Annotated in this window: 57 protein-coding genes and 1 tRNA gene (2 of these 58 only partly in view); 42 read left to right on the forward strand and 16 right to left on the reverse strand. The window is 44.7% G+C overall.

The annotated features are described in order from the left end of the window. The 4 genes from ACFVVF_RS25790 to ACFVVF_RS25805 form a co-directional block, all read right to left on the reverse strand. A protein-coding gene (locus ACFVVF_RS25790; protein WP_387815622.1) for a sensor histidine kinase crosses the window boundary here: on the reverse strand, positions 1-101 show its beginning. It extends 991 nt beyond the left edge of the window; only the first 101 of its 1,092 coding nucleotides appear in the window; the start codon lies at positions 99-101; its stop codon lies off the left edge, out of view. Further along, entirely contained in the window at positions 98-805 is a 708-nt protein-coding gene (locus ACFVVF_RS25795; protein WP_387815624.1) for a response regulator transcription factor, read from the reverse strand. Before ACFVVF_RS25795 ends, ACFVVF_RS25790 begins: the two co-directional genes overlap by 4 nt. 83 nt (positions 806-888) lie before the next feature. After that, the gene (locus ACFVVF_RS25800) at positions 889-1,377 is read right to left on the reverse strand and encodes a stalk domain-containing protein (protein ID WP_387815626.1); all 489 of its coding nucleotides are present in this window, start codon (positions 1,375-1,377) and stop codon (positions 889-891) included. Between the two features lie 167 nt (positions 1,378-1,544). Next, a tRNA-Leu gene (locus ACFVVF_RS25805) sits at positions 1,545-1,631 on the reverse strand. A gap of 145 nt (positions 1,632-1,776) precedes the next feature. Here ACFVVF_RS25805 and ACFVVF_RS25810 point away from each other — a divergent pair. Then, positions 1,777-2,637: a divergent polysaccharide deacetylase family protein gene (locus ACFVVF_RS25810; protein ID WP_387815628.1), complete on the forward strand. Its 861-nt coding sequence runs from the start codon at positions 1,777-1,779 to the stop codon at positions 2,635-2,637. On the opposite strand, the gene ACFVVF_RS25815 is transcribed toward ACFVVF_RS25810, so the two are convergent. Further along, positions 2,602-3,303 carry an N-acetylmuramoyl-L-alanine amidase family protein gene (locus ACFVVF_RS25815; protein ID WP_387815745.1) on the reverse strand — a complete coding sequence of 234 codons (702 nt, stop codon included), beginning with the start codon at positions 3,301-3,303 and terminating at the stop codon, positions 2,602-2,604. The genes ACFVVF_RS25810 and ACFVVF_RS25815 overlap by 36 nt on opposite strands. A gap of 142 nt (positions 3,304-3,445) precedes the next feature. On the opposite strand from ACFVVF_RS25815, the gene ACFVVF_RS25820 reads away from it, so the two are divergent. Then, entirely contained in the window at positions 3,446-3,640 is a 195-nt protein-coding gene (locus tag ACFVVF_RS25820; protein WP_081735053.1) for a YqzE family protein, read from the forward strand. Here the strand turns inward: ACFVVF_RS25820 and ACFVVF_RS25825 are convergent. The 3 genes from ACFVVF_RS25825 to ACFVVF_RS25835 all read right to left on the reverse strand — a co-directional run bounded on the left by ACFVVF_RS25825 (position 3,631) and on the right by ACFVVF_RS25835 (position 7,416). Further along, positions 3,631-4,542: a hypothetical protein gene (locus ACFVVF_RS25825; protein WP_387815630.1), complete on the reverse strand. Its 912-nt coding sequence runs from the start codon at positions 4,540-4,542 to the stop codon at positions 3,631-3,633. The two genes, ACFVVF_RS25820 and ACFVVF_RS25825, sit on opposite strands and share 10 nt — an antisense overlap. 175 nt (positions 4,543-4,717) lie before the next feature. Beyond that, on the reverse strand, positions 4,718-5,659 hold the full coding sequence (locus ACFVVF_RS25830; protein WP_387815632.1) for a YqhG family protein: 942 nt from the start codon (positions 5,657-5,659) through the stop codon (positions 4,718-4,720). Beyond that, positions 5,656-7,416, reverse strand: a complete 1,761-nt coding sequence (locus tag ACFVVF_RS25835; RefSeq protein ID WP_387815747.1) for a DEAD/DEAH box helicase — start codon at positions 7,414-7,416, stop codon at positions 5,656-5,658. Before ACFVVF_RS25835 ends, ACFVVF_RS25830 begins: the two co-directional genes overlap by 4 nt. A 328-nt stretch (positions 7,417-7,744) precedes the next feature. Here ACFVVF_RS25835 and ACFVVF_RS25840 point away from each other — a divergent pair, with 328 nt between their 5' ends. Continuing rightward, entirely contained in the window at positions 7,745-10,399 is a 2,655-nt protein-coding gene (locus tag ACFVVF_RS25840; RefSeq protein ID WP_387815634.1) for an adenosylcobalamin-dependent ribonucleoside-diphosphate reductase, read from the forward strand. A gap of 185 nt (positions 10,400-10,584) precedes the next feature. On the opposite strand, the gene ACFVVF_RS25845 is transcribed toward ACFVVF_RS25840, so the two are convergent. After that, on the reverse strand, positions 10,585-12,417 hold the full coding sequence (locus ACFVVF_RS25845; RefSeq protein ID WP_387815636.1) for an ABC transporter ATP-binding protein: 1,833 nt from the start codon (positions 12,415-12,417) through the stop codon (positions 10,585-10,587). 131 nt (positions 12,418-12,548) lie between these two features. Here ACFVVF_RS25845 and ACFVVF_RS25850 point away from each other — a divergent pair, with 131 nt between their 5' ends. Then, the gene (locus tag ACFVVF_RS25850) at positions 12,549-12,950 is read left to right on the forward strand and encodes a ribbon-helix-helix protein, CopG family (RefSeq protein ID WP_387815638.1); all 402 of its coding nucleotides are present in this window, start codon (positions 12,549-12,551) and stop codon (positions 12,948-12,950) included. Between the two features lie 62 nt (positions 12,951-13,012). Then, entirely contained in the window at positions 13,013-13,720 is a 708-nt protein-coding gene (locus tag ACFVVF_RS25855) for a 4'-phosphopantetheinyl transferase family protein (RefSeq protein ID WP_387815640.1), read from the forward strand. Positions 13,721-13,898: 178 nt separating this feature from the next. On the opposite strand, the gene ACFVVF_RS25860 is transcribed toward ACFVVF_RS25855, so the two are convergent. Beyond that, positions 13,899-14,552, reverse strand: a complete 654-nt coding sequence (locus ACFVVF_RS25860) for an S-layer homology domain-containing protein (RefSeq protein ID WP_387815642.1) — start codon at positions 14,550-14,552, stop codon at positions 13,899-13,901. Between the two features lie 610 nt (positions 14,553-15,162). Here ACFVVF_RS25860 and ACFVVF_RS25865 point away from each other — a divergent pair. The 21 genes from ACFVVF_RS25865 to ACFVVF_RS25965 all read left to right on the forward strand — a co-directional run bounded on the left by ACFVVF_RS25865 (position 15,163) and on the right by ACFVVF_RS25965 (position 36,915). Beyond that, positions 15,163-15,939, forward strand: a complete 777-nt coding sequence (locus tag ACFVVF_RS25865) for a DeoR/GlpR family DNA-binding transcription regulator (protein WP_387815644.1) — start codon at positions 15,163-15,165, stop codon at positions 15,937-15,939. A 63-nt stretch (positions 15,940-16,002) separates the two neighbouring features. Then, on the forward strand, positions 16,003-16,539 hold the full coding sequence (locus ACFVVF_RS25870) for a 5' nucleotidase, NT5C type (protein ID WP_387815646.1): 537 nt from the start codon (positions 16,003-16,005) through the stop codon (positions 16,537-16,539). Further along, positions 16,540-18,309, forward strand: coding sequence for a LamG-like jellyroll fold domain-containing protein (locus ACFVVF_RS25875; protein ID WP_387815648.1), 1,770 nt, complete (start codon positions 16,540-16,542; stop codon positions 18,307-18,309). 93 nt (positions 18,310-18,402) lie between these two features. Next, positions 18,403-19,371, forward strand: a complete 969-nt coding sequence (locus ACFVVF_RS25880) for an ABC transporter permease (RefSeq protein WP_387815650.1) — start codon at positions 18,403-18,405, stop codon at positions 19,369-19,371. A gap of 57 nt (positions 19,372-19,428) precedes the next feature. After that, positions 19,429-21,141, forward strand: coding sequence for an extracellular solute-binding protein (locus tag ACFVVF_RS25885; protein ID WP_387815652.1), 1,713 nt, complete (start codon positions 19,429-19,431; stop codon positions 21,139-21,141). 85 nt (positions 21,142-21,226) lie between these two features. Beyond that, positions 21,227-22,138, forward strand: coding sequence for a carbohydrate ABC transporter permease (locus ACFVVF_RS25890; RefSeq protein WP_387815654.1), 912 nt, complete (start codon positions 21,227-21,229; stop codon positions 22,136-22,138). 124 nt (positions 22,139-22,262) lie between these two features. Next, positions 22,263-23,630: an MATE family efflux transporter gene (locus ACFVVF_RS25895; RefSeq protein WP_387815656.1), complete on the forward strand. Its 1,368-nt coding sequence runs from the start codon at positions 22,263-22,265 to the stop codon at positions 23,628-23,630. Between the two features lie 38 nt (positions 23,631-23,668). Further along, positions 23,669-24,574, forward strand: coding sequence for a metallophosphoesterase family protein (locus ACFVVF_RS25900; RefSeq protein WP_387815658.1), 906 nt, complete (start codon positions 23,669-23,671; stop codon positions 24,572-24,574). Next, positions 24,571-26,040 carry a leucyl aminopeptidase family protein gene (locus tag ACFVVF_RS25905; RefSeq protein WP_387815660.1) on the forward strand — a complete coding sequence of 490 codons (1,470 nt, stop codon included), beginning with the start codon at positions 24,571-24,573 and terminating at the stop codon, positions 26,038-26,040. Before ACFVVF_RS25900 ends, ACFVVF_RS25905 begins: the two co-directional genes overlap by 4 nt. Beyond that, entirely contained in the window at positions 26,037-27,020 is a 984-nt protein-coding gene (locus ACFVVF_RS25910) for a histidinol phosphate phosphatase domain-containing protein (RefSeq protein ID WP_387815662.1), read from the forward strand. The genes ACFVVF_RS25905 and ACFVVF_RS25910 overlap by 4 nt, the downstream gene beginning before the upstream one ends. 187 nt (positions 27,021-27,207) lie before the next feature. Next, complete coding sequence (locus ACFVVF_RS25915) at positions 27,208-27,780, forward strand: TetR/AcrR family transcriptional regulator (protein ID WP_387815664.1); 573 nt, start codon at positions 27,208-27,210, stop codon at positions 27,778-27,780. 36 nt (positions 27,781-27,816) lie between these two features. Next, positions 27,817-28,431, forward strand: coding sequence for a cysteine hydrolase family protein (locus ACFVVF_RS25920; protein WP_387815666.1), 615 nt, complete (start codon positions 27,817-27,819; stop codon positions 28,429-28,431). A gap of 22 nt (positions 28,432-28,453) precedes the next feature. Further along, entirely contained in the window at positions 28,454-29,413 is a 960-nt protein-coding gene (locus ACFVVF_RS25925; RefSeq protein WP_387815668.1) for an aldo/keto reductase, read from the forward strand. A 37-nt stretch (positions 29,414-29,450) separates the two neighbouring features. After that, positions 29,451-30,797, forward strand: a complete 1,347-nt coding sequence (locus ACFVVF_RS25930) for an MFS transporter (RefSeq protein WP_387815670.1) — start codon at positions 29,451-29,453, stop codon at positions 30,795-30,797. A 25-nt stretch (positions 30,798-30,822) separates the two neighbouring features. Beyond that, a complete protein-coding gene (locus ACFVVF_RS25935; protein ID WP_387815672.1) occupies positions 30,823-31,644 on the forward strand; it encodes an enoyl-CoA hydratase/isomerase family protein in 822 nt (273 codons plus the stop codon). 138 nt (positions 31,645-31,782) lie between these two features. After that, the gene (locus tag ACFVVF_RS25940; protein ID WP_387815674.1) at positions 31,783-32,319 is read left to right on the forward strand and encodes a hypothetical protein; all 537 of its coding nucleotides are present in this window, start codon (positions 31,783-31,785) and stop codon (positions 32,317-32,319) included. Positions 32,320-32,559: 240 nt separating this feature from the next. Continuing rightward, positions 32,560-33,174, forward strand: coding sequence for a cysteine hydrolase family protein (locus ACFVVF_RS25945; RefSeq protein ID WP_387815676.1), 615 nt, complete (start codon positions 32,560-32,562; stop codon positions 33,172-33,174). A gap of 35 nt (positions 33,175-33,209) precedes the next feature. After that, a complete protein-coding gene (locus ACFVVF_RS25950; RefSeq protein WP_387815678.1) occupies positions 33,210-33,758 on the forward strand; it encodes a hypothetical protein in 549 nt (182 codons plus the stop codon). Positions 33,759-33,972: 214 nt separating this feature from the next. Beyond that, positions 33,973-35,517 carry a spore germination protein gene (locus ACFVVF_RS25955; RefSeq protein ID WP_387815680.1) on the forward strand — a complete coding sequence of 515 codons (1,545 nt, stop codon included), beginning with the start codon at positions 33,973-33,975 and terminating at the stop codon, positions 35,515-35,517. A gap of 19 nt (positions 35,518-35,536) precedes the next feature. Continuing rightward, positions 35,537-36,697 carry a Ger(x)C family spore germination protein gene (locus ACFVVF_RS25960; RefSeq protein WP_387815682.1) on the forward strand — a complete coding sequence of 387 codons (1,161 nt, stop codon included), beginning with the start codon at positions 35,537-35,539 and terminating at the stop codon, positions 36,695-36,697. Next, positions 36,694-36,915, forward strand: coding sequence for a hypothetical protein (locus ACFVVF_RS25965; protein WP_387815684.1), 222 nt, complete (start codon positions 36,694-36,696; stop codon positions 36,913-36,915). The genes ACFVVF_RS25960 and ACFVVF_RS25965 overlap by 4 nt, the downstream gene beginning before the upstream one ends. Before the next feature lie 2 nt (positions 36,916-36,917). Here the strand turns inward: ACFVVF_RS25965 and ACFVVF_RS25970 are convergent, their stop codons facing one another. Both ACFVVF_RS25970 and ACFVVF_RS25975 read right to left on the reverse strand, forming a co-directional pair. After that, positions 36,918-38,018 carry a GerAB/ArcD/ProY family transporter gene (locus ACFVVF_RS25970; protein ID WP_387815686.1) on the reverse strand — a complete coding sequence of 367 codons (1,101 nt, stop codon included), beginning with the start codon at positions 38,016-38,018 and terminating at the stop codon, positions 36,918-36,920. Between the two features lie 131 nt (positions 38,019-38,149). Further along, entirely contained in the window at positions 38,150-39,004 is an 855-nt protein-coding gene (locus tag ACFVVF_RS25975) for an alpha/beta fold hydrolase (protein WP_387815688.1), read from the reverse strand. 261 nt (positions 39,005-39,265) lie between these two features. On the opposite strand from ACFVVF_RS25975, the gene ACFVVF_RS25980 reads away from it, so the two are divergent. The 9 genes from ACFVVF_RS25980 (at position 39,266) to ACFVVF_RS26020 (ending at position 45,198) form a co-directional block, all read left to right on the forward strand. Further along, complete coding sequence (locus ACFVVF_RS25980) at positions 39,266-39,829, forward strand: TetR/AcrR family transcriptional regulator (protein WP_387815690.1); 564 nt, start codon at positions 39,266-39,268, stop codon at positions 39,827-39,829. Between the two features lie 295 nt (positions 39,830-40,124). Next, complete coding sequence (locus ACFVVF_RS25985; protein ID WP_387815692.1) at positions 40,125-40,451, forward strand: NIPSNAP family protein; 327 nt, start codon at positions 40,125-40,127, stop codon at positions 40,449-40,451. A 39-nt stretch (positions 40,452-40,490) separates the two neighbouring features. Next, a complete protein-coding gene (locus ACFVVF_RS25990) occupies positions 40,491-41,030 on the forward strand; it encodes an NAD(P)H-dependent oxidoreductase (protein ID WP_387815694.1) in 540 nt (179 codons plus the stop codon). Next, positions 41,030-41,662 carry a DsbA family oxidoreductase gene (locus ACFVVF_RS25995; protein WP_387815696.1) on the forward strand — a complete coding sequence of 211 codons (633 nt, stop codon included), beginning with the start codon at positions 41,030-41,032 and terminating at the stop codon, positions 41,660-41,662. Before ACFVVF_RS25990 ends, ACFVVF_RS25995 begins: the two co-directional genes overlap by 1 nt. A gap of 57 nt (positions 41,663-41,719) precedes the next feature. After that, positions 41,720-42,379, forward strand: coding sequence for an NAD(P)H:quinone oxidoreductase (gene wrbA, locus ACFVVF_RS26000; protein WP_387815698.1), 660 nt, complete (start codon positions 41,720-41,722; stop codon positions 42,377-42,379). A gap of 39 nt (positions 42,380-42,418) precedes the next feature. Further along, on the forward strand, positions 42,419-43,156 hold the full coding sequence (locus ACFVVF_RS26005; protein WP_387815700.1) for an SDR family NAD(P)-dependent oxidoreductase: 738 nt from the start codon (positions 42,419-42,421) through the stop codon (positions 43,154-43,156). Positions 43,157-43,189: 33 nt separating this feature from the next. Beyond that, positions 43,190-43,432 carry a tautomerase family protein gene (locus tag ACFVVF_RS26010; protein ID WP_387815702.1) on the forward strand — a complete coding sequence of 81 codons (243 nt, stop codon included), beginning with the start codon at positions 43,190-43,192 and terminating at the stop codon, positions 43,430-43,432. A 183-nt stretch (positions 43,433-43,615) separates the two neighbouring features. Continuing rightward, positions 43,616-44,047: an organic hydroperoxide resistance protein gene (locus ACFVVF_RS26015; RefSeq protein WP_387815703.1), complete on the forward strand. Its 432-nt coding sequence runs from the start codon at positions 43,616-43,618 to the stop codon at positions 44,045-44,047. A gap of 23 nt (positions 44,048-44,070) precedes the next feature. After that, the gene (locus ACFVVF_RS26020; protein WP_387815749.1) at positions 44,071-45,198 is read left to right on the forward strand and encodes an NAD(P)H-dependent flavin oxidoreductase; all 1,128 of its coding nucleotides are present in this window, start codon (positions 44,071-44,073) and stop codon (positions 45,196-45,198) included. A 151-nt stretch (positions 45,199-45,349) separates the two neighbouring features. On the opposite strand, the gene ACFVVF_RS26025 is transcribed toward ACFVVF_RS26020, so the two are convergent. Continuing rightward, positions 45,350-46,411 carry an LLM class flavin-dependent oxidoreductase gene (locus tag ACFVVF_RS26025; RefSeq protein ID WP_387815704.1) on the reverse strand — a complete coding sequence of 354 codons (1,062 nt, stop codon included), beginning with the start codon at positions 46,409-46,411 and terminating at the stop codon, positions 45,350-45,352. Positions 46,412-46,423: 12 nt separating this feature from the next. After that, on the reverse strand, positions 46,424-46,888 hold the full coding sequence (locus tag ACFVVF_RS26030) for a MarR family winged helix-turn-helix transcriptional regulator (protein ID WP_387815706.1): 465 nt from the start codon (positions 46,886-46,888) through the stop codon (positions 46,424-46,426). A gap of 193 nt (positions 46,889-47,081) precedes the next feature. Here ACFVVF_RS26030 and ACFVVF_RS26035 point away from each other — a divergent pair, with 193 nt between their 5' ends. Further along, positions 47,082-47,789: a 4'-phosphopantetheinyl transferase family protein gene (locus tag ACFVVF_RS26035; RefSeq protein WP_387815708.1), complete on the forward strand. Its 708-nt coding sequence runs from the start codon at positions 47,082-47,084 to the stop codon at positions 47,787-47,789. Between the two features lie 152 nt (positions 47,790-47,941). Then, a complete protein-coding gene (locus ACFVVF_RS26040) occupies positions 47,942-48,820 on the forward strand; it encodes a PhzF family phenazine biosynthesis isomerase (protein WP_387815711.1) in 879 nt (292 codons plus the stop codon). 96 nt (positions 48,821-48,916) lie between these two features. On the opposite strand, the gene ACFVVF_RS26045 is transcribed toward ACFVVF_RS26040, so the two are convergent. Both ACFVVF_RS26045 and ACFVVF_RS26050 read right to left on the reverse strand, forming a co-directional pair. Beyond that, positions 48,917-49,507, reverse strand: a complete 591-nt coding sequence (locus ACFVVF_RS26045; RefSeq protein ID WP_387815713.1) for a TetR family transcriptional regulator — start codon at positions 49,505-49,507, stop codon at positions 48,917-48,919. 302 nt (positions 49,508-49,809) lie between these two features. Next, on the reverse strand, positions 49,810-50,415 hold the full coding sequence (locus ACFVVF_RS26050; RefSeq protein ID WP_387815714.1) for a hypothetical protein: 606 nt from the start codon (positions 50,413-50,415) through the stop codon (positions 49,810-49,812). A 463-nt stretch (positions 50,416-50,878) separates the two neighbouring features. Between ACFVVF_RS26050 and ACFVVF_RS26055 the strand changes: the two genes are divergently transcribed. From ACFVVF_RS26055 to ACFVVF_RS26075, 5 genes are all read left to right on the forward strand, one after another. Then, positions 50,879-52,489, forward strand: a complete 1,611-nt coding sequence (locus ACFVVF_RS26055; protein ID WP_387815716.1) for a response regulator — start codon at positions 50,879-50,881, stop codon at positions 52,487-52,489. After that, on the forward strand, positions 52,476-54,356 hold the full coding sequence (locus tag ACFVVF_RS26060) for a cache domain-containing sensor histidine kinase (RefSeq protein ID WP_387815718.1): 1,881 nt from the start codon (positions 52,476-52,478) through the stop codon (positions 54,354-54,356). The genes ACFVVF_RS26055 and ACFVVF_RS26060 overlap by 14 nt, the downstream gene beginning before the upstream one ends. A 234-nt stretch (positions 54,357-54,590) precedes the next feature. Beyond that, on the forward strand, positions 54,591-55,466 hold the full coding sequence (locus ACFVVF_RS26065; RefSeq protein WP_387815720.1) for an ABC transporter permease: 876 nt from the start codon (positions 54,591-54,593) through the stop codon (positions 55,464-55,466). Positions 55,467-55,479: 13 nt separating this feature from the next. Then, positions 55,480-56,379, forward strand: coding sequence for a carbohydrate ABC transporter permease (locus ACFVVF_RS26070; protein WP_387815722.1), 900 nt, complete (start codon positions 55,480-55,482; stop codon positions 56,377-56,379). A 95-nt stretch (positions 56,380-56,474) separates the two neighbouring features. Next, positions 56,475-57,671 carry the 5' portion of an extracellular solute-binding protein gene (locus ACFVVF_RS26075; RefSeq protein ID WP_387815724.1) on the forward strand. 537 nt of this gene lie beyond the right edge of the window, so only the first 1,197 of its 1,734 coding nucleotides appear in the window; its start codon is at positions 56,475-56,477; its stop codon lies off the right edge, out of view.

The raw sequence follows: 57,671 nt of genomic DNA on the forward strand, positions 1-57,671 counted from the left end.
TCGATCGTTAACAGCATCTTGGAATAACTGACAAACAAACAAATTAATAAAACGCCGATGCTTGTAAGGTTGGCCAGCAATAAATTAGTTCTTAATTTCATTGGCGCGCTTCACCCGCAAACTTATAGCCAATGCCCCAGACCGTCTTGATATATTTAGGCTCTGAAGGATTTGGCTCGATTTTTTCTCTTAGTCTTCGAATATGCACGGTCACTGTGGTCGTATCTCCCTCATAGCTGAAATCCCACAGCTTGCTCAGAATCTGATTCCGTGAGAAGACCTGATCGGGATGGCTTGCCAGCAAGTGCAGCATCTCGAACTCTGTAACTGTTAAGTCAATCGTCTGCCCGCATACGTCAACTCGGCGTTTGCCAGCATGAATCGTAATATCCTCGTATTTGATTATAGGTTCGGCAGCATTGCTCGGGGCAGGCTGTATGTGCCGGACTCTGCGCAAAATATTTTTTACACGAAGAACAAGCTCCCTTGGACTGAAAGGCTTGGTTAAGTAATCATCTGCGCCAAGTGTCAGTCCCATCAGCCGATCCTGCTCTTCTCCGCGCGCGGTCAGCATAATAATTGGTATATCCTCAGTCTGCCGGATTTCCTTGCACACCTGCCAGCCGTCCTTGCGGGGCATCATGAGATCGAGCACGATTAAGTCGGGACGCTGGCTCGACCAGAGCTCCAGCGCTTCCATGCCGTCTCTGGCGGTCAAGACGGAATAGCCTTCCCGTTCCAGATATCTGCGGCATACATCGGTAATATTCGCATCGTCATCAGCGACCAGTACACGCTCGTTCAATCCGCCCCACCCCTTAACGTTCAATCAAGATTTATAAATTTGATCATACCATAAAAAGGCTGCTCAGCCCGGCTGCGTACACGCTACATCTTAGAAGCGGGCTTCATATATTTCGTGACCAATGCAGGTGAGACATAAGTATTGTTGTGATAAAGTACAGCAGCTGCATCCAGATCAACCTTCTTGCCGTCCACTGTAATCATCTTTTTCCCGATCCACACTTTAATTGATTGTCCCGCTGGCTTCATGCTGGTATCCATCTTCGTATCACTCATCATCTTGTCGTCCGCCATGTTGTCATCCATCATTTTATCGTTCATCATCTTGCCATCGTCCATCTTGTCATCTGTCATGTTGCCTGAGTACATCAATGTTACGGAATTTTCCTTGCCGTCCCATTTCACGCTGTAGCCGTACATCTCGGCTGCCTGCCGCAGATGAACAAGCTCCATTCCGTCTTTCTTAATCGTCTTGGGCATTGCTGCAGCAGCACCCGCCACTCCGGCAAAGGCTAGAGAAAGTACCATTGCTGCCAGCAAAATAAACATCTTGCTCTTTGTAACTTTAATCATTTTTATCACACTCCATATCAATTTATGTTGCACATGCAGAGTAAGATAAACTGCTTACAATTATCTAAGCAAAGTATTACGAATGTATTACGGCACACAAGAACAACAAAAAAAAGGTCCGTGAACCGCTGCAAGAGCGGCTTCACGAACCTGTTCGTTATAAGGTATGGTGCGGTCAAGAGGACTCGAACCTCCACGTCATTGCTGACACTAGAACCTGAATCTAGCGCGTCTGCCAATTCCGCCATGACCGCATATCATTTGAATTACGTTTCTTATGGTAGCATGTGTCATTAAGCCAAGTCAAGCCATTCCGTAAAGTTCAAATATTCAGCATATTTTGCCACGATTGGACAAACAATGAAAGAAGCGTAAACACGATAAGGGGGCTTGCGAATTTTGAACGCGAAAATAAAAAGGACTTGCCTGCTGCTTGCGGCCGGCGTCGTCGCTATAAGTTTATCTGCAGGGGGCCGGCTAGGACTAGCCGGAGCAGAAGGGGCGCTAGCAGAACCGGATCAGAAGGCCGTGCAGTCAGAGGGAGGGCAGGCCCGGCAGGTAGCTCTCGTCATCGATGACTTTGGCAACAATATGAACGGTACGGAAGAGATGCTCAATCTGCCGATTAAGTTCACGGTAGCAGTAATGCCGTTTATGCCAACGACCAAGCAGGATGCCGAGGAAGCGCACCGGCTAGGGCATGATGTGATCGTCCATATGCCGATGGAACCCAATAAAGGGCTGAAGTCCTGGCTTGGACCAGGCGCAATTACAACAGATATGAGTGATGCGGAAATTCGCAAGCGGGTGGAAGAAGCCATTGACGAAGTGCCGCACGCGATTGGCATGAACAATCATATGGGATCCAAAGTGACCGCTGATGAACGGGTTATGCGCGTTGTGCTCCAGGTATGCAAGGAGCGGGGACTGTTCTTTCTGGACAGCCGGACTACGTTTAAGACCGTTGTACCGAAGATAACGCAAGAACTGGGCGTTCCGACCGTATCGAATGACGTGTTCCTGGATGACGTATATACGGAAGCACATATCTCCAAGCAAATAGGGATTGTCCGTAAATTTCTGGAGCAGCATGACAATTGTGTCGTTATCGGCCATGTGGGCGCTCCAGGCAAAAAGACCGCCGCAGTGCTGCGGCAGTCTATTCCCGTTATGCAATCCAATGAGCATATTCAGTTTGTAAAAGCTGCCGATATGCTGTCCCCGTCACCGGGTGATCCATTTATATTGCCGAATTCCTGATGCTATGGCATTGGCAATCTGGAGCTGCTGACGAGGATCGGTCAACATTGCCCGGTCCCCGTCATTGCTTATGAAGCCCATCTCGACAATGACAGCTGGCTGGTCTACCCGGCGGAGCAAATAGAAAGGCTTGCCTTCACGCGGATAGTAAGTCGTCTCTTGCTGGCGGTTGAGCGCATCCTGAATGCAAAAAGCAAGCAAAGCGCTCTCGCCGCTTTCCTGATGGAGCACTAGCGGTCCGCTCTTGGAACGGTTTTTCGTCGCATTGACATGCAGGCTGACAAGCAGCTGCGTGTCAATTTCTTCTGTCAGCTGCCTGCGCTGAGACAGGTCACGGCGATGTCTGGAACGGGTAATATGCCAGCGGTTATCATCGCTAAGGGCATAATCGCCGGTCCGATTCAATACGGCGGAAATGCCTTGGCTGTTCAGCAGCAAATACAGCTTTTGGGCGACAGCCAGATTAATATCCTTCTCAAGCACCGAGTCTGCAGAAGCCCCGCCGTCGATGCCGCCGTGCCCTGCATCAATTAGTACGTTAGCGGAGGGCATCGTCCAGCCGCTGTCATTCTCGGATTGCGGTTCATCGGCAGCATCGGGATCCGGAGCCGCATTTGCAAAACTAATGGGAAGCAGCATAAGTAAGGCAGCGGCAAGCTGCAGCATTTTCAACAAAATCGTTCCTCCTCCGTTACTCTGGGACCAAATGCAACATTCTTATCGTGGCTTAATGGAGGAAAACTCATACACGTTTATTAACGAAGGGCACCGGGCAAACTTGTATTAACAAATAAATGAGGTGATAGCTATGGCAAGCGGCAATGATTTGATTAAATACGTAACGGAACAGGTTGTGCACTATATGGAAACGCCCCGTGCCGAGCGCAAACAGACAAAAGCGTCAGCCAGAGCTCAAAGGGAGCACTGGATGACGCGCTGGTTTGGCGTTGGCGCGATGAGCGTATTGTTATGGTGGAGAGGACGAGCAGAGCGTCAGCGGTAAAAGCGTCCGAGCTCAGCAAGCAGCTGAACTGGAATATAACGGCGGCCTTCGCCAAGTTCATCCGTCTCCAATGCGGCGTAGACGATACCGTTATTCCAGTCATGGTAACCAGTAACGGACCAGGCATACAGCATATCGCCGCCATAGCGTTCAGCGACGTATTGCACTTGTTTTTTCGCTTTGACGGCATACAGAAGCTTCGATACATCTTTAGCGCTCGCTTGCAGCGGTGCGGCCTTGGTCAGCCAAGGCAATTTGCCGTATGGATCGAATGAGGGATTGGACACGACACCCTGCAGCTTAATATTGGTTTTCGTTAAATCGATGGCAGGAAGAGCAGCGGCTAGCTTTGCCTCCTTCGTGCTTGCGGTTTCCCATTTCCGTGCATCAAGAGGAAGCCCTTCACCGCTCATCGCGTCGCTGTAGATGGTTCGTTTATCGTCGCTCGTTTTCCAGACGGCAAGCAAGGGATGCACATATAGCTGCTGGTTTGCAGAAGGATGGATAAGGGAGAGCTGCCGCAAAGACTGCTGCAGCGTTTGTTCGTTATATAAGTATTGTCCCAGACCGTACTCGCCGATTGTATAGCCGCCTTGCTCGACAGCTTGGACGACGACATAACCGGCTGTTTTGCCATTCGTGTCTTTAATAAGCGCTAGCCAATTGTGCGTTCCCGGCCCTAAAGGCATTATTTCGAATTTGGCTTGCTTCCAGGAACGGAAATCCGGCTGCTTGGCCATCTCTTTAATCCAGCCTGTCAGCAGGAATGAAATTTCGAAGGTGCTGCTTTGCTCGGCTGGCTCCGCTATTCCATGGACAGTACGCACAGTTATGGGGGATAAAAGCAGCCCGATTGCTACGGCAAAAGTAATTATTTTTTTCAGCCACTTGTGCTTGCGCATCTATACTCACCTCTTCATATAAAGCAGGCTGCACATGCAGCCTGCTTTATTTAATAGAATCTGCTGTTCCTATTGTATGCGGACAAGCCCGGGAAGGCTGTTGCTTATTGTCGCCCTTGCGGCGATTCGTCACGTTCTATTTTTGGCGGATGGATGCGGATTCCGTCTGATTCCGCTAGTCGATGCCCTCCAGATGGAAGATGCCGCAATTTATGGCGGATGCCGTCACCCTCGGCTCGAATTGCCACTTCGTTTCCTGTCTTCTTTGGTTGTATTGCTCTTCGATGGCAGGCTTTGTTTCCTCCGTCGCATGCTTGATCAAGGGCTCATAATAGCTGTCAATCCGGTCTAGCTCTTCCTGCAGCCTCTCTGTTGCTGCCGCGGCCCAGCTGTAATCGTAATTTTTCAGCTTGCGTTCCAGCGCTTGTTCCACTACCGACAGTGCCTTAGTAAGCGACAAGCCGTTTTTCGCAACATGAACGTTGGCAGGCAATCTTGGCGTTAACCGCATCGTCTGCAGCTGATCATGGAACTGTTCAACGATGCTTCCTGTCGCCAGAGACACGCCATAGCTGTGAATTTCCTCGCGTTTCATGTCGCAAGCGAACTCAACGCGCATGTTGACGCCAAGCCAAGCGGTATAAGGAGTCGATGAAAAAGGGGTGTTGGCCTTTTTCTCCGGCTCCTGAAACAAATTGACGTAGCTGCCATAGTTTTTGGCGGCGGCGAACAGCTGCTCCAGCTTGCGGGAGCCGAAATACAGATCCTCGCGCGGCGTTCGGGTGCCGTTCGTCAAGTTGCCTGGCACAAATCCCATGGAACGGCTTAATGCAGCGTTGGCCGCCGCTTCCTGCGGCGACAATGCTGGTGCCGGAGCGGAAGGGGATGCAGTGAGCGCTTCATATTTCTGCTTATCGGTGACGAACAGAAAGGTCATCGTCTCAGGCGGCGATCCGGTGCGGTCAACGAAGCCCCAGTAATAGGGGCGATTGGTCAGCTCGCGGTCTGCCGCGGGAGACAGCTTGACGGTGAAATGCGCTGGAGATTTTTCCAATATGGCGCAATCTGTCGCCTCCAAGTAGCGGTGGACAAATTTATGGACTTGCTTCTCGTTCATGGACGAATCTTCACCTCCACCTGCTGGCCTAAACCTGTCATTTGCGTCAGAATAGCAGCCGGATCGGCCGTCTCATTGCGCAGCTTCACGATAGAGCTGCCGAGCTCATTGATCTGCTTGCTGAGATCGGCATTGCTGCCGCCGGACTGGAGCAGCACCCGGGCGAGCTGCTGCTCCAGCGAGCCTTCCCCTTTTTCAAACCGTTCCAGTATATGATCCAGTTCCCCGATAACAAGCTCGAACAGATTGATTTTTTCATGCAGCAAGTTGACGATATGTTCCTCGATGGTGCCCACCGTGCATAAATTGTAGATATGGACATCCTCGGTCTGTCCGAGGCGGTGAACCCGCCCGATCCGCTGCTCGACCCGCATCGGATTCCACGGCAGATCGAAGTTGATCATATGGTGGCAGAACTGCAGGTTGATGCCCTCGCCCCCGGCTTCCGTTGCAATAAGCACCTGTGCGCGCCCGCGGAACAGATCCATCATCCAGTCCTTCTTGCCGCGGTTCATCCCGCCCCGGTAAGGAACGGCAACCATATTGTTGTTGCGGAAAAACTGCAGCAAATATTCCTGCGTGGCCCGGTATTCCGTGAAAATAATAACCTTCTCATTCATTTGCTGAACGAGCTCCAGCGTCTTCTGGGCTTTCGTATTGGATTCGATCTTGCGGATAAACTCCACGAGCTCCCAAATCTTCGGCCGCATCGGTGAATCCTCGGCTGTCTTCTTAAATAGATTGACGAGCGTTACGAATACGGCATCCCGGCTGCTGCACACTTCCCGTTGCAGGGTGACGAGGGAGAGCATGCTGGTCAGATCGCCGCCGCTCTCATCGTAGCGTTCGCGGACGAAGCCGGTTACGGCATCGTATAGAGCCTGCTCTTCGGGTGACAGCACCAGCGGAATGTTGCGGACGATACGTTTTGTGAACGAAATGCCGCCGTCGCCTCGGCGGTTGCGGATCATAATGCTGGACAATGCGTCCTGCAGCTGGTCTTCGTTTTTCGGAAGCCGTTTATCGACAACGAAATTGGCGGCAAATTCGCTTTGTCCACCGAGCTGCCCCGGCTTCAGCAGCGTAATTAGGTTGAACAGCTCGTCGAGGTCGTTTTGGATTGGTGTGGCCGTCAGCAGCAGGCAATATTTTTTGCGGAGCTGAACGACAAATTGATAGTTGGTCGTTTTTTTGTTTTTCAGCTTATGCGCTTCATCAATAATGATGAGGTCGTAGTCATTGCCCAGTACGAGCTCGCGGTGCGGATCACGCTTGGCAGTATCGATAGAGGCAACTACAACGTCATAGTGCCAGGTATGCTCTTTCTTTTGCGCAACGGCCGATATGCCGAATTTCTGATTCAGCTCTCTTACCCATTGCAGGACAAGGGAGGCAGGCACGAGAATAAGCGCGCGGCGAACGAGACCGCGAACCATATATTCTTTCAGGACGAGGCCGGCTTCGATCGTTTTGCCGAGCCCTACTTCGTCTGCGAGAATGGCCCGGCCGCCCATTTCATGGAGCACCTTGCGAGCTGTACTAATTTGATGCGGCATCGGCTCGAGGCCGGGAAGCGTCCGAAGGCACTGCATATGCTCGAAGCTGTCGATTTTTTTCGCTTGCTCGGCTTCCATTGAGAGCTGATATAACGTCCAGTCGTCCCAAGGGCCGTTTTTCGCCATCCGGCTTTGAAGCTCCTCGAACCAGGAACGGTCCAGCTTCAGATCCACCAATGGATGCAGCTTGCGGGTTGCAATAGCGTTCGAACCGGCTGCCGTCCCGGCGGGATCGGCGTTATGGTTTGTAGAGGACAAGTTTGCGGGCTCCTTTCGGGAAAAAAAGAGATAGTTGCCTATAGTATGACCCTATTGCCGGATATTCATAAGAAAGAGGAGTAGAATAAGATCGAGGAAATTGCGGACGCCTGCGTGTGATTAAAGCTGTAGATGCTGTAAGCCTATTTGGCTGTAGGATAATGAAAATCAATATATAGTATGTTATAATGGTGTTAATATACAATATGTTGCGATTTTGTTATGAGGCCATGTATGGAAAGCCAATTCATAATTTGGGGAGGCTGCTGAAATGGGTGAAGCGGGGAGCAATCGGCTGGAAGGTTTGAGTGAAAAAATATTTTTGGACCGGTATGCTTGGAAAAACGCAGATACGAGCAAAGCCAAGATAGGCGATATCGTACTGGCGCTAACGAAGGATGATCCGAAATTTCCGGCAAAAGAAGTCGGGGAAATCATTTCGCGGGACGGCGATGACGTACAGGTTAAGCTGCGCAGCGGCGATACGGTTAAGACAACCGTCGACAAACTGACGCTGACAATCGAGCATACACCGGATGAGATGTGGGATCGGCTGGCTGCGGCTATGGCTGGGGCGGAAGGGGATGAAGCGGCGCGAAGCCTGTGGACGGAGCGCTTTCGCTATATTTTAGATGATTGGAAGCTCGTTCCGGGCGGGCGGATAGCTGCTGGAGCAGGAGCAAGCGAGGAGCTTACGCTGTTCAATTGTTATGTCATCCCATCGCCTAAGGACAGCCGGGGCGGCATTATGAAGACCTTGACCGAAATGACTGAGATTATGGCAAGGGGCGGCGGAGTTGGCATCAATCTCTCCTCGCTGCGTCCGCGCCGTGCTGTTGTGGCCGGAGTGAACGGCACGTCGAGCGGCTCCGTCTCATGGGGAGGTCTGTTCAGCTATACGACGGGGCTGATTGAGCAGGGCGGGAGCCGGCGGGGCGCTCTCATGCTGATGATTAATGATTGGCATCCCGATGTTATCGACTTCATTACAGTGAAGCAGACGATGGGGCAGGTGACGAATGCGAATCTGTCTGTCTGCATCAGTAATGCATTCATGAAAGCGGTGAAGGACGACGCGGACTGGGAGCTTGTATTCCCCGATACGAAGGATCCTGAGTATAATGACCTGTGGGAAGGCGATCTGGATGCATGGCGGAAGCTGGGCAAAAAAGTGATTCCGTACAAAACCGTCCGCGCCCGCGACATCTGGCATCTCATTATTGAATCCGCTTGGAAATCGGCAGAGCCGGGCGTTGTATTCATGGAATACTACAACCAGATGTCCAACAGCTGGTACTTCAATCCGATCATCAGCACCAACCCTTGCGGAGAACAGGGCTTGCCGGGCTGGGGCGTATGCAATTTGTCTGCCATTAATCTGTCGAGATTTTACGATGAGGCGAACCATGCCGTTGACTGGCAGGAGCTTGCGAAAGTAACCCGCTGGTCCGTTCGTTTTCTCGACAATGTGATTGATACAACGCCTTATCATTTTCAGGAAAATGAGGATAATCAGAAGCGGGAGCGACGGATCGGACTTGGAACGATGGGGCTTGCCGAGCTGATGATTAAGCTTGGTATCCGTTACGGCAGTCCGGAATCACTCGTATTTCTCGATGAGCTGTACGGCTTTATTGCACGGGAGTCCTATCTGGCATCCAGTGAGATCGCTGCGGAAAAGGGTTCTTTTGAGGCCTTCGAGCATGATCTATTCGTGCAAAGCGGGTTTATGCGCAATATAATTGAGGCGTTCCCGGAGGTCGGTGAAGCCGTGAAGCGACAAGGCATTCGCAACGTAACGGTCATTACACAGGCACCTACTGGCAGTACGGGGACGATGGTTGGCACTTCAACTGGCATCGAGCCTTACTTTGCGTTCGAATATTACCGGCAAAGCCGCCTCGGCTACGACAAGCAGCTCGTTCCGATTGCGCAGCAATGGAAGGATGCTCATCCCGGTGAAGAGCTGCCGGATTATTTTGTGACGGCTATGAGCCTGTCTGCTAAAGATCACATTCGCGTTCAAGCGGCAATACAGGGTTGGGTCGACAGCTCTATCTCCAAGACGGCCAATTGTCCGAATGATTTCACCGTGGAGGAGACGAAGGAGCTTTATGAGATGGCCTTTGAGCTTGGCTGCAAGGGCGTGACGATCTACCGCGACGGCAGCCGGGATGTACAGGTGCTGTCGACTCCGGGTGAAGAGAAGAAGGCGGAAGAAGCAGTCGTGGTCGAAGATGGGAAAACGGACGAGGCGGCTGAGGAGGGAACGGTCGAAGCGGGAACTACGGATGAGGCTGTTGGAGAAAGGTTAACTACGGGAAGTGCAGCTGGTGCGATAGAGGTGAAAGAGGGGCCGGCCAGAACGGGAGTAGTCGATCAAGCCTACAAACGCCGGCCGCAAATGCTGCGCGGCGCGACGTATAAGATCAATACGCCGTTCGGAATGGCTTATATTACTATTAACGATCTTAACGGGACACCAGCTGAAATTTTCCTGAACGTCGGTAAGGCAGGCTCCGATGTGTTCGCGATGGCGGAAGCACTGGGCAGAGTATGCTCGCTGTTTCTCCGTTACGGCGATCATGGTAATAAAGTGAAACTGCTAATCAAGCATTTGAAAGGAATTGGCGGCTCCGGTGCAATCGGCTTTGGCGTCAATCGCGTGGAGTCGATTGCAGATGCGGTTGCGAAAGCATTAGAGACACATTTGGAGAGTGTTGATGAGCAGGCGGCTTTGGCTCCGGCGGTGAGTACGGGTGTGTCGAAGTTGAGTGCAAGTGGGGAAGAGAATGCTGTTAAGCATCAGCATAAGCATGGTGAGATCAGCTCGCTGGATCTTTGTCCTTCATGCGGCTCAGCCGCATTGATTAATATTGAGGGCTGCAAGCAATGCAGCAATTGCGGGTATAGTAAGTGTAATTGAGATCTGTACTTGTGATGATTTTGTGATTTTGCATAATAGGTATGAGAAAGAAGGGATTCTTTCTGTATGCTAGATGTTGATGAGCAAACCACGGAATTAGCGAACTGAAATGTAAATTCCGCCCTTCGACTCTCTGATGAGAAGCGAAAGGGCGGAAAAGTTTGCTTTCTCGTTATTCGGAGTTTTTATGCACTTGCTTCAACTGTTGAAGTAACTGATAGATGACCGTTATACAGTCTATAATAAAGGCCTTCAGATTGTAATAACTCTTCATGTTTTCCTTTATCTGCTACCGTTCCATTCTCTATTACAATGATCTGATCCGCGTGTTGAACTGTCGAAAGCCTGTGTGCAATGATGAACGTTGTTTTTCCGGCCATTAAACGATCCAATGCCTCTTGAACTAACCGCTCGGATTCGTTATCTAACGCTGCAGTTGCTTCATCCAGCAACAAAACTGGCGCATTTCTGAGCAGAGCTCTAGCAATTGATATTCTTTGTTTCTGACCGCCTGACAAACGGACCCCTCCCTCACCGATGTGAGTATCCAATCCATCAGGAAGTTCTGAAATGAAACCTAAGGCATTGGCATCCCTTGCGGCTGCTGTGATTTCTTCCTCAGAAGCATCTAACTTACCGAAGGCAATATTCTCCCGGATCGTCCCAGAATACATAAAGCTTTCCTGTGGCACAAATGAGAAATAGCTTCTTAAATCTTGCAATTCCATCTCCCTCGTATTTTTTCCATCTATCTGTATATGACCCCCGTCAGGTTCAAATAAGCCTAATAGCATTTTAAAGACAGTCGTTTTTCCACCGCCACTTGGACCAATTAATGCAATTTTTTGTCCAGCTTCTACATTTATTGAGACATCATTCAGTATCAATCGTTCTGTATTGTAACCGAATGTTAGCCCGACAACTTCTATTTTGTTAATTGCATGATTAACTTTATGTGCAGGAATTTCATGGAACTCGGCTTTCTCGTCCATCGTCTTAAAAATCCGATCCGCGGCACCAAGTGCTTGCTGGAGCTCTCCCCAAGAAGAAGCAAGACCGCTAAATGGCCAAGTCAAATGATTCATAAGCTGTATAAAAGCGATTAGGCCACCTACAGTCATAGAGCCTGACGCTGCAAAGTAAGCCCCCGCAATGAAGGTTACGATAAAGGATAAAAGGCCGACAGCATTAGCCGTAGCAGATAGCGAGGCCTGAATTTTCCCTCCGCGAATTTCAAATTTACTGATATCTTCATTATTCAAGATAAATTTATTAAGCAATGTTTTTTCAAGTCCAAAAGTTTTGAAAATAGTACTTGAGTTCAAAATCTCTTGCAGTACGGAGGTTAATGTTCCAACCCGGCTTTGTAATTGTTGTGAATTGTGTCGAAGAACTTTTCCGAATAATCCTCCGACAAGAAGGGTCATTGGGCCAACAAGCGCACAGATTAAAGCCAGTTTCCAATTGATTGTCATTAAATAAATAAATGAGGATACTGCCAGGATTGGATTGCGAATTAAAGAAAGTATGGTATCACTGCATGCTGTACCGATTGCCTGATTATCATTTGTCATCCGTGTTAGAAGCTCACCGGAATGATTTTCATTAAAATGACTTGCAGGGAGACAAAGTACTTTCTTGAGTGTATCGATACGAATATTTTTCCTGATTTGTGAGGAGACCTTTGATTTTAGATAAGTGTCCAAATAAATGTTTGTAACCGTAAGAAAAAGGATGATAAGGCCTATGGTAATAAGAAGGGGCCAATGTGTTTGAGTTTGAGTGACTGCTGCATCTGTAATTTTGTTTAGATACCAGGCTGTGCCAAGATCCAATCCTATACCGACAAACATTGTTATAAATAAGAAAGTGTAACTGATTTTGTGCTTAAAACAGTAAGCTGTCAGACGCCATAATGTGTTCTTCTGTTTCATTAAATCGCCTTCCTTTACTAAAGAGTTAATTTTAGCTAAACAAAAGCTCTCAAATAAAACATCCGCAAGACATCCCTTCAACATCTATATACCATCCCCACAGATGGTATACTACCTTAAAAATCCATTTTATGCAATTCGCTTTTCTGTTCATTTTGCTTGACAGAGGAAAATTATGTAGGCATAGTTGAAGAAATAGAGTACAAAGAAGGGGAGTGCTGGATATTCCTGAGTTAGAAAAAATAACGATAAATCTTGGGCCAATGGATCTTGGACAAATTGATCTATTAGTAGACCAAGGTTACTATACAAACCGCAGTGATTTTATTCGTATCGCCATTAGAAGGCAATTAGACAGTCATGCAGCTGAGGTAAAGGAGTTCAAACATACACAGTACTTTGCTTTCGGTGCGCTGGAATTTGATCGCAATCGATTATTGCAAGCAATTGAAGAGAATGTGAAAATCGATATTAAGCTCGTCGGTGCTCTCATCATTGCAAAAGACGTTACAAGAGAATTAGCAGAAGAAGCCTTCGGTAAAATTCGGGTTTTCGGAATTATCAGAGCTCCAGAGTCAGTGAAAAAATGGCTCATTCTTATGAATGATAAAAAATAATTGATTTAATTCCCGCTAGAGCGTTTATACAAACTAGGTAACTCAAATTAAGGAAGTGTGACATGCTTCATCTTTATTATCTTAAGATGGATCGAGAAATGGCATCTATGGAACGGGAAGAATGGCTGCCTTACGTTTCTGAAGAAAGACGAGAGCGGGTGGCGCGCTTTCATTATGCGAAGGATGCGCAGCGGTCATTGTTTGGGGAGCTATTGGCCAGGTATGCATTGTGTGAAAGCACAGGGCGGGGAAATAGTGAGTTGAAGTTTATTCAGAATCCGTTTGGTAAACCGATGCTGGCAAGGGAACAAGATGAGAGGGAGATTTACTTTAATCTATCTCATTCTGGACAGTGGGTAGTATGCGCAGTCGATCACACCCCGGTTGGCATCGATGTTGAAGAGTTGAAGCCAATATCACTCGACATTGCTAGACGTTTCTTTTCCAAGGATGAGTACGAGGCGCTGCTTCGAGAACCGGAGTTAAGCCAGCAGCAATACTTTTATGCGTTATGGACGATGAAAGAAAGTTTTATAAAAGCAGATGGCCGAGGGTTATCGTTGCCGCTCGACCAGTTCACGATCGATGTTGCCCAAGGCCGAGTGCAATATCAACAGAAATGGCAAGATAGCCGATTGTGGCACAGTCAACTGGATGAGGAGCATATGCTGGCCGTTTGTGCTTCTTCGGAATTACATAACGTAACGCAGTATTTTACGTTGAGTGACTTCGTAAGGATGGTTCCGGATAAATTGGATTTGATAGGATAGCAAAAAATGACTAGTAATTGAAGGCGGTAAGATCGTAAAACAGATAATTTCAAATGCCGCCTGCCGTCGATAAATAATGCAAAATTAAACCCAGTACCACGACGGTACTGGGTTTATTCTATCTGGAGAAAAGGAAAGATGAGTTCATGCATTCGGCTGCATGTAGAGGGGTTATTAATTAGGACTGCAGAGTTGGCGCTTGTTGTGTCTCTAAATACTCCAATGCATTGTAGACCATCTCTGCGGCTTCACCGCTTGTAATTTCTTTTTTCGGATTGAAATTGTAGTCTGCATCGAGAGTAGCTATGCCAAGGATGAGTGCACGCTTCACATCCCAGCTTAGCTGTTCTCTATTGCTGGAGTCTTCATTAATTGCTGGCAGTTCGGTTTTCTTCTCCAACGCGATCATTAGGTAATGTGTGAATTCTTCCTTGGTCCAGACCTTTTTCGGATCCAGATCATTCGGCAAACCGAGATCGTTAGCCGCTGCAATAATCAGAGCTTGCGCATAGCAAGCTTTATCATCCGCCTTCTTGAAGTAATCTGTAGCATGAGGTTCTTTAAAGAAACGAATCGTATCCAGATTGAATCCAAACGCATTGACTAACAGTTGCACGCCTTGAGCAGCGGGAAGAGTAGCACTAATCTCTACGCGACCCTTGTGATCCCCTTTCATGATGCCCTTATTTTGCAGCGAAGAGACTGAGATTTGGATCTTGGCATTATTCGCTTCTTGAAATCCTTGTCCAGCAGCGGCAAAGCTATGTCCGGCTATGGTAAGGGAAAGAATTGCGGTGGCAGTTACTGCAAGTATTTTAAATTTGTTTTTCATGTCTATCACCTCGTTGTAGTATTGAAGCTCCGATCTCTTAAACGAGCATCGTTTAATAATGTTGCACTCTTATGGTAAATATCAGTAAAGCATCAAGTACCCTCAATTCTGGAGAAATATCGCTTTCACTATTTTGCAAACGATGGCTTTGTCTTGTCAGTACACATGGACATCTCTATTAAGGGGATAGAAATGAGCGTCGCGAAACGAATCGTCGAGGGAGCTTATAATGTTTGCCCGTATTCCCGGGCGACCCGCGGTAATATCGAAGTTATTACAAACGTAGTGGACTGGTGTGTGATTAATCCAATCCATACAATGGGAATATGAGATCAAAGCTCAAGCATATTAGCTTGGGCTTTTTGCTGTTTTAGAAGTAGAATTCAGATAAATCAGCTAAAACCAATGCAAAAGCTGCAGTTATTTTGAAAACGGTCAGGGTTTGTGGATTATTGTGGTTTTAAAATCGGAATCATGCGCCAAATTTACATAAAATCAACTTTTCGTTAACTCTAAGCTTACATTTTGTCATTAATATTGTAATTAATCCACAACAAACAAAAATAAACCACAAAATAGTGATGTAAATATTGTGAAGTGAGGTTTGATTATGTCCCTGTCATTCGAGAAAAGAAAGAAGAGAATTTTAGAGGTGTTAAGAAGGGAAAGCCGTGTTGAAGTTCCGGTTCTGGCTGAGCAGCTGCAAGTATCCGCGGAGACGATTCGCAGAGATCTGGAGCGTCTTGATCGGGAAGGAAATTTGAAAAAGGTGCATGGAGGGGCAGTCAAGCTGGAGTCGGATTCACAGGAGCTCCCTTTCGAGATGAAGACAAAGCTTTATGCGCAGGAGAAGGCGGCAATCGGAAAACAAGCAGCCGCTTTAATCAATGATGGAGATACAGTCATGCTGGGCAATGGCACGACTACCATTGAAATTATTCGCAATCTGGGAGAAAGCCAGGACGTGACAATCATCACTCACTCGACGCCGACACTGTTGCTGGCTCTTGAGAGCTTTCCGGGAAGAATCATTTTCATTGGCGGTGAAGTCAACAAGCGACAAAAATCAGTAGAAGGCCCGCTGGCTGAATTGGTGATCAATCAATTGCGAGTTAACAAAGCTTTTATATCGGCTGGAGGGGTTTCTTTAGTAGAGGGGATTACCGACTATCAGCTGTCCGAGGCCAAGATTTCAAGAATGATGATGGAGAGGGCTGATGAAACGTTCATCCTGGCGGATTCCTCGAAGCTGGGAAGAACGACCTTTGCCAATGTATGCCCATTGGACGATGTATATATGTTTATTACAGACAAGCACTGCAGCCAGGAATGGAAGCAATATTTATCAGATAAGGATATTCGGGTTTTTATAGCTGAAGCAGAATAGCAGATAGCTGGAGCCTAGTTTTGAGAAAGATATACAGCTTGAATAAACAGGAGGAGCTAGGTTGTGAAGCGGATTGCTATTGATATGGATGAGGTTATTGCAAACACAGCAATCTCACTCTTGAATTTATTTAATCAACAATATGATCAGGATGTAACTAAGGAAGAACTTGAAGGAAAAAGCTTGATTCAAGTCAGACCGCATTATCGAAAGGAAATTGAGAGCTTTTATACTTCGGAAGCGTTTTTTAGAAGTCTAGATGTCGTATCGGATAGTCAGACGGTAATTGTCGAGCTTCAGGAGCAATATGAGATTTTTATTGCGACAGCAGCGATGGAGGTGCCGGCTTCCTTCAAGGCAAAGTACGAATGGCTGAAGGAGCATTTTCCGAGCATTCAGGACAGCCATATCGTATTCTGCGGGGATAAAAGCATAGTTAACGCCGATTACTTAATTGATGACAATTTGAACCAGCTTCATTTATTCAGAGGAGAAGGGATTCTGTATAGTGCCCCTCATAATAGATTTGCTACCGGCTTTACTAGAGTAGACAACTGGCTGGATGTAAGAGAGTTATTCGTGAATAAGGGGTTTATATAAATGAAACATGGACGAACGTATAATGCAGCAGCTTTAAATCATGTTGTCACACCTCTCGCTCATTGGAGGTTTTCACAGCAGGGCGTGCTAAGCGGATCTGTTAAAGATGAGAACCTCGTTATACGGGATGAAAGCGGGAATGGCAACAGTATTATGCTTGCGGTTGCGAATACAACAAGCACTGAGCCAGCAGCAACTCTCAATTGTATGTCATGGGAGCATAGCGGGTCTAATACCTTTCTGCAATTGAACAATGATAGAAACGCTAGAGGAAATGGTTACTACTTTCGCACAGAACAGAATGCGCCATTAAACAAAGAGACTTTTGTAAAAGGCTTTACAATCGAAGCGATTATAAGCCTGCCAGATCCATTTGATCATAAGATTCATAGCTGGATGGGCGTTGTAACAAGACAAGGTCAAGGTGCAGAGCTAGACCGGACCGGCGAAGCTGAGGTGCTGGCAACCATGTCGGTGTCCAACTGCAAGGAAATCCAGTGGGTAAGCCATCCAATGAATATGAGTACCTCTACTACTAGCTGGTCACGTTATTTGGAGGAGGGCAAGTGGCATCATATTGCCATTGTTAATGATACACAAAGAACACTGCTGTATGTAAATGGCATCTGTGATTACAACAGTCCTGTTGAGCCTATTTCTGGTATAGCTGCTATAGAAGGCAACGGATGGAATATTGGAGCTTCTGAATGGGGTGGCCGAATTGACAACTTATTCAGTGGAGCCTTGAAGGAAATAAGAATTTCAGGCCTGCCGCTCCATCAAGAAGATTGGCTTTCATTTGCTGCTGAAGAGGAGCTTCTTGAAGGGAGATATACCGGCGAACCGCAGCTTACAGGAGAAAGTAATTATCACTTCATTTTTGTACCTGATCCGCAAATGCAATCGTACTTGAATCCGGAAATGCTGGAGGCGCAGACAGAGTGGATTGCGAAGCAGCAGCATGATTTACAAATTGAGATGACTGCCTTTGTTGGTGATTTCGTTCATAATAGCGACTCAACTGTTGAATGGAACAGGGCATCGTCAGCTGTATTAAAGCTGGATGAGAGTGATGCTGCTTATATGGCAACTGCGGGCAACCATGATTACGACCATACTCATGCGTATCTTCGATTTTTCGGACCGCAGCGGTTTGCAAGCAAAGCTTATTATAAAGGCTTTTCACCTTCGCGTTATAGCTCATATGCCATTAAGAATGCAGGCAGCTATAACTATTTGTGGCTAATGGTAGATATGCAAAATGTACGCGTGGACCTAGCATGGTGCAAGGAAATATTAAGCAAGTATGCTCAGTATCCAACCATTCTAGTATCTCATGACCTGATATATATGCTTTCTCATGGCGACACGAACATACCGTATGAATCAGAGAATGGCGCTTTCATATGGGAACAGCTAATTAATCCGTATCAACAAGTCTTTATGACTGTTAATGGACATTTTAATGGCAATGTGCATCAAATTTGCTCCAATGAAAACGGGCAGGACGTTATTCAAATGCTGGTGAATTATCAGGATCGTTATCGCGGTGGAAACGGATGGCTTCGATTAGTGGAGCTGGACGAGCAGAACAATGCTATAAAATGCCGAAGCTTTTCACCTTGGGTTGCTAAGCTGTCTGAAGATGCAGTGCTGCAATATCCTGACTATCTTTTCTTAACCGGAGACTATGACGAGTTTGAGTTAAATTTTGATTTTGCAGCGAGGTTCGCTTTTGTAGAGCAAAATAAAATGGGAACAAGCAGCTGAATTTTAAATTCAGAATTTTCCAAAAATTTGTCAGGCGGAGAAGCTGAAGGCTTTGATTAGTCAGAGAGCCTCTTAAAAAGGAGTATGAACAGCATGAGCTCGAAAATTTCGGCAGTTGCCGGAGGAGAGAAGAATCATTTGCATACATCAGCAGGTAATAGAAAGATGAAGCGAATAGGCAGGCATTATCAACTATATTTGATGCTGCTTCCATGTATTGTATTCTTTATTATTTTCTCGTATTGGCCGATGACTGGTCTTGTACTAGCATTCAAGGATTTTCAATTCAATAAAGGAATTTACGGCAGTCCGTGGATTGGCTTAACCTACTTTGAACAGTTTTTCATGGACCCGCAAAGCTGGCAGATTATTAAGAATACACTAGTCATAAGTATGATGAAAGTATTTCTGGCCATGCCATTTCCGATTATTCTTGCCCTAATGTTTGCTGAAATTAAGCGTAAAAAAATACAAGGCTTAATTCAAGGTATTGTATATTTGCCGCATTTTCTATCTTGGGTTATTGTCATTGGTCTTATCCAGCGCATCCTTGCGCCGGATACTGGCTTAGTCAATCAAGTGATTTCATGGTTTGGCGGAGACGGAAGCACATTTTTCTTAATGAAGGAAAGTGCGTTTTATCCAATCATGTTCTGGAGTCATATATGGAAGGAGATCGGCTGGAGCTCCATTATTTATTTTGCTGCCATCGTCGGCATTAACCCTTCCCTATACGAGGCTGCCAAAATCGATGGTGCTAACCGACTGCGTCAAATATGGCATATTACACTGCCGGGCATACGCGCAACTATTCTCATCGTTTTTATATTATCTCTGGGCAATATTCTATCAGCAGGCTTTGATCAGATTTACATGTTGAAAACACCAGGCAACATGAATATATCCGAAATACTGGACACCTATATTATTTATATGGGACTTGAAACTGGACAGTTTGGCTTTGGAACAGCACTTGGTCTAATGCAAAGCATTATCGGCTTAATTCTTGTACTAGCTGTTAATAAAGCATCTCGCAAATGGTTTGAAACTTCTTTGTGGTGATACGGCGTGAGCCTTCACAAATACAACAAGATGGTCAAGGAGAGGGAGAAATCAGCAATGAAGAACAAAGGTTGGTCGAAAGCGGTTTTGCTAATGTTAGCTGTAATGATCGTATTGACGGCGTGTACAGGAAAATCTTCTTCTGGTTCAAGTGAGTCAGGGAATAGCGGTACTCCATCGGACAAGCCGGCAACCTGGATTGCGGATCGCAAAATTAAAGGTTTGATTTTCATGGGCAGTGATGTTGATGAGGAGATGAATCCTGAAATTTTAGCGAAGCTAAAAGAAATGACAGGTATTGAATTGCAGCTTCAAGCGATTGGACATGACGACTCTACAAATGCGCTGGCTGCAGGTCTGGTTGCTGGTGATTTGCCTGACTTTATTGGCTACTATTTGGACCACAGCGGCCGTCCAGAGATGGAGATCATTAATAAAGCTGCTCGCGAAGATGTGTTCCATGATCTTGCTCCTTATTTGAAAAAAACGAAAATATATAGCAAATATTTTGAAAAAGGATATTTGCCAATCGATACAGAGTATGGCGTTATGTTCCGTCCGGAGTATAATGGCTCAGCTTATACGGTGCACATTAATATCCCGCGTGAAGGTGGCTACAACGTACGAAAATATGTTGCTGGTCCGTACATCCGCAAGGATATTGCAGATGCGCTTGGCGTAGATCCGCGCAAGATTACGACTTCAGAGCAATTGTATGAACTTGCAAAGAAAATTAAAGATGGACACTTTAAAGATAATAACGGAAAAGAAGTATCTCCGATTGGGCCTATTATTTGGGGCGGTGGCGATCGTCCAAGTTTGTACAACGATCTGGTATGGACAGGTTATAACGGTGAAGGCTTCAAGCATGATGCAGCAACAGGGAAAATCATGCATGAAAGCCAAACAGACTATGGCTTGAAGCGAGTGGAATTTGTTCAGAAGCTGCTTAAAGAAGGACTTATGCACCTAGAGTATTACACGATGGAAGAAACACGTGCTAAAGAGGGGATGCTGAACAATTCATTTGCCATTATAGGCGAGATGCAAAACTATGTGGCTGAGAATAAGGATGGTCGTTATATACCGCTAGGTCCGCTAAATTCGGTGGATGGTCCTTATAAGATGGAATTGCCATTCAAAAGCGGGTATGGTGGATGGTCGATTCCAAAAACGACTAAAAACCCAGAGGATATTGTAAAGCTTGCTGATTTTCTTGCCAGCCGAGAAGGTAAACTGCTGTGGATGTATGGTATAGAAGGACGCGACTATGATCTGGATGAAAAAGGAAACCCAGTGCCGAAAAAAGAAGTGCTGGATTTGCTTGAGAAAGATCCAGCCAAGGCAAAGAAGTTAGGCTTTAGTGGAGTAGGCAATGACTGGGGCTGGTACTTAGGCGGTACTGACAAAAACGACTTGGAAGATTTCGGTGAAGCTCCTTATGGCTCTTCTTTAACGCCTGATAAGGATAAAATGCCTTTATCCCTTGCTGACTATTGGGGTTATGACGAAAAGCATAAAAACGCTGAAGTGAAAGACGGTTATGCTGCCCTTGCCTTTATTGGACAATTTAATAAAGGAAACCAGCTGACAATGGCGCTTGATAAATACAAAGAAAGCATGATCAGAGCATACTATGCGAAGGACATGAACGAAGCCAAAACGATCCTTGATGCAGCAGCGAAGCAGCTTCAAGCTGCTGGCCTTGAGGATTATATCAAGCTGCTAGAAGAGAAAGATAAGGATCCGCAAACAAAATTGCTATTCTAATAGCTTATAGGCAGTCATACGCGGCAGAAGCCTTCTCCTTTATAGGCAGAGGGCTTCTGTCAAATGAAACGGGGAGAAGCATCACATGAAGAAACTAGCTACGTCTTCCACAGTACTCGACAAATCACTGAGCTATATCAATTATGCGATTCTTATATTGCTATGCTTAAGCATTCTGCTGCCAATCTTAAACGTACTGGCTTTAGCTTTTAATGAAGGGACGGATGCTGCTAAGGGCGGTATTTATTTTTGGCCGAGGGAATTTACGTTTGGAAACTTCGCAGAAGTGTTTAAAGAATCCAACATCATAAATGGTTTTATTATTTCAATGTTTCGTACTGTAGTAGGGACGATTTTGAGTGTATTGCTGACAGCGATGGCTGCGTATGCTTTGAAGAACCGTTCAATGCCCGGTCATAAGCAGATTACCTTTATTATTTTCTTCACCATGCTGTTTAGCGGCGGTATGATTCCTTACTACATTGTGCTCAAAAGCCTGTCTTTAACAAACAGCATTTGGGTATATGTGCTTCCAGCCTTGTACAGTGTGTGGAACATGATGATTATGCGGTCCTTCTTCGAACAAATACCAGATGGCCTAGAGGAAGCCGCAAGGATAGATGGCTGCGGGGACTTTGCGATTTTCATGCGTATCGTGGTGCCGGTAAGCAAGCCTGTGTTTGCAGCAATTGCTCTCTTCAATGCAGTAGGCCATTGGAATGACTGGTTTACTGGTGCATTTTACGTAAGAGATTCGTCCTTAAAGCCTTTGTCTACTGTTTTGCAGGAAATGCTGACGAAGCAAAAGGCGCTAGCAGATACGCTGACAAATGTAACAAATGCTATTCAATTAGATATGGCACAAAAAATAACTGTAACAGGAACATCTTTGAAAATGGCGACGATTATTATCGTCATCACACCTATTTTAATTGTGTACCCTTTGCTGCAAAAATATTTTGCTCAGGGCGTTATGATTGGTTCTATTAAGGAGTAACAAGCTAAGCATACTTGATACAACACAGCACCAGAGAGATAGAAGGAGAGAAACATGATGAAGCTTGTTAGTCCTTGTCAACAAAGCGCAGTGCCGTTATTCATAGAGCAGGGGGCTGGTGACCGTGAAGTCTAAGCGTTCATCAGCATTAAATACTCCGAGCTTGTTTTCGCTAACCTGGCCGATTTCTATTGAACTATTGTTTGGCATGCTGTTAGGGGCAGTGGATACAATGATGTTAAGCAGCTATTCGGATGAAGCGGTAGCTGCGGTTGGACTAGCTAATCAAGTGCTTACTGTAGCGGGAATGCTATTTGGATTTATTACAATTGGTACTGCAGTGGTGTTAAATCAATGGCTTGGCGCAGGGCAGCTTGGAGGAGTGGAGCGGATTAGTTCGGTATCCTTGACGCTGAACCTGATGCTAGGTCTTGTTATTAGTTCGGCTTTGTTCTTTTTTCCTGAGACGTTTATTCAACTATTTCATTTGTCGAGTGAGGTTACTAAACTTGCAGAGACCTACTTGTCTATAGTAGGCGGCTCTATGTTTATGATTGCATTAACAATGACATTAGGGACTATGCTGCGATGCCGGGGTATTGTGAAGGAAATGATGCTGCTGTCTCTGGTAATCAATGTAATTAATATTATAGGCAATTATATAGTATTAATGAAGCCGTTTGGACTGCCAGTGTTTGGTGTAGAAGGGGTTGCGCTTGTAACTTGGGTATGCAGAATTATATCATTGCTTGTTTTTCTAGTACTTTGCTATCGCAGGCTTGAGCATCCTTTACGTTTGATAAATCCTAGGCGAATCCAAGGAGGAGACCTGCGCTTATTATTTAAGCTTGGTTTGCCTTCTGCAGGAGAGCCGGTTTCTTATAATTTGTCGCAAAGCATCATTACTTATTTTATTACGATGCTAGGAGCGGCTGCGCTTACAACGAAAATCTATACTCAAAATATGACCGGTTTTATATTTATTATTTCGATGGCAGTAGGTTCAGGAACACAAATTATTGTAGGGCATTTGATTGGAGCCGATCAAAAGGAGGATGCATATCGGTCAGGAGTGTACAGCTTAAAAGTCGGGCTTTTGCTTACAGGAGGCGTAAGCGTCCTATTATACTTCATCTCTGAGCCGCTATTGCATCTATTCACCTCAGATGCAGATATTATCCGACTTGGCACCCAGCTTTTCCTGCTATCCATATTGCTTGAGCCTGCAAGGGCATGCAATATGGTGCTTATTAGCTCGCTTAATGCAGCAGGAGATGTGCGCTTTCCTGTTATAATTGGAATTGTATCCATGTGGGGAATTAGTGTTCCATTAGCTTATGTTATGGGAATTACATTAAATATGGGCTTAGCAGGAATATGGCTTGCCTTTGCAATTGACGAATGGGCAAGAGCAGGTTTAATGTTCTATAGATGGAAAAGAAGGGGATGGAAGAAGTTGGATCTTGTTGCGTCAAGTGGCATGTCCACGTAGAGGATAGCTGGCGGCTTGTTAAAAAGGAGGCATATATCTTGAATAATGAATTGAAATTTCGCCCGGACGGGACCTTTAAAATTGTACAGCTGACGGATTTGCATATTGGAGATGAACACGCTAAGGAGCGGGTGGATGATGATAGAACGGTACAGCTTATTGAACAAATTTTGACCGCGGAACAGCCAGATCTTATCGTGCTGACAGGCGATCTGAACTGGAGCCATGATATAACGGACCCGCTGATTTCGTGCCGTAAGGCGCTTGAGCCGGTTGTCCGTTCGGGAATCCCTTGGGCTGGCGTATTCGGCAATCATGATGCTGAAGCAGGTGTAACTAGAGAGGAACTCCTGGCTGTCCAGCAAGAATATGCCGGTTGCTTGACGGTGGCTGGACCTGCCGGGATCCATGGAGTGGGCAATTATACGCTGCCTGTGAAGCATTCAGAAGGAGGCGGCGACAGTTTGATGCTGTACTTTTTTGACTCTGGCTCGTATGCGCCTGAGTCAATTGGCGGATACGAATGGATTCATCATGATCAGATTCGTTGGTATATGGAGAAATCCGGTCAATATACCGAGCTTAATGGAGCTCCCCTGCCTGCACTTGCATTTTTTCATATTCCGTTACCTGAGTACGAATTCGCATGGACCGGAGAGCAGGTTACCGGAGTAAAGGGAGAAGACGTTGAATGTCCGAGAATCAATAGTGGATTGTTCAGTGCGATGATTGAGATGAGGGATGTGATGGGAACCTTTGTTGGCCATGATCATGACAATGATTACTGTGGCACTTATCATGGAATTCGCATGTGCTTTGGCCGGTCGACCGGTTACAACGCCTATGGCAATCTCAAAAGAGGGGCGAGAGTCATTAGCCTTCAAGAAAGCAAGCGTTCATTTGACACCTGGATCAGACAAGACGATGGGGAGATCATACGATGAATGTTGAGTTAGGATCAAACACTGCATCACGGACAATCATCATTCCAGTATTCGAGGACCGGTTAGATGCGCTTCCAGAAGTTTTAAGAGGCTTTCGGGCATTAAAGCAGGTGCCCAGTATTGGAGCAAGGCATGCTGTGAATTGGTTTTACGGCCGAAATGATGAACATGATTTCCTGCTCGTTGGACTCGGTAAGACGGATGGATTCAATGGAGCAATAATTCGCGAGGCCGCAGGAAATGCGGGCCGTGCAGTATGGCAGGAGCGCCGTCAGTCCGCAGTAGTTTCTTTCGAGGCGCTTATTACAGGAGATCTAGCCAAGCAGCTTGACACGGATATCATTTCCGGATGGGTTGAAGGATGGAAGCTCGGCACCTATTCCTTCACGAAATATAAGTCCAAGCCTGCCGAGCAGATGGCGACGCACTTATATGTGGATGTTCAAGAGACAGAGGATAACTTGCGCGCAATTCAACTTGGAGAAATACGCGCCGAGAGTGTCATCTGGGCACGAGAGCTGACCAACGAGCCGCCAAACGGGCTCCGCCCCGGGATGTTGGCGGAGAGGGTCGCGGAGCGATTTGCTGAAACACAAGTTCAAATCAAGCTCTACGAAGGGGACGAGCAGCAATTCGCAGGTCTGGCAGCAGTTGGCCGAGGCAGCAAGCATTCACCTGTATTCATTGAACTTCGGTACTGTACGGACGCTTCACTTCCGCTTACTGCGTTGATCGGCAAAGGTGTTACGTTTGATACAGGCGGTATTAACCTGAAACAGGATTATGACTTTAGTGAAATGCGGATGGACATGGCGGGTGCTGCAGCTGTGCTTGGAGCGCTGGACATTATCGTTAACAGCGGTACTTTAGCGAACGTAGCGGTATTGATTCCTGCAGCCGAGAATTGTCCGTTTGATGACGCACTATTGCCGGGAGAGACGATTCGCTATGCGAACGGACTTACCGTTCAAGTTAGCAATACGGATGCAGAGGGCCGGCTTATTCTTGCGGATGCTCTGATTCATGCGCACACGATCGGTGCAAGTGAAGCGATTGATCTGGCGACATTAACGTACTCTGTCGTTCATGCGTTCGGCTCCAAATTCGCAGCTGCTTTTGGAGATGATGCAATGACCGATTCGCTTAAGGCATTCGGGGCTCCATTCGGTGAGAAGCTATGGCAGTTGCCTCTAGAACTCGAGTATGAATCCTATCTGGACAGTGATTACGCCGACATTAGCAACATAAGCCGTGTACCTGAAGCCAGAGTCATTATTCCTGCCCTGTTCTTGCATAAATTCGTGGATGCTTCGCTCAAATGGGTGCATATCGATATGAATGGTGTTAAGGCAGCTTCTTCAGCGAAGGGAGAGTATGCTGTCGGGGCGACTGGGTTCGGAACTCGGATGCTGGCAGCTTATTTGATGGATCGCGCAGCTTTGAGGACGGAGGATACAAACAAGTGAAGGTAGATTTTCATTTCCATCTTGAAGAAGGACCTTATTCTTTCAAATGGCTGCAAAGAACAGCAAGCTCAATTGCAAATGTCACTGGCTGTGAAGAACGGAAGCATTCATTGTCCTGGGTGACCACACAGGTTGAACGGCTGCAGAAGAGACTAACTGAAGGCTGCTTCTCCGAGCAATGGATCGAAACTTATATGACTGCGGGACTACAACGGGGAATCGAGAGATTTGGCATTGTCGATCATCTCTATCGATTCGATGAGTTTCAGACTTATTATGAACGGTATATGACACTCGATAATAGTGAACTGGGCCGCCTGCAACGTTATTGGCTGGAACAAGTGCGGATTGGCTCCATTGAAGATTATTTGTCGGCAGTACGCAGAACGCAGAAGAAGGGCTACCCGATCTCGCTGGGAGTGGAGGCGGACTTTTTTCCGGGCGGAGAAGCTGAGCTCAAGGTGCTGCTTGATCAATATGAACTGGATTATGTGATAGGCAGTGTACATTTTATTGACGGCTGGGGATTTGACAACCCCGAGCTGCAGCACTTGTTCGGGCAAAAGAATTTACTTGAACTGTATGCTTACGGCTTCGAGCATGTGAAGCAGGCAGCACGCTCCGGTCTCTTCGATATTATTGCCCATCTGGATAATTTGAAAGTATTCAATTATAGACCGGATGAGGTGAATATGCTTGAACTGTACGATGATGTGGCCAAGACGCTTAAGGAGTCAGATATCGCTTCCGAGATTAATACCGGATTGGCATACCGTTATCCTGTAAAGGAGATGTGCCCGAGTCCTGCTTTCTTGAATAAACTCTACGAGCATGGCGTTCCTATCACATTTGGTTCCGATTCTCATTTTCCTGACGATATTGGGATGATGCTGGAGGAAGCAGCACAACTGGCTCGTGACACTGGCTATAAGGAAATTGTCTATTTCGAGAACCGCAATAGAATCTATACTGACTTTTAATAGGATATTGTTATTCAAAAAAAAGGATGGGGAAGCGCCTTGACGCTTCTTCATCCTTTTTTTATTCATTTAAGAACGATTGTTCAAATTTAATCTTGACCGATCGTTCTTAAAGTGTTACATTTGTTCTCGAAAGATCTTGACCGATCGTTCTTTATTCTAGGTTTATGTGAAAGGAGGAGTATGAATGGTCAGAACAAAGGAATTTGATCGTGATACAGTTTTGCATAAAGGCATGCTGTTATTTTGGGAACAAGGGTATGAGAAAACTTCCATGAAAGAATTAGTATCACACATGGGGATTCATAAAGGGAGCTTGTATGATACTTTTAGCGATAAAAATTCGTTGTATATCGAAGCATTAAAAAGATATAGTGAAACGCTTGAGCAATCGTATAAAGTCCGTCTAGCTGGCCTTTCTGGGAGAGAAGCAATTCAAATGCTGTTTGAAAGGGCAATTCATCCAGGGGAAGAGTCTCCTGTGGGATGTTTTATTGTGAATACTGCGGTTGAATTGGGCACTCATGATTCAGAGGCAAGGGATTGTGTTCTTCAGTTCTGGGACTTTACGGAACAATTAATACATGACCTTATTATCGAAGGCCAACTTTCAGGGGAACTTTCCAAGACGCTAAACGCGGAACAGCTTGCTCAATATTTTAACAATGCACTGATCGGACTTCGCGTTATGGTTAAAACGATTACAGACAGGGAAAAATTAAGCCAAATTATAGAAATGAATATGTCTTTATTAAAATGATTTTTTTAATTTATAACTGGAAGGGACTGCATACCTATGACGAAGATATACAAGCCAATAACAACAGGGCTGCTTTTAGTTGACCCTTATAATGATTTCTTAGCACCGGAAGGCAAAAGCTTCTTGCGTGCTAAAGAAGTAGCAGATTCCGTAAATTTGCTGGAGCATTTGAAAGAGATCGTTAATGCTGTTCGGCAAGCTGGCATTCAAGTCTTTTTTGTTCCTCACCATCGCTCTGAACCTGACGATTTTCAAAATTGGCTGCACCCGACTCCGTATCAGCTTCTTACGAAACAAAGACAAGTATTTGCTAAAGGTTCATGGGGCGGAGAATTTCATCCTGATTTTCAACCACAAAAAAATGATGTGATTATTAAGGAGCATTGGGGAAGCAGCGGCTTCGCAAACACGGACTTGGATCATCAGCTTAAAATGCACGGTGTACAAAAGATTATTGTAATTGGCATGTTAGCCAATACATGCATTGAAGCGACAGCACGCTTCGGCATGGAACTTGGTTATCATGTCACCCTTGTTAAAGATGCAACAGCTGCTTTCAGTAAAGAGGCAATGCATGCAGCGCATGAAATTAATGGTCCTACATTTGCACATGCTATTTTAACAACAGAAGAACTTCTTGCGTCCCTATAAACAATTAAAGGAGAGATGTATCATGAGAACCGTCCAGCTAAAAAACACCAATATCCCTTCTATTGCTCTTGGTACTTGGTCTTGGGGAACCGGGGCTAACGGAGGAGACGCGGTTTTTGGAAATGCTTTGATGTCCGAGGATTTAAAGCCTATATTCGATGCGGCAATGGACGCCGGATTGAATCTTTGGGATACAGCTGCAGTTTATGGCATGGGTGCTTCGGAAGCCATTCTCGCAACGTTTATTCAAGGAAGAGACGACGTCCTGATCTCAACGAAGTTCACGCCTCGTATTGAGCAGTCAGACCATGCTCTTGAAGAAAGCATCGGTGAAAGTTTGCAGCGGCTTGGTACGGAACATGCAGATATTTATTGGATCCACAATCCGAAAGATGTCCAACGCTGGACTAGACAACTGGTTCCGTTAATGAAAAGCGGAAAAATAAAGCATGCAGGCGTGTCCAACCATAATTTGGACGAAATTAAGCTCGCTGCGGATATATTGGCTCAAGAGGGGCTTCAACTGTCAGCGGTTCAAAACCATTACAGCCTGCTTTATCGTGCCTCAGAAGAAGCTGGAATAATCGAGTATTGCAATGCTAATGACTTGATTTTTTTCTCTTATATGGTATTGGAGCAAGGTGCATTAACTGGTAAATACAATGCTCAGAATCTTTTTAAAGAGGGAACTCGGAGAGGAGACGCCTTTCATAAAGAGGTATTCGTCAAAATTGAAGATTTGTTGGAGCTGTTGAGAGAAATTGGCAGCCGGCATCAAGTTAATCCTGCTGAAATCGCCATTGCTTGGGCAATCGCCAAGGGAACAGTACCAATTATAGGCGTGACGAAACTATCGCATGTCGCTAGTGCCGTTTCTGCCATTGACGTAAGGCTAACAAATAATGAAATTGAAGAATTGGAACGGGCAGCGAAGTCAACAAATGTAGAAATTCGAGGGTCATGGGAAAACAACATGATTTAAACTCGGCGCATGAAATCATAGATAGGACGGTATCAACATGAATGACAAAATTGTAATGCCGGTATGGACCTTCGGACTGTTCATCGTGATTATGAACACGACGATGTTTAATGTTTCGATCCCGAGCATTATTGGGGATATTGGCGTATCAGCGTCCCTTGGTTCATGGATTATTTCAAGTTATTCGATTGGTTATGCCTTATCAACGATGATATACAGCAGGCTTTCTGACGTACTGCCGATTCGAAGACTGTTGGCAATTGGGCTGGTAATACTGGGTCTCGCATCTGTGTTCGGCATTTTTGCTTCTAATTTTGAAGCGCTGTTGTTTGCTCGAATTGCACAATCTGCCGGCGCAGGTGTGACAGCAGGACTAGGCCTTGTTATAGCGAGCCGATATATTCCTTATGAAAGACGAGGCCGAGCGATCGCGATGATTTCGGCGGGATCTGCGATGGCATTCGGTCTAGGGCCGATTGTCGGAGGGCTAATTACTGAATACATCGGCTGGGAGGGGTTGTTTGGCGTTACGAGCCTTGTGCTTCTGCTGCTCCCCGTGTTACTGCGGCTGCTTCCTAAGGAACAGCCAAAGCCATTCCGGTTTGATTTGCTTGGCGCTGTCCTGACCGTTGTCAATGCGGTGGCTATTCTGACTGCCGTCACACAGCGATCATTCTTCTGGCTGGCAATCGGTATCATATCGATCGTCGCTCATATCTGGCATCTCAAGCGAAAGAATGAGTCTTTTATTAACCCGAAACTTTTCGCAGAGCCGAAGTATCGAAAACTGCTTTTTATCGGCTTCAGTATCCTGGTGCTGAATCTCGGAAATTTGTTTATCATGCCTCTGGTATTGGCTAATTTATTCACGGATTCACCGCTGATGATCGGCCTTACAATTGCGCCTGGCGCTGTCCTATCTGCCTTTCTAACACGTTATGTCGGGCGCTGGATTGATCGCTATGGTAATATGCGTGTCCTCATGATCGGACAGGTTACTTTAGCATTGGTGTTGCTTGTTTTTTGGGCGATTATCGGCATATCGCCAGCGGTAGTCTTGGTTGGATACTTATTTTTCTCGCCTGCGGCTTCAGCATCGTTAGCATCATTAAATAATGAAACTACCCGTATTTTGCCATCCAGCTTGATTGGTTCCGGCATGGGATTCATGCAGCTCATTCAGTTTTTCGGCGGTTCGTTTTCTGTAGCGGTTTGTGGCATACTACTGGATATTCAAAAGAAACATTCACTAGTTCATGCCTATGAGTTTGTGTATGCCGCTTTAATAGCAGTTAGTATCTGTTCGTTACTCATGCTAACTTGGTATGTACGATCGAATCAACGAGTTGCGTCCTTACCTAATAATGGGGCAAGTCGTACCTAAACAAAATAGAAATGGAGAAGTGAGTATGAACACGTTCAATCAATTTACAGTCAATCGCAAAACACCAGCTTATTGGCAAATTACTTTTCATAATCCGCCTATAAATCTTCTGGATCCTGATACGATATTTGAATTGTTAACACTTATGGATCAAATTGAGGCAGACCCTGATTTGAAAGTTGTTGTTTTCGATAGTGCCGATCCTGAATATTTCATTGCGCACTATGATATGGCGAGAGCTGGTGAAAAACAACAAACACCTAAAGAAACGGAGCTTCCGGCGTGGATTGATTTCGCTACACGATTATACAGAACTTCAGTTGTTACCATTGCTGAAATTCGAGGACGAGCAAGGGGAATCGGCAGTGAATTTGCCTTAGCATGCGATATGCGGTTTGCAAGTAAAGAGAAGGCGGTTTTTGGCCAGCCAGAGGTTGGAGTCGGTGTCGTACCAGGAGGAGGCGGCAACGAGGCTCTAGCTCGTTTGGTGGGACGCGCCCGGGCACTTGAAATCGTTCTAGGCGCAGATGATTTCGATGCTGAAACAGCAGAACGTTACGGCTGGATTAACAGAGCTATTCCTGATGCAGAATTAAATGGTTATGTGGAGAACTTGGCTTCCAGAATAGCTTCATTTGATAAAAAGGCGCTCAATGATGCGAAGGAACTTCTTAATCGGATCGGAGTTCCCGCTGCTGCGGAAATACTGGAATCTCGAACAGCCTTTATTACGGGGGCAATGTCAGCAACTGCTCAAAGAAAAGTATCGACTGCTTTTGCACGCGGTCTTGGCAAACCAGGTGATTTCGAACTTCACTTTGGTCAACACGTTGGAAATTTAGAATAATCAGTTGCAAGATCAACATCAAAGTATCTCGAAAAGTCTTTCGCTGTCTTTTTTATTCATTGCCTTAGAGCGTTGAATAAATTAAAGGAGTAACCTCATAATAACGAAGAACCTAAATTTTAGAAGGAGGTTTTTCGAATGTCTGAGATACGCGGAGACCTTACACTCACTCAATCAGTCTGCAGCTATGTTATCGATGTTCCCGTTGAGAAAGTCGACATTGGAAAATGGATATTTTCGCTTTCTGACGCTGAATATCAGCGATGCTGTCCTCCAGACCATATTGCGGTAGGCACTACCACAACCGAAGACGGTCGTCCAATGTCTATTAATGTAGAGACAATCGGTACGAGTCTTGCGGTACAGCACTATGTCGGAGAGGTCGTAGATAAAGATTTTTGCCGAATGGTTTCTACGTCCGATATCTTCCTTACAAACGGAAGAACACAAATGCAAGTAGTATGGGAGCTTAGCGTTAAGTCAGTCAACGATAATCAGACAGAATTTACGAATTCGGTCCAATCGCATCCTACCGACGATTTTTTGGAAATCATCGCGAATCAGGGACTAACGTTTGAACAAGTCGCGAAGGACAGACAAAAAGTTGTAGAGGATCACAACGAACGGGAAACACCGCTTTTTGCGGAGAGCATTGCACGTGCTGCGGGATTATGAAAGGGATTTATAATTAGTAAGTGGATAGATACCTTGTCAATAAGCAGCCCTGATATTGATGTGGATGAAGGTTCATATACCTGCAAAGGCACCCGGAGGGGTGCCTTTTTCTTATGCTCTAAAGATAAATTTTTCGTAGACAAATTTACGCTCCGGTTTGATATTCCGCATAAAGTATAGTCAAATGACGAATCCTATACCGAAATTTACTTTCAATAGGAAAGTGAGGAATATTGCCACATGACAAAAACCTATGATAAAGGAATTACGGGCTTATTATTGGTTGACCCCTATAATGATTTCTTATCTACGGAAGGTAAAGCTTACCCCCGTCATAAGGAAATATCAGAATCCGTAAATCTGCTCGAACATTTGAAAGAAATCGTCGATAGGGTTCGAAAAGCCGGAATCCGTGTTTTTTATGTTCCCCATCATCGGTCAGAACCAGATGATTTCAATACTTGGTTGTATCCGAATCCCAATCAGATCAGAGCTCAACAATCACAAATATTTGCCAAAGGTAGTTGGGGAGGGGAATTTCATCCCGATTTTCAACCTCAGAAGGGCGACGTGATTATCAAAGAGCATTGGGCCAGCAGCGGATTTGCGAACACGGACTTGGATCATCAGCTGAAAATGCATGGCTTACAAAAGATTATTGTTATCGGTTTGTTAGCTAACACCTGCATCGAAGCGACCGCACGCTTTGGCTCGGAGCTTGGCTACCATGTTACTCTCGTTAAAGATGCTACTGCAGCTTATAGCCAAGAGGCAATGCACTCGGCACATGAAGTTAATGGGCCTACGTTTGCTCACGCAATTGTAACAACGGAAGAACTTCTTTCTCAGCTGTAAACGATTCGGCGAAGTACCATAGAGGAGGCTTACTTATGTCCAAAATTCGCGAAGATCTAACCCTCGCAAAATCGAGCTTCAGCCACATTATCGACGTTCCAGTGGAAAAGGTCGATATCGGAAAATGGTTGTTCTCGTTATCCGAAGCTGAATATCAGCGTTGCTGCCCTCCGGATCACATTGCGGTAGGAACAACGACGACTGAAGACGGACGTCCAATGTCGATCAACGTGGAGAAAATCGGCACCAGTCTCTCCATTCAGCATTATGTCGGAGAGGTCGTCGAAAAACATAAATGCCGGATGGTCTCCACGACAGATGTCTTTATTTCGAATGAGCAGCGAACCCAAATGCAAGTAATTTGGGAGCTCAGCGTAAAATCCATCAACGCCGGTCAATCCGAATTTACGAATTTCGTGGAGACTCATCCGTCGGAACACTTATTGAGTATTTTTGAAAGTCAGGGACTAACGTTTGAGCAGGCTTCCGCATCTCGTCAAAAGATATCGGAGGATCACAACAGACGAGAGGCGCCACTTTTCGCAGATAGCATCGCACGCGCTGCACGCGGGGAAATGCATTAGTTATTAACAAATGACCGACACAAAACAGGAGGGAGAAGCATATTCATGCTTTTCTCTCATGTTTTGCTCTAGCTAACCGAGGGATTACTACGAGAGAGCTAAAATAGTTCACGTTTATGGCCGAATTTTCAATCATAATATAACGTTGTCGAATAGTTTTTTCTCCATATGGAATAATAACTTCATTAAACTTTAATCTAATGGAGTTGTCCTGATGAGAAGATTTAGAAGTGGTAATTTCAATAAATACGAGAGAAACATTAAATTGAAAAGTAATAAACTGGAGGAAGACCATAAGAAAGAGTTTACTTCAGATATTGAACAAAACGAAAAGATTTTAAAAGAAATGTTTCAGGATTGTTCTGATTTGGAATATCGGCATATCGAGGTTAATCATCATATTAAATGGCTAATTGTATACATAGATAATCTCATTGATGAGAAAATGCTTGATGAGTATGTTATTAAACCAATGATAGCAAATGCAACTAGAGCTAAAACAGAAGGAGACCTTAAAGACGAGTTGATCTTCTCTGGTCCTACAAACATTTCAAAAAATGTATCAGATATCGTTCGTAATCTATTAGAGGGTTATGCGGCCATCCTAATAGCAGGCAGCAGTGAGATCATGACGGTTTCGATTTCTGGTTCAGCCAAGAGAAGCCTAAATGAACCTTCATCTGAGCCGGTAGTACGCGGCCCGAGGGAAGGTTTTATTGAAAGTCTTTCAACAAATATAAGTCTGATACGTGGCAGGCTCAAAACTCCAAAATTGAAGGTAGCGTATATTACATTAGGCGAGCTGTCTCAAACGCGTATAGCCATTTCATATCTAAAGGGGATTGCGAACGATTCATTAGTTGACGAAGTGCGGGCAAGATTAGAGACGATTAAATTAGATGGTGTACTCGACTCAGGGTATATCGAAGAATTTATTGAGGATCAACCTTTTTCACCATTTCCTCAAGTACACAGTACAGAACGCCCAGACGTAGCAGTTGCTGAATTGCTTGAAGGAAAAGTAGCCATTCTAGTAGATACTACCCCATTTGTACTCATTGCTCCGATGACGTTTTGGGCAGGACTTCAAGCGAGTGAGGATTATTATATTCGTTGGCCTGTAGCTACATTTATTCGATGGATTCGATTCCTTTTTATAAACTTTGCAATATATGCCCCTCCGTTATATGTAGCGATTACAACCTTTCATCAGGAGATGATACCTACTGATCTTGTACTAAGTATTGCGGCCTCAAGAGAAGCTGTGCCGTTTCCTGCCATGATTGAGGCTTTACTTATTGAAATCATATTTGAAGCATTACGGGAAGCTGGTATTCGTCTGCCTAAACAGATGGGACAAGCGATAAGTATTGTTGGAGGATTGGTAATTGGTCAGGCTGCTGTCCAAGCAGGTTTAATATCTGCTCCGGTAGTCATTATCGTGTCAATAACTGGAATATCCATGTTTACAATTCCTCGGTACAGTTTTTCAAATGGGATCCGATTACTTCGTTTTCCAATGTTATTCTTAGCAGGTACTATGGGACTCTATGGCATTGTTTTAGGGTTTCTGGGCATCATGCTGCATGTCACCTCTCTCCGGTCATTCGGCACTCTTTACTTTTCTCCTATTGCTCCGTTAAAGTTTAGCGAATTGAAAAATGTTTTAATAAGGCTGCCGATATGGATGAAATTTCGGCATTCCAACAATCCCAATTCACGAGAAGATCGTCTTGGAGATTTGAGTGGAGGCTCATAAAAAGCTGGAGGGAGAATAGATGAGAACATTTAAATGTATGATATTTCTCATGCTCATCATTCTTTGCGGATGTTGGGATCGTACGGAAATTAATGATCTTGCATTTGTTACAGCTACTGCCATGGATCTATCGGACGATGGTAACATACTGTGTTCTCTTCAAGTCGCCATACCTTCATCTACAGAGGGGGGAAATCGGGGTGGAGTAAAAGACAATCAATTTTTCATCATTTCTGCAGAAGGAAAAGACGGGAATGAGATTCACCGGAAACTTCAGAAGAAGAGCTCACGTATATTATTCTTCTCACATCGAAGCGTTATTTTCATCAGTGAACATTTAGCCAGGCATGGAATTGATGATGTGTTAGATATTTTCACTCATGATCCTAAGTATCGGTTAAAGACCTATATCATGATTGTGAAAGGAGGAGAAGGACGGGACATTTTGAAAATGAAGTATCCTTTCAAGCAAGTATCAATCGAAGCGGTGAAAGAAATGGAGATCTCAGGACAAGATTTAGCCGTAACATTACGCGATTTTTATATGACGTATGCAAGTGAAGGCGTTCACCCTGTTATAGGGGCAATCGAGCCAGATATGTACTCTAAAGATACCGATAAGGAAATTTACAATTTTGCGGGTGCCGGTGTATTTAAAGATTTCAAACTGCTTGGTTTGTTGAATGAAAAAGAAACATTGGGGCTGTTGTGGGTGACGAACCAGCTGAAGGCAGGTCGAATTACGGCAAAATTACCCCATGGAGGCGAAGTGGGTTTGGTTCTAAACCATGCTGACCGCAAAATCATAACGAAGAATTCAAATGATTTTGTCCACTTTAAGATTCTACTCGAAGGTCAGGGAAGTTTGGCCGAGAATACTTCCAGTTTAGATATTAACGAACCAGGAAATTTGAATGTCATAAAAAGCGCATTAGAAAGTGCTGCTAAGAAACAAGTGCAAGATTTTCTCATTAAAATTCAAAAAAAGTATCAAGTAGATAGTGTAGGTTTTGGCCAAGAACTATATAAAAATAATCCGAAAAAGTGGGCCGTCTTGAAAAATCAATGGGATTCGCGATTTCCAGAGGCCGATATATCAGTTGAAGTGAATCTGACGATCAAAGGTGCTGGAATGATTCATTCTTCATTTGATATGAAGAACAAGGAGATGAGAAGATGATCCTGCAAATCGTAACTTTTGTTGTCGTGATGTTGAGCCTGACTATTTATTATTTGCGACATATAAAACAGCCTAAAGCGGCTATTTTATATAACAGCTTGATGGGGGTATGTATAATAGTCGGCATTTTAACCATTGCCAAAGTACATATACCAAGCACAACCATTATAGCGAGAACCTTATTTGAACCTCTCGGAAAAATCATTTTACAACAATAAAACTAAAGTACTGACTTCTTCCAAAGTTTTTTTATAGAATCAATCATTAGAAGGATAAGAGGTAGAGCTAATTGTGTAAATAAAGCGTGGCTGGGATAGGTATATCTAAGATAATGATTTAAATCGGTAGAATAATTTACAAAAACTGAAATCGATCCTAATACGGACAAAATCGTTATAGGGATTACAAGGTCCTTATAGCCTTTAATGTTACAAAGCTGACCGATACTTAGACAGATAACAAAGAAGGTAAGGGATATTTTTATAAAACTGCCCATAACCCATATAGCTACCGCTAAGGCTTCCATGCGCTCAAAGCTTCCTTGAATTCCTATGTACTGTATGACGCTCAATAAGGGAAACGTCAGTTTTTCCGTTAAAGGCCCAAATATCATGATCATAGGTATCATAATAATGGCTAGAAGTCCAGAGATCGTAAATAAACCGAAAAAGGAAGCCTTTAATGCTTTTTTCGGTTTATTTAAATAAGGAAGAAGCCATCCTAAAATAAAAAATTGACTTAAATAAGCAGCTGGAAAAATTGATCCCTGGAGGACCGGGAACAAACCGTTACTCAACACAGGACGGAGCCGCTCTGGGTCATATTCTGCAAGCATGAGCATCAGGAGCGGAATCAATAAAACAAACATAACTAAGGCAAGGTACTCGTTGCATCTTGCAATAGATTCAATCCCCATATAAACAGCTATGCCGCATAAGAGTGCTAATGATAGACTGAGAACGATGGGTGGGCTCCTATGGAGCAGAACGGTATTTACAAACTGTATATGCTGATTAATAATGATGAAATTAAAATTAATCCAGTAGTATAGAATATACAGCCCCATCAATTTACTTAGCCATTTGCCTATGATTTGTGAGCTGTACTGAATAATGGTTTGACCCGGGTAGCGTTTAGATAATAGGATCATTACCCAGATGTTTATTGACCCGATCAGGATAGAAGGGAAAATCGTCATCCATGCGTCTTGTTTAGAAATTTCGACGGTTACATTCGGTATGATCAGAATGACTGTTGGAGCTATAAAGGAAAAAAGCAATAAACTAAGTTGAGTTGGCGATATTTTTTCAGCGGGTGTCATTAACTTTCTCCTTCCTTTTGTCTTCATCTCTACAGATCTATATCAATTATTGCCTTTATTAATAGCTCGTAAACAAACTAAAAGGACATTCAAGCTGCGTAACAGCATCTTGAATGTCCCTTGTCCATTTTTTAAATTCCATTATTCTTTAAAAACTTTAGCATCAACTCGCCAATTTCAAGCGCATGTGTTTCTAATGCAAAGTGCCCTGTATCTAATAAATGGATCTCAGCTTCAGGCAGATCTTTTCTGAAAGCTTTGGCACCTGCCGGAATAAATGACACATCATTCTCCCCCCATACTGCCAATAAGGGAGGCTGATATTGCTGGAGATAGTTTTGAAATTGTGAGTACAATCTTACATTGGTTTGATAGTCGAAAATTAAGTCTAATTGTTTTTCATCATTTCCCGAACGAGACATGTAAGCAATATCAAGATTATAACCATCTGGAGAAACGCTATTTTCTTTTGTCCCCTGAACATACTGATTTCTGATTGTGTCAGGTGAGAATGCTGTCCGATAACTTTCTCTTTTTTCTAAAGTAGGATTAGACCAATATTCTTCTCGTGCTGCCCATTTTTCACCAAGTCCTTCACGATATATGTTTCCGTTTTGGCTTATGATTGCTGCTACACAATCTGGACGTTGCATGGCTATACGAAAGCCGATAGGAGCTCCATAATCAAAAACATATAACGCGTACTTAGTCAGTTGTAGTTTATCGATAAACGACATCATAATTTTAGTAATTTGATCAAAAGTATACTCAAACTCTTTCCTGTCAGGTGATGAAGAGTTCCCGAATCCAGGATAATCAGGAGCGATTAGATAATAATCTTTTTCTAAAACGGGTATAAGATCCCTAAACATATGGCCAGCAGACGGAAAGCCATGGAATAAAAGAATAACTGGTTTTTCTGGGTTGCCAGCTTTACGATAAAATACTTCTAATCCTTCGATCTCTAATGAATGATAAGTTGTCATATCTTTGCCTCCTACATATTTACCTTGATTATTCCCTGATGTCCAACATATATTCATTATTCTTTTACGGACCTTAGCGATCATTGCTAAGATGATACACCGATATTACAATCATGTAAAATACAGAAATGAGATACTAAGTATCAATATTTCATATACCTAAAATGATGGACTATTCATGTCTTTTTGATTATTATTAGCCTTACTCGAACCGCTCCACACAAGGTTGACAGGGTATCTATTAAAAGGTAGAATGCGAGCATGAACAAAAATACCGAAGAAGTTATTCTAGATACCGCGCAGTCGATTGTACAAGAATTTGGGTTCAATGGTTTCAGTTATGCTCACATCGCTAAAAAAGTAGGAATACGTACCTCAAGTATTCATTACTATTTCCCGAATAAGGAGGATCTCGGAGAAGCACTGATTGAGAGGTATTACAACAATTTTCTGGCTTCAATTGCTCAAATTGATGCCGAAATAAATGACAATATAGAAAAATTACAAAAATTCATCCAACTTTATAGTGGTCCAGTTAAGGAATATTGTACTTGTATGGGTGTTATGCTTGCTACTGACCTAGCCTCGTTATCGGGTCAAACACTAGATGGAATTGCAAAGTTGTTTACAAGCAATTTGGATTGGTTGAGACGAGTATTGGATGAGGGACGGAGTGAAGGTCAATTAAACTTTACGGGTTCTTCAGAGACAGTTGCCCATCAATTTCTTGCGTCACTTCAAGGGGCACAGCTATTAGCAAGAAGTTTCCGGGATCAAAATCGATTCAATCTAATTGCGGAAGGACTTATAGCCGCTTTGATTTAACTAAAAAAGGCAGATTTTCTTTCCATTCATTTGTACATGTTAACTTTAGTTAATTGAAGATGAATGGCTTGAATTCAATCTATGAATTAGTAGATAGAATCAAGTGAGGTAGCCGAAGGAGGATGTAGCGATTATTTGAATTTTATCTATGAATTAGTAGATAGATGAGATGGTTGAAAGGAGGTGACGGCGCAAGGTACTGTACGGACTTTTGTTTTATTAAGTTGCATGAATATAATCTATGAATTAATAGATAGATGAATAAAGGGACAGATTAAGGAGGTGACGACGAGAGATGCTGTACGAATTGCGAATTTATCATATTAATTCTGGTAAGATGCAGGCTATTCAAGACAGATTCAAAAATCATGTTATTCAGTTATTTGGGAACCATAACATGAACATAACGCATTTTTGGGAAGAATCTGATGGTGATCGCCTACTTTATATTGTTGAGCATGAAAATATGGAGCAGCGTAATGTTAATTACGATAGTTTTCGTAATGATCCTGCTTGGATTGAAGTTAGAAAAATTTCTGAAATTAATGGAGCATTAATTCATAAGCAAGAAAGCATTTTCATGAAAGATGTATCATTTTTTGAGAATAAAAAGTCTCACTGAAGAATGGTAATAAAAAAATATGAAATGGAGTCGATAACAATGAAAACTTTGGTAATTGTCGCTCATCCCAACCTTGATGCATCCAACTGGAATAAATCATGGGTGAAAGAACTGCAAAAAAATGATGATATTACGGTTCATGAGTTATACAAAACGTATCCTGATGAAAACATTAATGTGGCTAAGGAGCAACAATTGATTGAAGCACATGACCGGATAATTTTCCAATTTCCTCTGTACTGGTACAGCACACCGCCATTGTTGAAAAAATGGTTTGACTCAGTACTGTTATATGGCTGGGCATATGGTCCGGAAGGCACTAAAACAGCGGGGAAAGAAATCGGTGTGGCTACTTCAACCTATGGTACTGCTGCATCTTATCAAGCTACCGGTTCTAACCGCTTTACTTTACAAGAAATTTTGCGGCCGATCGAAGCGCTGGCTGAGTTTATTAGTGCCTCGTATCTCCCTCATTTTTCACTCAACGACACTTCCGATGTTACGGAAGAACGGTTGGTAAAAAGCAGTCTGGATTACATCCAGCACATTAAAACGGTAAAACCCGTAGTGGTTAAATAATGAAAACTTTAATCATAGATGTTTTTATGGATACAATTTGCCCGTGGTGTCGTATGGGAACAGCTAGTCTGCGAACCGCTTTGGAACAATTGCCTGAAGGAACAGAGGTAACCATTCGTTGGCATGCTTTTCAGCTTAACCCTGATATCCGTCCTGAAGGAGAAGATTATCGGGAAGTTATGATCGGTCGTTTAGGCGGTACTGCGCAGTTCGAAGCAAGAATGAGGCAGTATAACCAATATGGAGCTCATTTCGGTCTTGCATTTAATATGGATATTGTGAAATTTACACCCAATACTACACTGTCTCATCAATTAATTGCTATTGCTCCAGAGGAGCTGCAAGAGCAACTGATTGATAAAATGTATACGGCATATTTTGAAAAAGGCATTAATATCGGTGATGTCAATGAACTAGCGGAGATAGGACAAGCTGCCGGACTGGTCGATGATGCATCTGAGCTAAAAATTCGCCTTTTGAACGGCGAGGGTCTTGAAAAAGTTGAGTCAGGGCAAAGCGACGCTCAAAAGCTAGGGGTTAGAGGGGTTCCTTACTTTGTCGTTAATAACGAGATTAGACTTTCAGGCTTAAAATCTCCCGATGAATTTATACAAGTATTTGAAAATATTTGACCTTTCAATAACGGATCTGAAATTATCGGATATTAATAAAATTTGGAGCGATGGATTATGAGTTTGTTCAAAAAACTATTTAATAAGGAGACATCACAAATGTCGAAAAAAGTGAATTTAGCGGTTATCTACTATAGTTCTAATGGTACAAACTTTCAGTTGGCTCAATGGGCTGCGGAAGGCGGTCGTAAAGCAGGGGCAGATGTAAAAATTTTGAAAGTAGCAGAAACTGCACCACAATCCGTAATTGATGGAAGCCCTTCTTGGAAATCACATCTTGAAGAGACGAAGAATATTCCAACTGTGTCTTTAGCAGACTTGGAATGGGCAGATGCGATCATCTTTAGCATGCCTACTCGATTTGGTAATCTTCCGGCTCAAATGAAGCAATTCCTTGATACAACAGGCGGCCTTTGGGCTCAAGGTAAAACGGTGAATAAAGTTGTGAGTGCAATGACTTCCGCTCAAAACGCCAATGCCGGACAAGAACAAACAATCCTCCAGTTGTACACTTCGATGTATCACTGGGGTGCGATTGTTGCAGCTCCAGGATTTACGGATCCATCCGTGTTCGTGGCTGGCGGTAATCCTTATGGTACTAGTGTAACCGTGGATCAGAACGGGGCAATGAAGGAAGATGTTCGTGCTGCAGCGGAGCATCAAGCAAAACGTACTGTAACGATTGCAGGATGGGTTATAAATGGTTTAGGGCAATAATAAAAGAAGTAACAACAACATTAAAGGAGTATGAACAAAATGACGATTCAGGGAAAAGTGTTTGTAATATCTGGTGGAAGCAGCGGACTTGGAAAGGCTATGGCAATTGAGATGGTGAAGCAAGGTGCTAATGTGGTTATTAATGGACGGCGAGAACAAGCACTGGCTGAGGCTGCAAAAGAAATTGATCCTACAGGAAAGCAAGTCCGTTTCGTTGCCGGCAACATTGCTGAACCTAAAGTTGCACAGCAAGTAATCGATGAAAGTTTGATCCATTTTGGACGTATCGACACTCTGGTGAATAATGCTGGTATTTTCTTGTCCAAGCCGTTTACAGAGTACACGGAAGAAGAATTTGAAACTTATTTATCCACTAATGTGATTGGATTCTTCCATATTACGCAACGAGCGGTAACACAAATGTTGAAGCAAGGAACGGGACACATTGTTACAATAACGACGAGTCTGGTAGATCAGCCTTCTTCTGCAGTTCCTTCGGTACTGGCTTCACTAACCAAGGGTGGGTTGAAATCGGCGACGAAATCGCTGGCTATAGAATATGCTTCTCGAGGCATTCGAGCTAATGCAGTTTCGCCTGGAGTTATAAAAACACCAATGCACGCCATTGAATCACACGAAGCACTAGCTAAGCTGCACCCAATGGGCCGTATGGGTGAGGCACATGAAGTGGTAGATGCCGTTTTATTTTTGGAATCGGCTGAATTTATAACAGGTGAGACCATTTATGTTGATGGCGGGCAAAATGCCGGCAAATAAATAATATTGTAAGCTGAGAGGAAGGTATATCTAATGCCTATTGTTACAATTCAAGTAACCCGTGAGGGAACTACGCCTGATCGTCAATCTGTAACGGCTGAAGAAAAAGCGGAGCTTATTAAAGGGGTTAGTGAACTTCTGCTTAACGTATTGAATAAACCATTAGAATCTACTTTTGTCGTTATCGAAGAAGTTGATACAGATAATTGGGGCTGGGGCGGATTGCCTGCGTTAGAATATCGTCGACAACTGGCCAATAAGAAGAAAGAACAATAGTCAAAGTCCTTGTCGGTTTCAAACTATCGTGATTGATTTAAAGTATAAAGAACGTTCGTTCAATAAAAATATTTGAACGGACGTTCTTACTGACTATATATGTGCAATTTTTTTCCGCATAGGAAATAAGAATTTACCTGAAAATAAATTGTAAGTTCCATATCGTAAAGGAGAGCAGCGAAGATGGATAAAATTGAAAAGAAATTGTACACAGCTACCGTAACAGTAGAAGGCGGAAGGGCAGGAAGAGCGGTATCCAGTGATGGTTTTCTAGATTTGAAATTAATAGTTCCTCAGGAATTAGGAGGTCCCGGAGGGGATGGAACTAATCCGGAACAGCTTTTTGCCGCCGGATTTGCTGCATGCTTTGAAGGTGCGCTGGGCGTTGTATTAAGAAAAAAGAAAATTAAATCGGAAGGTACAAAAATAACGTCACTTGTTACGATTGGCAAGGATGTGAACGACGGCTTTGTTTTGTCAGTAACTATGGACATCACAATTAAGGGTGTAGAGACGGAGGTAGCGAAGCAACTCGTCGAAGAAGCTCACGATGTTTGCCCTTATTCTCGTGCAACCCGCGGAAATATCGAATTCATCACAAACGTGGTGGTTTAAACCGCGCATAAATCGAACATCTAATAAATTTTGGAAAGCCGGATGATGTAGATTGGAGGACTAGTACAATGAATCTAGATACCGCGCTGTGTCGATTGTTTCATATCCGTTATCCCATCTTTTTGGCAGGGATGGCAGGTGGACCCGGGACGGTTAAATTGGCTGCTGCCGTATCCAATGCAGGGGGGCTTGGGATACTGGGATCCGCTTATATGACGCCCGAAGTGCTTCGCGCTGCAATACGAGAGCTTCGTAAGCTAACGAACGCTCCCTTCGGAGTGAATTTGTTCTCAATTCAAACTGTTGATGACAATTCGAGAACCGAAGAAGTTCAGCGGGAATTAAACGAGATACGAAAGATTTTAGACATTCCACTAGTTCAGGGAGATCAAGTACAGTCGCCTGAGTATTTTGAGCAACAATTCGCAGTTCTGATTGAGGAACAAGTACCGGTGATCAGCACGGCTTTCGGTGTTCTTCCTACACATATGATGAAGCAAGCTAAATCGCATGGCATTCGAATTGTGACAATGGCGACGACAGTGCAGGAAGCACTTTTGGCTGAGCAAGCAGGTAGTGATGCTATCGTGGCTCAAGGAAGTGAAGCAGGAGGGCACCGCGGAACTTTCGATATCTCAAGTCGGCCTATGGGCGCTAATATTGGAACAATGGCACTAGTGCCACAAATGGTAGACCAGGTGGGCATTCCTGTTATTGCGGCCGGAGGGATTATGGACGGACGTGGACTTGTCGCCGCGCTTGCGCTAGGCGCTGAAGGAGTGCAAATGGGCACTCGCTTTTTGACTTCAATCGAATCTGGTGCTCATGAAGCTTATCAGAAAATATTGCTTTCTTCCAATGAGGAGAGCACAACCATTACAAACGCATTTTCTGGTCGCCCGGCAAGAGGAGTAAAGAACGCTTTTATCGAGAATTGGGATAAGAGAGGCATTGAACCACTTAAGTTCCCGACACAGAATACAGCAACAAGGGACATTCGAAATGCGGCGTCGAGACAAAATAATCCCGACTTTATGTCATTATGGGCTGGGCAAGGTTTAAGAATGTTGACAGCGGGTCAAAGCGCAGCAAGTATCGTGGAAGAAACCGTCCGTCAAGCTCAAACGATTCTTCTTAATACCGTTCATTAATTGTTTTCGAGTTCCCTAGAATGAACAGCACATTCAACCAGAGATTCCGAATTATCATCAGATAAATGAAATGGAGCACACTCCGACAGTTCGTATGTGTGCTCCATTTTGTTTAATAATCTATTTCGTTCGAGAAGAACGATAGTGCAAACTATTCTGTTATTTCATTATTTGCTTCCCATTTTGCAATCTCTTCCCGAACCCGTGGCGCCACTTCTTTCCCCAGCAGCTCAATAGCTTTCATAACATCCTCATGTGGCATCGTACCAACCGGCAAGTGCAAGAAAAAGCGTGTGAAGCCTAGTTGCTTACGCATAAAAATGATTTTATTAGCAACCGTTTCGGGATCACCAACATACAGTGCACCTTCCAAGGTACGTGAAGCATCAAATTGAGATTTCGTATATTGTCCCCAGCCACGCTCTACACCAAAATAGTTAAACGATGCTTGCGTAGGCGGAAAATACTTCTCCACTGCAAGTGAGGTGCTCTCCGCAATGAAACCGAGCGAGTGAACCGCTATTTTCAATTTCGATACATCATGTCCAGTACGTGCGGCAGCTTTCTTATAAAGCGGCACAAGCGGAGCAAAGTTTAAAGGACTTCCCCCAATAATGGCGAGTACGAGTGGCAGACCTAGCTGCCCTGCGCGTATAACCGATTCTGGATTTCCCCCGCTGCCAATCCATACAGGTAATTGTTCCTGAACGGGCCGCGGATATACACCTAAGTCCGTAATGGCCGGTCGGAATTTGCCTTTCCAGGTGATTTTTTCTGATTCCCTTAATTTTAGTAAGAGCTCTAATTTCTCCTCGAATAGTGCATCATAATCTTTTAAATCGTACCCAAACAAAGGAAATGCATCAACCATAGAACCTCGACCCGCGATAATCTCAGCACGGCCATTGGAAATGCCATCAAGAGTGGCAAATTGCTGGAACAAACGCACCGGATCTGCGGCAGAGAGCACCGTAACCGAACTGGTTAAACGAATCTTTTTGGTCATTGGCGCTGCGGCAGCCAGAATGACAGCTGTAGCGGAATCTCCAAATTCTTTGCGATGATGTTCACCGACCCCGAATACATCGAGCCCCACTTGGTCAGCAAGAACGATCTCTTCAACAACCTCACGTAAACGCTGTGCATGACTGATTGTCTCCCCTGTCACAACATCCGGAGTTGTTTCGACAAATGTATCTACACCTATTTCCATTATTAATTCCTCCTATTTTGAATTGCTCTCTCGATGTTTGATACCATATCCGATTTTCTTCAACACCTGTATTAGCAAGTATTTTTCCTCATCTGTCGCGAAAGACATATTATCAGAGATCAGCTGGGCATGCTTGGGGAAAATATCGTCAAAGTTGCTCCGGCCTTCAACTGTTAATGCCACATTCGTTTTTCTTCGGTCATCTGGGATTGGAATTCGCTCCACCAGCCCCTTCTTTTCAAGCTTGTCGACCACATAGGTAATACTTCCGCTTGGAATCGAGAAAGTATCACTTATCTTTTGAATGGATTGTGGCCCTTTATTGTAAAGAAGCTCTAAAATTTGAAAGTTCTCTATACTAAGCCCGTGGCTCTCAATATCACGCTCTAAACTCGCGTATAATTCTCTCACCATGTTTCTTAATACGCGTATCAGCTTTAAATCAAGTTCCACTCCTTCTGCGTCGCGTTCAGTCAAATTCAAGCCTCCTTATGATCAAGAATTTATCCTATAATTATTTATTCTAATATTAGGATAAATGAATGTCAATCTTATAACTTTGAAATCACAATATAAAATCCATTAGATAGGCATGGAAAATTCTACTTTATTATGGTGTAATTAACTTAGGTTTGTGAACACGCTCTAGACCAAGTTAAGGAAGTGTGACATGCTTCATCTTTATTATCTTAAGATGGATCGAGAAATGGCATCTATGGAACGGGAAGAATGGCTGCCTTACGTTTCTGAAGAAAGACGAGAGCGGGTCGCGCGCTTTCATTATGCGAAGGATGCGCAGCGGTCATTGTTTGGGGAGCTATTGGCCAGGTATGCATTGTGTGAAAGCACAGGGCGGGGAAATAGTGAGTTGAAGTTTATTCAGAATCCGTTTGGTAAACCGATGCTGGCAAGGGAACAAGATGAGAGGGAGATTTACTTTAATCTATCTCATTCTGGACAGTGGGTAGTATGCGCAGTCGATTACACCCCGGTTGGCATCGATGTTGAAGAGATGAAGCCAATATCACTCGACATTGCTAGACGTTTCTTTTCCAAGGATGAGTACGAGGCGCTGCTTCGAGAACCGGAGATAAGCCGGCAGCAATACTTTTATGCGTTATGGACGATGAAAGAAAGTTTTATAAAAGCAGATGGCCGAGGGTTGTCGTTGCCGCTTGACCAGTTCACGATCGATGTTGCCCAAGGCCGAGTGCAATATCAACAGAAATGGCAAGATAGCCGATTGTGGCACAGTCAACTGGATGAGGAGCATATGCTGGCAGTTTGTGCTTCTCCGGGAATACATAACATAACGCAACATTTCACATTGAGTGACTTCGTAAGGATGGTTCCGGATAAATTGGATTTGATAGGATAGCAAAAATAGTTGATGGCTAGTCCGGCAACATAGTGCATTTAGCGAAACAGGAAACAAAAAGGCACTTACAGCTACAACGTATGTGCTTTTTTGTTTGCTTAGTTAAGGACGATGGAGAAGCGATTTTAAAAGACTCGGATGGGGGTGGACTTGTGAAGAAAATAAAGATTTATCATTACGATGCATTCAGTGAATTTCCTAATTTAGGAAATCCAGCGGGGGTAGTTTTCGATGGTGAGACTCTGACTGAAGAGGAAATGAGGAAAATTGCAGAAAAAGTAGGCTTTAATGAAACGGCATTCCCTATTAAATCCGATAAAGCAGATGTAAGAATTCGTTTTTTCACTCCAGGTCATGAAATAAATCTTTGTGGCCACGCAACAATGGCTACTATCTATGCTTTAAAAACAAAGGGATTACTTGGTAATACTACGGAACTTAGTATTGAAACAAAAGCAGGTGTTTTGCCGATTCGATTATCTTCAACCGACGGAATTCACATTACCATGAGACAAGCTGCTCCTCAATTTCAAGAATTTAAAGGCTCTCTTAAAGATCTGGCTTATGCAATGGGAATTGATGAGAATGATATTGAGTCAGAATGTCCAATTGTGTACGGAAGCACAGGTACATGGACGTTGTTAATCCCCATAAAAACCTTGGCTGCATTCAGACGAATGCAACCGAACAATCAGCTTTTTCCTAACGTGCTGAATGAAATGCCTAGAGCTTCTATTCATCCATTTTGTTTTGAAACCTATGATCCTCATGCACATATGCACGCACGTCATTTTTCTTCTCCGTACTCTGGCACTATTGAGGATCCGGTCACTGGAACAGCCTCTGGTGTGATGGGCGCGTACTTCGCAAGATACATAAACAAACATGCTCCTTCGTTAGAACTTCTCATCGAGCAGGGGCAAGAGATTGGAAGGAACGGTAAGGTTCGAGTGTACGTGACCGATAACGGGAATGTGATAGAGGTTACGGGGAATGCGGTTTTTGTAAATGAGTTTGATGTTTTAATTTAATAGATCGCGAAAACGATGTAGCGCAAACAAACCTTCAAGCTGCTGAAGGTTTGTTTTTGCGCAATGAAATTTTCTGTTACGAACTTTGATAAGCAATTAATTGCCTGCTGCCGAATTCTTATCATCCCTAATCATCAATTCAACCACTCTAGAAACCGCATCCCTCAGTTCATCAGACTTGTCAATCGCACTGGAGTCAATGGACGGGCCGAAAGGATTCGTCGCTGTCCAGGCGGTGGATAGAGCCATAATCGCGGTCAGAAGGAAGTTTGGCGGGAAGGCTGTTCCGATCTGTCCGGCAGACTGCGCTTGTGTCAACTCCACAACTTTTGCGTTGTGGGCAGCAGTTCGTTCGGCAGGGTTATCTGTCTTCTGTTCAAGACTGAACCATGTCATCAGCCGCATGAGGTCAGGGTTTGCCATTGTAAAATCGAAAACACGCGCTGCATAGCCCGGCAGATCCTCAGGTGTAAAAACAAGCTCATCATACACTCGCGTAAGATGCATCTGAAGGATGGTTGTGAAAAGCGTCTCTTTATTCTCATAATAGATGTAGATCATATTTTTATTGCATCCGGCTGCTTTTGCTATTCGATCTACTCGCGCGCCAGCAATGCCACAGGCGGAGAACTCCGCCATAGCTGCTTCCAATATTCGTTCACGCGTTGCATCGGCGTTGCGCATCATTGTTCCCCCTAATACGTTCTGTAGTTGGCTCTAATATAGCATGAATAACGATGAATTGACAAAACGGTTAGTTAGTCATACAACTAATCAGATGACTAATTTATGAAAGACTGGAACATTAGAGAAAGAAGGAATATGAAATTCGAACTACAACTTAGGCTGAATGTGCAGTGAGTTGCTATTGCGAATGGCCAAAAAACAGAAATGGCGATGTAGGGAGATTATCCATAGCATCGCCATTTCTATATTTGATTTATTTTTTTACAAGCCTAATATTGGTACAGCTCTAAACATTTGTTCTTCTACTTTTTAATCCAGTTCTCGAAATTTAGAGCAGCATTATTTACTGATCTCACAGTCTCAGAAATATTATTTATTTTTTCAAGCTCAGTTGTCATGGTATGATGAACCGCAGTTACAGTGGAATCTTTCTCGACGAAGATACCTTGCGTTCCGCCTTTAATATGAAACGTGTCCGTTTTATCGTCATTCTGTTTACCTAAGAACAAGATATACTCTTGTTCAGCCAGAACATCATCATTGTTCAATTGATGTATATAAACATAATCAAATTTATTACCTTGAAGAGTATCTAGAACCTTTACTATAGATACTGCTGCTATTTCATTCACAATTTTATTAGAAATTACTTTCCCCTTAATAATTAAAGCAGAGTTCTGTTTTAATTCTTCAATGTTGCGAGAACCATCGACATAAACGGCATCAATTCCAGTTACATTATTGGGGGTCAGGGATTTAATAAATTCAAATTCCTCTGTACTAAGAGATTTATTCCCTTCATTAACTTGATTCTTTGCGCTGACACTGATATTGGTGCTATAGATTAATACAGCCACAATTGCCAGGGTTATTAATGAAAGCAGACTTAATCTCATTTTCTTTTCCAATTTATACACCTCAGTATCGGTTATCAATATAAAAAAAGTGAAAGCTAGCAATAGGATAATCGTATTTCATTTAGTTAAATTTGTAAATATTTCCTTGGGATAAGGATGTAAAAAAGTTCAGTTCAAAGATTAGGTTCTTTACACACGTTGTATCTGGCAAGATACCGTAAGCTGATTTCGATCATTGATCGAAGTCAGCTTATTTTCGCTTCAATCATCTATTCTAAAGATTCCATTGCAGGAGGCTCCTTTTACATAAACCAGCTGCATTTCTGGTAAGCTTGATGTTGTTGGCTCTGTGTGGAAATATACATAAATTCATTGCAAAGTTCATGTGTTTTCCGAGGCTGCTTCCCTATAATTGTGTTAATAACGGGAATTGTACAGAAGTGGAGTAGAAATTCTCAATTTTTCATATACGAGTAGCATTATATAGTAGGACAGCATCGGGAGGTTGGCTGATTTGTACAAGGTACTAATTGCAGAAGACGAAATGTGGGTCAGGCTCGGGCTGAAAAATTCAATTAACTGGGAAAATCTAGGCATGTCCGTAGCTGCGGATGTAGCCAATGGCGCAGAGGCTTGGGAGCACTATCAGAAGGAGAAACCTGACATCGTCATTACCGATATCCGGATGCCGGAGATGGACGGCATGGAATTAATCGACCGCATTCGAGAGCATGATGCAGCGACGAAAATTATTATTTTAACCTGTCTGGAGGAATTCGGACTTATTCAGACGGCAATGCGCAACGGTGTAAGCGACTTCATCCTGAAGCTGACGATGGAGTCTAATGAGATGGTCGATATTTTAGCGAAAGTAAAGCAGGAGCTTGATGTGGAGAGGGCAGATTCCTCCAAGCATCTGTTACGCGACATCGACGTGCTGAAGGAAAGCTTTGTGAAGGATTATTTGTTCCGGAATCGCTACTCCCAAGAGGAATTTCTAAGCAATGTCGCCGAGTACAAGCTGATGCTCGATCCGCATAATATTCGTATCTGCCTCATGGACATTCACCATTATCATCGGCTGAAAACACGGTTCGGGGATGAGCGGGGCCAGTTGCTCCGCATGTCGATGCTGAATGTGCTTCAAGAGATTTTGAGAGATTACGGTTGCGGAGAAGTATGCCATGACACGGACAACCGCTACTTGTTCCTGCTCAGCTTCGGCAATTCGCTTAGCGAAAATGAGCAATTTCAGCAGCTCCATCAGCTGCTGGACCATATTCGCAGAGTAATGCGTTCTTACTTCAACATTGCTGTTACCTTCGCAGTTAGCAGTACAGCGCATGACCTGTCGCCGCTGCGGGCGATGTACCGTGAATGTCTGCATGCGATGAGCTATAAGCTTTATGTGAATACGGATCATTTTATTAGTGGCGATGTGAATGTGCATATGAAGGCTGAGGAGAAAATTCATACGTCATTGGCTGGGCTTGCAGATGTACTCAGCGTTCATGGCGAGCAGCTGTCCAAGGAGTTCGGCCATTGGTCCGAACGGATGAAGGAGCGGGAGCTTCCGCAGTCCCGGGAAGCAACGGTCCGAGACTTCAATTATTTATTTCACAGGCTGTCGCTCCATGTGCCGCATCCATCGCAGGAAAGTGCAGAGCTCGTGACCCAATGCACGCTGCGGCTGGAATCCTGTGAGACTTGGGACGAAATGGTGCAGTTAGCCGAGACCTTCATTCAAGGACTGATGCAGACGCGGCAAATTCCGATGAGCCGCAAGGTGGCGGAAGCTGTCGCCTATATTAACAAGAACTTTCAGGGTGAGCTGACGCTTCAGGATGTCGCTGATGTCGTCGGGATGAGCCCCAATTACTTGTCTTCCTTGCTGAAGAAGGAATTGGATGTCAATTTCAGCGAGTATCTCATTCATATAAGGGTTGAAAAAGCGAAGAGGCTGCTGCTGGAGAGCGATTTGCGTTCCTATGAGGTTGCAGAGCATGTAGGCTTCATGGATCACAGCCATTTCAGCCGGACATTCAAGAGATCCACTGGCATGGGGCCGCGCGAATTCCGCAAACGCTGGGGTCAGGCCGAGGAGATTTGCGATGATGAACAATAGACGCTTACCAGCAGCCATCCGCAGGTTTCTAGGCTATGCGCTTCATGAACGGGCACGCTGGGGAACGCTGCGATTCCAGTTGTTTATTACGTATGCAGGCGTCAGCCTGCTCGTCTTGTCTTTGGGCGCTTTTTTCTTCTATGCCAGCACGACGAAGATTGTCAAGGAACGGGCGGAGCAGCTGACCTTGCAAAACTTCAAGCAGGCGGAGAGCAGTCTGCTTGCTATCCGCAGTGAAATGGACAAGACGAGCAAGGTGCTGCTGGCGAATGAATCGGTCCGAAGCTATATGGACAGGCCGTTGTCACAGGCCGAGGAAGTGGAGGCGACGGCAACACTCACTCAACTATTCAATGATGTGCTCTTCCGCTACGACAACATCCATTCGATCTATGTGTATTCGGAATCGGGAAAAATCCTGGGCGTGACCCGCAAAAAGCTTTATACAAGCTCGGATTCCGGCTTAACCAGCTGGGCGTACGCTTCGGGCTTGTATGAGCATGTTCTAGATACGTTTCCCGGCATGGATTGGCAGAGCAACGTCAAGGTGAAGGATCAGGAAGCGGTATTCCGTTATCCCGAAACGGCGGAATGGAATGACTCGCTTATATTGGCATCCCGGGCGATTGTGAGCTCCTATCAGGAGCGGCCTTTATCAATTCTTACTTTGAGTATGAAGGAGAGCAGTTTGTCTCCTTTTTTTGCTGAATTGGCAGGGATTACGAAGGGCTGGATTTATTTGCTGGACGGTAGCGGCAACATTATCCGGGGCAACGGGCAGGACGGGAGAGAGCGGGATACGTCGGTCTTTACGCTGGAGCATGCGAACGGGAACAAGTATGGCAGCTATACGACAAGGAATGAGCATGAGAAGCTGCGGGTTGTATACTACCGGGTTGGTACAACGGACTGGACGCTTGTGAAGGAAATTCCGTACCGCGAGTTTTCCAAGGACAGCAATACGCTGAAGAAAATCGTCATCGTCATGCTGCTTGCCAGCCTTCTCGTTGCATGGGTGCTCGCTTATTACTGGATTATGCGGCTCACCGTTCCATTGTCCAAGCTGACGAAAGCGATGAAGCAAATGGAAGTCGGCAACGTCGGCTTCGAGGTAGCCGGCATGGCGCATAATGAGATCGGCCGGCTTGGCATGCAGTTTAACAAAATGTCGCGAAGCATTCAGGAGCTCATCGAAACGAATAAGCATACGGAAGAAATGAAGCGGGAAGCCGAGGTGCGCACGCTGGCGTCCCAGATCAACCCCCATTTTCTGTACAACACGCTGAATATGGTGAAATGGATGGCTGCTGTGCAGCATGCACCGAACATTGAGGAGACGGTGACGGCGCTTGGCAACATGCTCCGTCCCATTTACCGGGAGACTTCCGTTTTCACAACATTGGGAGATGAGCTTGGCTATATCAAGCATTATATGACGATCATGAATCACCGGTACGGGGAGGGCACGCTCATTCATGTGGACGTTGAGGAAGAGCTGATGCAGGCTCAGGTTCCCCGCTTTATTTTGCAGCCGCTGCTTGAAAATTGCTTTGTCCACGGGATGTCACAGAAGTATGCGGGAACGATCAAGCTGTCGGGCCGCGTAGAGGGCGGTTTGCTTGTGCTGGAAGTGAAGGATGAAGGCAAGGGAATGTCCGAGGAGAAGCTCGTTGAACTGCGGTATCGGCTGGCGAAGGAGAAGATCGGCGGCGAGCCGGGAGCAGCAAGAGCCCACGGAATGGGCTTGCTATATGTCAATCAGCGGATTCAGCTGCATGCAGGCGAGTCTTTCGGACTGGATGTGTTCAGCGAGGAAGGGAAGGGGATGACGATCCGGATGCGGCTTCCCTTGGAATATAAAGTGTAGAAAAATACATCATATTGTGAAATAAATCATTTTTAACGGACAGGCCTGTGAAAAAATTAAGCATGGTGCTGGAATAAATCATCTTTTCATTGTTCCGTCAATTCCTTCGCTTTCCCCTGTTGGCTAATATGTAGATACAACAAGGGAAAGTGAAGCTTAGAAGAACGGAAGGTGGAGAGCAAGCCTATGATTCAGGCAGGGGGCAGAGAAGCACGCTTTAGGCTGTCCAATCGGATGAAATTGTTTTGGATGGCAGTTCCTTTTGTACTCGTCGTATTTATTTTCAACTATATCCCTCTATTCGGATGGATCTATGCGTTTTTCGACTATAAGCCGGGAGTACCGCTTTGGAAAACGCCATTCGCAGGGATTGATTATTTCAAGCTCATGTATGAAGAGCGCAAGGATTTGTTCAATGTGCTTCGCAATACGATGATCATGAGCGTGCTGGGGCTGTTGTGTACACCGCTGTTTGCCGCATTTGCGATTTTTCTCAACGAGATGAAATCCAAATCGTTCAAGAAGGTGGTGCAGATTACGACGACGCTTCCTAACTTTATTAGCTGGGTGCTCGTCTATGCCGTATTTTTTATGTTTTTCTCCAGCGACGGCTTTATTAACAAGGTGCTGTTCCATTTCGGATGGATTGATTCACCGACTAACGTGCTGGGCAACAATGATATCGTATGGTACGTGCAGACGGGAATCGTCATGTGGAAGGGGCTTGGCTGGGGCGCCATCATCTATCTGGCGGCGATCGCCGGCATCGATCAGGAGCAGTATGACGCAGCCAAGGTGGATGGAGCCGGACGCTTCCGCACTATCTGGCATATTACAGTGCCGGGCATTCTGCCGACGTTTTTCGTTCTGTTACTGCTCGATATCAGCAATATGCTGTCTAACGGCTTCGATCAATACTTTGTGTTCTACAATCCGCTCGTCGCTTCTCATATTGAGGTGTTGGATTACTATACGTACCGGGTCGGTATGCTGAATAGCGACTTTTCCTATTCGACGGCTCTTGGCATCAGTAAAACGGTGATCAGCATTACGCTTCTGTTCACAGTCAACAATCTGGCCAAACGTGTACGGGGAGAATCCATCATATGAGGAGGCTTATCGGATGATTATGAAAAGATTTCGTGTCGGAGAGCACTCGTTCCACACGATCAACTATATCGTTTATACCGCATTTATGCTGCTTTGCATTTATCCGTTCTACTATATCTTCATCAACTCGATTAGCAGCCCGGATGCGATTATCCAAGGCGTCTACTTTTATCCAAAAGGCTTGACGCTGGACACTTATGTTCAGCTGTTCCAGTCGGACAACATTATTAATGCGTTTCTGATCTCTGCATCACGTGCGGTTATTGGAACCTTTGCAACTGTAATGGCCTGCTCGTTTTTCTCTTATCTGATTACGAAACGTGAGATGTTCGCCAGATCCTTCGTGTACCGGTTTGTCATCATTACAATGTATCTCAACGCGGGTCTTATTCCTTGGTACATTACGATGCGCGGCTTGGGGCTGAAGGACAACTATCTGCTGTACATTTTACCTACGATTATTTCCGCTTATTTCATTATTTTGATCAAAACGTATATGGAATCACTTCCGGTCGTGCTAGAGGAATCGGCCATGATGGACGGAGCAGGCTATCTGCGGATATTCATCAGCATTATTCTCCCGGTGTGCATGCCCATACTGGCGACGGTTGCCGTCTTCCATGCCGTCAATCAGTGGAATTCGTGGACAGACAATTATTTTCTGGTGAGCAATCCCAAGCTGCAGACGCTGCAGCTCATCTTGCTCAATTATTTGCGGCAGGCGGAATCGATGGCTTCCGATGCGAACCGGCAGCTGATCACTTCAGCGGCAGGGATAACCGGATTCCGGGTCTCCTCCGCATCCGTTAGACTCGCGATTACGATGATCGTAACGCTGCCGATTATGATGGTCTATCCGTTCATGCAGCGCTACTTTGTCAAAGGTATCATGATGGGCGCTGTAAAAGGGTAAAAGAAGGCTTATTGGATGTATACAGATGTATACCGGGCTGGCTTCGGCAAGCTTTGTATAGCGTAGCAAATCGATCACTATAGGGAGGGTTCATCATGACAACCAAATGGCGGAAATCTTTACTTGCCCTTAGCTTGACTGTAGCGATAGCCGTAACAGCGGCAGGCTGCTCGAGCGGCAAGCAGAATGGACAAGACACGGGGGCACAAGAAGGTAACGGTGACGGACAGCCGAAAGAGATTACGCTGACCATTTATGGCAACGGCTTTGGAGGCTCGGTTACACCCGGCGTTCAGACGGACCGCGTAGCGCAGGAAATTAAGAAAAAGCTGAACATTAACATCAGCACGGAAGCTAAGGTGAATGACGACAAGCTCAACACGATGATGGCGAGCGGCGATTTGCCGGACATCATTTATGCGGAGCGCCGGCACATGAAGCAGCTTATTGACGGCAATCTGGTCATTCCGCTTGACGATCTGATCGCCGAGCATGGCAAAAGCATTTTGGAGGAATCGCCGCAGCGGATTGAGTTCAGTAAAAAGTATTTGAGTAATGATACGAATAATTTATTCTTTATTCCGCTGCTGGCTGGTGATGCTCCTAAGGAATACACGTATGCGTCTCCGGGCTACATGGTTCGTTGGGATTACTACAAGGAGCTGGGCTATCCGCAATATAACAATTGGGAGGATCTGCTGCAGATTTTGAAGCAGATGCAGGATAAGCATCCGACGAATGAAAAGGGCGAGAAGGTATATGCAATGGCTCCGCTGTTTGAATGGGGCTACAGCATTCAGACCGAGTTCTATGACCGCTATAGCGGCAAGCTGCTTCTGGATAAGTTCATGGACGTTGATCCGGAGACGCTGGAAGCAAGAAGCGCGATTCTTGAGCCTAACGGCAGCGTATGGGAGACGGCGCGGATGTATCAGAAGGCGAATGCACTGGGACTGTTCGATCCGGACAGCTTCACGATGAAATATGACAATATGCTGGAAAAAATTAAGAGCAACCGCCTGTTGTTCAGCTGGTGGAACTGGGCAGGCACGAACGAAGCGAATGACGCATTCGAGAAAGCCGGCGAATTGAAGGGCTGGGCTCCGCTTCCGCCTGCGAAGGGTCAAACACAATATGTGGGCGAGTACGGCTCTATCGGCCGTCTGGACTCCACGTTTGCCATCTCCAAAAATAGCAAAAATCCGGAACGTGCGATGGAGCTGATCAACTTCCTTGTATCTCATGAAGGCTCCCGTCTGATCATGAACGGCATTGAAGGCGTGGACTGGGAA

Source organism: Paenibacillus sp. NPDC058174, assembly GCF_042883865.1.
Classification (GTDB): Bacteria; Bacillota; Bacilli; order Paenibacillales; family Paenibacillaceae; genus Pristimantibacillus.

Bases quoted from the DNA above. Each gene is read 5' to 3' on its own strand.
- ACFVVF_RS25950 (WP_387815678.1), top strand. From the start codon at position 33,210: ATGTCCAAAATTCGCGAAGATCTAACCCTCGCAAAATCGAGCTTCAGC.
- ACFVVF_RS26010 (WP_387815702.1), top strand. From the start codon at position 43,190: ATGCCTATTGTTACAATTCAAGTAACCCGTGAGGGAACTACGCCTGAT.
- ACFVVF_RS25925 (WP_387815668.1), top strand. From the start codon at position 28,454: ATGAGAACCGTCCAGCTAAAAAACACCAATATCCCTTCTATTGCTCTT.
- ACFVVF_RS25965 (WP_387815684.1), top strand. From the start codon at position 36,694: ATGATCCTGCAAATCGTAACTTTTGTTGTCGTGATGTTGAGCCTGACT.
- ACFVVF_RS25980 (WP_387815690.1), top strand. From the start codon at position 39,266: ATGAACAAAAATACCGAAGAAGTTATTCTAGATACCGCGCAGTCGATT.
- ACFVVF_RS26005 (WP_387815700.1), top strand. From the start codon at position 42,419: ATGACGATTCAGGGAAAAGTGTTTGTAATATCTGGTGGAAGCAGCGGA.
- ACFVVF_RS25825 (WP_387815630.1), bottom strand. From the start codon at position 4,542: ATGCGCAAGCACAAGTGGCTGAAAAAAATAATTACTTTTGCCGTAGCA.
- ACFVVF_RS25930 (WP_387815670.1), top strand. From the start codon at position 29,451: ATGAATGACAAAATTGTAATGCCGGTATGGACCTTCGGACTGTTCATC.
- ACFVVF_RS25955 (WP_387815680.1), top strand. From the start codon at position 33,973: ATGAGAAGATTTAGAAGTGGTAATTTCAATAAATACGAGAGAAACATT.
- ACFVVF_RS25820 (WP_081735053.1), top strand. From the start codon at position 3,446: ATGGCAAGCGGCAATGATTTGATTAAATACGTAACGGAACAGGTTGTG.
- ACFVVF_RS25865 (WP_387815644.1), top strand. From the start codon at position 15,163: ATGTCCCTGTCATTCGAGAAAAGAAAGAAGAGAATTTTAGAGGTGTTA.
- ACFVVF_RS25915 (WP_387815664.1), top strand. From the start codon at position 27,208: ATGGTCAGAACAAAGGAATTTGATCGTGATACAGTTTTGCATAAAGGC.
- ACFVVF_RS25920 (WP_387815666.1), top strand. From the start codon at position 27,817: ATGACGAAGATATACAAGCCAATAACAACAGGGCTGCTTTTAGTTGAC.
- ACFVVF_RS25860 (WP_387815642.1), bottom strand. From the start codon at position 14,552: ATGAAAAACAAATTTAAAATACTTGCAGTAACTGCCACCGCAATTCTT.
- ACFVVF_RS25885 (WP_387815652.1), top strand. From the start codon at position 19,429: ATGAAGAACAAAGGTTGGTCGAAAGCGGTTTTGCTAATGTTAGCTGTA.
- ACFVVF_RS26025 (WP_387815704.1), bottom strand. From the start codon at position 46,411: ATGGAAATAGGTGTAGATACATTTGTCGAAACAACTCCGGATGTTGTG.
- ACFVVF_RS26070 (WP_387815722.1), top strand. From the start codon at position 55,480: ATGATTATGAAAAGATTTCGTGTCGGAGAGCACTCGTTCCACACGATC.
- ACFVVF_RS25830 (WP_387815632.1), bottom strand. From the start codon at position 5,659: ATGAACGAGAAGCAAGTCCATAAATTTGTCCACCGCTACTTGGAGGCG.
- ACFVVF_RS25800 (WP_387815626.1), bottom strand. From the start codon at position 1,377: ATGATTAAAGTTACAAAGAGCAAGATGTTTATTTTGCTGGCAGCAATG.
- ACFVVF_RS26035 (WP_387815708.1), top strand. From the start codon at position 47,082: ATGCTTCATCTTTATTATCTTAAGATGGATCGAGAAATGGCATCTATG.
- ACFVVF_RS25995 (WP_387815696.1), top strand. From the start codon at position 41,030: ATGAAAACTTTAATCATAGATGTTTTTATGGATACAATTTGCCCGTGG.
- ACFVVF_RS25960 (WP_387815682.1), top strand. From the start codon at position 35,537: ATGAGAACATTTAAATGTATGATATTTCTCATGCTCATCATTCTTTGC.
- ACFVVF_RS26065 (WP_387815720.1), top strand. From the start codon at position 54,591: ATGAAATTGTTTTGGATGGCAGTTCCTTTTGTACTCGTCGTATTTATT.
- wrbA (WP_387815698.1), top strand. From the start codon at position 41,720: ATGAGTTTGTTCAAAAAACTATTTAATAAGGAGACATCACAAATGTCG.
- ACFVVF_RS26045 (WP_387815713.1), bottom strand. From the start codon at position 49,507: ATGATGCGCAACGCCGATGCAACGCGTGAACGAATATTGGAAGCAGCT.
- ACFVVF_RS25935 (WP_387815672.1), top strand. From the start codon at position 30,823: ATGAACACGTTCAATCAATTTACAGTCAATCGCAAAACACCAGCTTAT.
- ACFVVF_RS26015 (WP_387815703.1), top strand. From the start codon at position 43,616: ATGGATAAAATTGAAAAGAAATTGTACACAGCTACCGTAACAGTAGAA.
- ACFVVF_RS25840 (WP_387815634.1), top strand. From the start codon at position 7,745: ATGGGTGAAGCGGGGAGCAATCGGCTGGAAGGTTTGAGTGAAAAAATA.
- ACFVVF_RS25990 (WP_387815694.1), top strand. From the start codon at position 40,491: ATGAAAACTTTGGTAATTGTCGCTCATCCCAACCTTGATGCATCCAAC.
- ACFVVF_RS25880 (WP_387815650.1), top strand. From the start codon at position 18,403: ATGAGCTCGAAAATTTCGGCAGTTGCCGGAGGAGAGAAGAATCATTTG.
- ACFVVF_RS25940 (WP_387815674.1), top strand. From the start codon at position 31,783: ATGTCTGAGATACGCGGAGACCTTACACTCACTCAATCAGTCTGCAGC.
- ACFVVF_RS25970 (WP_387815686.1), bottom strand. From the start codon at position 38,018: ATGACACCCGCTGAAAAAATATCGCCAACTCAACTTAGTTTATTGCTT.
- ACFVVF_RS25945 (WP_387815676.1), top strand. From the start codon at position 32,560: ATGACAAAAACCTATGATAAAGGAATTACGGGCTTATTATTGGTTGAC.
- ACFVVF_RS25855 (WP_387815640.1), top strand. From the start codon at position 13,013: ATGCTTCATCTTTATTATCTTAAGATGGATCGAGAAATGGCATCTATG.
- ACFVVF_RS25905 (WP_387815660.1), top strand. From the start codon at position 24,571: ATGAATGTTGAGTTAGGATCAAACACTGCATCACGGACAATCATCATT.
- ACFVVF_RS26060 (WP_387815718.1), top strand. From the start codon at position 52,476: ATGATGAACAATAGACGCTTACCAGCAGCCATCCGCAGGTTTCTAGGC.
- ACFVVF_RS25875 (WP_387815648.1), top strand. From the start codon at position 16,540: ATGAAACATGGACGAACGTATAATGCAGCAGCTTTAAATCATGTTGTC.
- ACFVVF_RS25815 (WP_387815745.1), bottom strand. From the start codon at position 3,303: ATGCTGCAGCTTGCCGCTGCCTTACTTATGCTGCTTCCCATTAGTTTT.
- ACFVVF_RS25975 (WP_387815688.1), bottom strand. From the start codon at position 39,004: ATGACAACTTATCATTCATTAGAGATCGAAGGATTAGAAGTATTTTAT.
- ACFVVF_RS25985 (WP_387815692.1), top strand. From the start codon at position 40,125: ATGCTGTACGAATTGCGAATTTATCATATTAATTCTGGTAAGATGCAG.
- ACFVVF_RS25845 (WP_387815636.1), bottom strand. From the start codon at position 12,417: ATGTTGAAGGGATGTCTTGCGGATGTTTTATTTGAGAGCTTTTGTTTA.
- ACFVVF_RS25890 (WP_387815654.1), top strand. From the start codon at position 21,227: ATGAAGAAACTAGCTACGTCTTCCACAGTACTCGACAAATCACTGAGC.